General features: G+C 48.9%; 53 protein-coding genes and 3 tRNA genes (1 of these 56 running past the window's edge). 11 read left to right on the plus strand and 45 right to left on the minus strand.

Annotation, left to right across the window (positions count from 1 at the left end; genetic code table 11):
• Position 1 precedes the first annotated feature (1 nt).
• The 13 genes from QEZ41_RS07005 to QEZ41_RS07065 all read right to left on the minus strand — a co-directional run bounded on the left by QEZ41_RS07005 (position 2) and on the right by QEZ41_RS07065 (position 13,889).
• Positions 2-75 (minus strand) — tRNA-Arg (locus QEZ41_RS07005).
• Between the two features lie 78 nt (positions 76-153).
• Positions 154-244: transfer RNA gene (locus tag QEZ41_RS07010), tRNA-Ser, on the minus strand.
• 58 nt (positions 245-302) lie between these two features.
• Complete coding sequence (gene csrA / locus QEZ41_RS07015) at positions 303-485, minus strand: carbon storage regulator CsrA (protein WP_289410686.1); 183 nt, start codon at positions 483-485, stop codon at positions 303-305.
• 125 nt (positions 486-610) lie between these two features.
• Positions 611-1,846 (minus strand): aspartate kinase, encoded by a 1,236-nt coding sequence (locus QEZ41_RS07020; protein WP_289410687.1) that lies wholly within the window; start codon positions 1,844-1,846, stop codon positions 611-613.
• Positions 1,847-1,866: 20 nt separating this feature from the next.
• A complete protein-coding gene (gene alaS, locus QEZ41_RS07025) occupies positions 1,867-4,491 on the minus strand; it encodes an alanine--tRNA ligase (RefSeq protein WP_289410688.1) in 2,625 nt (874 codons plus the stop codon).
• A gap of 146 nt (positions 4,492-4,637) precedes the next feature.
• Positions 4,638-4,928, minus strand: coding sequence for a topoisomerase II (locus QEZ41_RS07030; RefSeq protein ID WP_289410689.1), 291 nt, complete (start codon positions 4,926-4,928; stop codon positions 4,638-4,640).
• A complete protein-coding gene (locus QEZ41_RS07035) occupies positions 4,925-6,160 on the minus strand; it encodes an aspartate aminotransferase family protein (RefSeq protein WP_289410690.1) in 1,236 nt (411 codons plus the stop codon). Before QEZ41_RS07035 ends, QEZ41_RS07030 begins: the two co-directional genes overlap by 4 nt.
• A gap of 101 nt (positions 6,161-6,261) precedes the next feature.
• Positions 6,262-7,683 (minus strand): siroheme synthase CysG, encoded by a 1,422-nt coding sequence (gene cysG / locus QEZ41_RS07040; protein WP_289410691.1) that lies wholly within the window; start codon positions 7,681-7,683, stop codon positions 6,262-6,264.
• A 132-nt stretch (positions 7,684-7,815) separates the two neighbouring features.
• Entirely contained in the window at positions 7,816-9,099 is a 1,284-nt protein-coding gene (gene serS / locus QEZ41_RS07045; protein WP_289410692.1) for a serine--tRNA ligase, read from the minus strand.
• Positions 9,100-9,142: 43 nt separating this feature from the next.
• Entirely contained in the window at positions 9,143-9,514 is a 372-nt protein-coding gene (gene crcB, locus QEZ41_RS07050; RefSeq protein WP_289410693.1) for a fluoride efflux transporter CrcB, read from the minus strand.
• The gene (locus QEZ41_RS07055; protein WP_289410694.1) at positions 9,511-10,839 is read right to left on the minus strand and encodes a replication-associated recombination protein A; all 1,329 of its coding nucleotides are present in this window, start codon (positions 10,837-10,839) and stop codon (positions 9,511-9,513) included. Before QEZ41_RS07055 ends, crcB begins: the two co-directional genes overlap by 4 nt.
• Before the next feature lie 2 nt (positions 10,840-10,841).
• Positions 10,842-11,477, minus strand: a complete 636-nt coding sequence (gene lolA, locus QEZ41_RS07060; RefSeq protein ID WP_434556802.1) for an outer membrane lipoprotein periplasmic chaperone LolA — start codon at positions 11,475-11,477, stop codon at positions 10,842-10,844.
• 24 nt (positions 11,478-11,501) lie between these two features.
• A complete protein-coding gene (locus QEZ41_RS07065) occupies positions 11,502-13,889 on the minus strand; it encodes a DNA translocase FtsK (RefSeq protein WP_289410696.1) in 2,388 nt (795 codons plus the stop codon).
• Between the two features lie 270 nt (positions 13,890-14,159).
• Here QEZ41_RS07065 and aat point away from each other — a divergent pair, with 270 nt between their 5' ends.
• The 3 genes from aat (at position 14,160) to infA (ending at position 15,890) form a co-directional block, all read left to right on the plus strand.
• A complete protein-coding gene (gene aat, locus QEZ41_RS07070; protein WP_289410697.1) occupies positions 14,160-14,846 on the plus strand; it encodes a leucyl/phenylalanyl-tRNA--protein transferase in 687 nt (228 codons plus the stop codon).
• The gene (locus QEZ41_RS07075) at positions 14,839-15,540 is read left to right on the plus strand and encodes an arginyltransferase (protein WP_289410698.1); all 702 of its coding nucleotides are present in this window, start codon (positions 14,839-14,841) and stop codon (positions 15,538-15,540) included. The genes aat and QEZ41_RS07075 overlap by 8 nt, the downstream gene beginning before the upstream one ends.
• A gap of 131 nt (positions 15,541-15,671) precedes the next feature.
• Positions 15,672-15,890, plus strand: a complete 219-nt coding sequence (infA, locus tag QEZ41_RS07080) for a translation initiation factor IF-1 (RefSeq protein WP_002553999.1) — start codon at positions 15,672-15,674, stop codon at positions 15,888-15,890.
• A 64-nt stretch (positions 15,891-15,954) separates the two neighbouring features.
• Here infA and clpA read toward each other — a convergent pair whose 3' ends face one another.
• Entirely contained in the window at positions 15,955-18,225 is a 2,271-nt protein-coding gene (clpA, locus tag QEZ41_RS07085; protein WP_289410699.1) for an ATP-dependent Clp protease ATP-binding subunit ClpA, read from the minus strand.
• 53 nt (positions 18,226-18,278) lie between these two features.
• Positions 18,279-18,620 carry an ATP-dependent Clp protease adapter ClpS gene (gene clpS, locus QEZ41_RS07090; protein ID WP_289410700.1) on the minus strand — a complete coding sequence of 114 codons (342 nt, stop codon included), beginning with the start codon at positions 18,618-18,620 and terminating at the stop codon, positions 18,279-18,281.
• A gap of 317 nt (positions 18,621-18,937) precedes the next feature.
• Here clpS and QEZ41_RS07095 point away from each other — a divergent pair, with 317 nt between their 5' ends.
• The 3 genes from QEZ41_RS07095 (at position 18,938) to QEZ41_RS07105 (ending at position 23,491) form a co-directional block, all read left to right on the plus strand.
• On the plus strand, positions 18,938-19,144 hold the full coding sequence (locus QEZ41_RS07095) for a cold shock domain-containing protein (protein ID WP_289410701.1): 207 nt from the start codon (positions 18,938-18,940) through the stop codon (positions 19,142-19,144).
• A gap of 293 nt (positions 19,145-19,437) precedes the next feature.
• Positions 19,438-21,336 (plus strand): adenylate/guanylate cyclase domain-containing protein, encoded by a 1,899-nt coding sequence (locus QEZ41_RS07100; RefSeq protein WP_289410702.1) that lies wholly within the window; start codon positions 19,438-19,440, stop codon positions 21,334-21,336.
• 10 nt (positions 21,337-21,346) lie between these two features.
• Positions 21,347-23,491, plus strand: a complete 2,145-nt coding sequence (locus QEZ41_RS07105) for a GAF and HD-GYP domain-containing protein (RefSeq protein ID WP_289410703.1) — start codon at positions 21,347-21,349, stop codon at positions 23,489-23,491.
• 3 nt (positions 23,492-23,494) lie between these two features.
• Here QEZ41_RS07105 and QEZ41_RS07110 read toward each other — a convergent pair whose 3' ends face one another.
• The 5 genes from QEZ41_RS07110 to nifJ all read right to left on the minus strand — a co-directional run bounded on the left by QEZ41_RS07110 (position 23,495) and on the right by nifJ (position 30,053).
• Positions 23,495-23,830, minus strand: coding sequence for an AzlD domain-containing protein (locus tag QEZ41_RS07110; RefSeq protein ID WP_289410704.1), 336 nt, complete (start codon positions 23,828-23,830; stop codon positions 23,495-23,497).
• The gene (locus QEZ41_RS07115) at positions 23,817-24,515 is read right to left on the minus strand and encodes an AzlC family ABC transporter permease (RefSeq protein ID WP_289410705.1); all 699 of its coding nucleotides are present in this window, start codon (positions 24,513-24,515) and stop codon (positions 23,817-23,819) included. Before QEZ41_RS07115 ends, QEZ41_RS07110 begins: the two co-directional genes overlap by 14 nt.
• Positions 24,516-24,586: 71 nt before the next feature.
• A complete protein-coding gene (locus QEZ41_RS07120) occupies positions 24,587-25,249 on the minus strand; it encodes a hypothetical protein (protein WP_289410706.1) in 663 nt (220 codons plus the stop codon).
• Positions 25,250-25,438: 189 nt separating this feature from the next.
• Positions 25,439-26,458 (minus strand): dihydroorotate dehydrogenase-like protein, encoded by a 1,020-nt coding sequence (locus QEZ41_RS07125; RefSeq protein ID WP_289410707.1) that lies wholly within the window; start codon positions 26,456-26,458, stop codon positions 25,439-25,441.
• Entirely contained in the window at positions 26,451-30,053 is a 3,603-nt protein-coding gene (nifJ, locus tag QEZ41_RS07130) for a pyruvate:ferredoxin (flavodoxin) oxidoreductase (protein ID WP_289410708.1), read from the minus strand. The genes QEZ41_RS07125 and nifJ overlap by 8 nt, the downstream gene beginning before the upstream one ends.
• A 305-nt stretch (positions 30,054-30,358) precedes the next feature.
• On the opposite strand from nifJ, the gene efp reads away from it, so the two are divergent.
• Both efp and epmA read left to right on the plus strand, forming a co-directional pair.
• A complete protein-coding gene (efp, locus tag QEZ41_RS07135) occupies positions 30,359-30,925 on the plus strand; it encodes an elongation factor P (protein WP_289410709.1) in 567 nt (188 codons plus the stop codon).
• 66 nt (positions 30,926-30,991) lie between these two features.
• Complete coding sequence (epmA, locus tag QEZ41_RS07140) at positions 30,992-31,927, plus strand: EF-P lysine aminoacylase EpmA (protein WP_289410710.1); 936 nt, start codon at positions 30,992-30,994, stop codon at positions 31,925-31,927.
• Here the strand turns inward: epmA and QEZ41_RS07145 are convergent.
• The 21 genes from QEZ41_RS07145 to infC form a co-directional block, all read right to left on the minus strand.
• Entirely contained in the window at positions 31,924-32,865 is a 942-nt protein-coding gene (locus QEZ41_RS07145; protein WP_289410711.1) for a DUF697 domain-containing protein, read from the minus strand. The two genes, epmA and QEZ41_RS07145, sit on opposite strands and share 4 nt — an antisense overlap.
• Positions 32,862-34,286: a YcjX family protein gene (locus QEZ41_RS07150; protein WP_289410712.1), complete on the minus strand. Its 1,425-nt coding sequence runs from the start codon at positions 34,284-34,286 to the stop codon at positions 32,862-32,864. The genes QEZ41_RS07145 and QEZ41_RS07150 overlap by 4 nt, the downstream gene beginning before the upstream one ends.
• A gap of 31 nt (positions 34,287-34,317) precedes the next feature.
• The gene (locus tag QEZ41_RS07155) at positions 34,318-34,992 is read right to left on the minus strand and encodes a DNA-3-methyladenine glycosylase I (protein WP_289410713.1); all 675 of its coding nucleotides are present in this window, start codon (positions 34,990-34,992) and stop codon (positions 34,318-34,320) included.
• Position 34,993: 1 nt separating this feature from the next.
• Positions 34,994-35,446 carry a flagellar export protein FliJ gene (fliJ, locus tag QEZ41_RS07160; protein ID WP_289410714.1) on the minus strand — a complete coding sequence of 151 codons (453 nt, stop codon included), beginning with the start codon at positions 35,444-35,446 and terminating at the stop codon, positions 34,994-34,996.
• Positions 35,447-35,453: 7 nt separating this feature from the next.
• Positions 35,454-36,809: a flagellar protein export ATPase FliI gene (gene fliI, locus QEZ41_RS07165; RefSeq protein WP_289410715.1), complete on the minus strand. Its 1,356-nt coding sequence runs from the start codon at positions 36,807-36,809 to the stop codon at positions 35,454-35,456.
• Between the two features lie 20 nt (positions 36,810-36,829).
• On the minus strand, positions 36,830-37,717 hold the full coding sequence (gene fliH, locus QEZ41_RS07170; protein ID WP_289410716.1) for a flagellar assembly protein FliH: 888 nt from the start codon (positions 37,715-37,717) through the stop codon (positions 36,830-36,832).
• Between the two features lie 3 nt (positions 37,718-37,720).
• On the minus strand, positions 37,721-38,737 hold the full coding sequence (fliG, locus tag QEZ41_RS07175) for a flagellar motor switch protein FliG (protein WP_289410717.1): 1,017 nt from the start codon (positions 38,735-38,737) through the stop codon (positions 37,721-37,723).
• Positions 38,730-40,517, minus strand: coding sequence for a flagellar basal-body MS-ring/collar protein FliF (gene fliF / locus QEZ41_RS07180; protein WP_289410718.1), 1,788 nt, complete (start codon positions 40,515-40,517; stop codon positions 38,730-38,732). The genes fliG and fliF overlap by 8 nt, the downstream gene beginning before the upstream one ends.
• A 12-nt stretch (positions 40,518-40,529) precedes the next feature.
• A complete protein-coding gene (gene fliE / locus QEZ41_RS07185; protein ID WP_289410719.1) occupies positions 40,530-40,862 on the minus strand; it encodes a flagellar hook-basal body complex protein FliE in 333 nt (110 codons plus the stop codon).
• A gap of 205 nt (positions 40,863-41,067) precedes the next feature.
• The gene (locus QEZ41_RS07190; RefSeq protein WP_289410720.1) at positions 41,068-41,847 is read right to left on the minus strand and encodes an ABC transporter permease; all 780 of its coding nucleotides are present in this window, start codon (positions 41,845-41,847) and stop codon (positions 41,068-41,070) included.
• Positions 41,844-42,776, minus strand: coding sequence for an ABC transporter ATP-binding protein (locus QEZ41_RS07195; RefSeq protein WP_289410721.1), 933 nt, complete (start codon positions 42,774-42,776; stop codon positions 41,844-41,846). Before QEZ41_RS07195 ends, QEZ41_RS07190 begins: the two co-directional genes overlap by 4 nt.
• A 173-nt stretch (positions 42,777-42,949) precedes the next feature.
• Positions 42,950-43,510, minus strand: a complete 561-nt coding sequence (locus QEZ41_RS07200) for a DUF4823 domain-containing protein (protein WP_289410722.1) — start codon at positions 43,508-43,510, stop codon at positions 42,950-42,952.
• A 93-nt stretch (positions 43,511-43,603) separates the two neighbouring features.
• Positions 43,604-44,269: a TetR/AcrR family transcriptional regulator gene (locus QEZ41_RS07205; RefSeq protein WP_289410723.1), complete on the minus strand. Its 666-nt coding sequence runs from the start codon at positions 44,267-44,269 to the stop codon at positions 43,604-43,606.
• Between the two features lie 143 nt (positions 44,270-44,412).
• Positions 44,413-45,177, minus strand: coding sequence for a hypothetical protein (locus QEZ41_RS07210; RefSeq protein WP_289410724.1), 765 nt, complete (start codon positions 45,175-45,177; stop codon positions 44,413-44,415).
• A gap of 105 nt (positions 45,178-45,282) precedes the next feature.
• On the minus strand, positions 45,283-45,639 hold the full coding sequence (locus tag QEZ41_RS07215; protein ID WP_289410725.1) for a MerR family transcriptional regulator: 357 nt from the start codon (positions 45,637-45,639) through the stop codon (positions 45,283-45,285).
• On the minus strand, positions 45,620-45,922 hold the full coding sequence (ihfA, locus tag QEZ41_RS07220) for an integration host factor subunit alpha (RefSeq protein WP_289410726.1): 303 nt from the start codon (positions 45,920-45,922) through the stop codon (positions 45,620-45,622). Before ihfA ends, QEZ41_RS07215 begins: the two co-directional genes overlap by 20 nt.
• Positions 45,923-45,926: 4 nt before the next feature.
• The gene (pheT, locus tag QEZ41_RS07225; protein WP_289410727.1) at positions 45,927-48,308 is read right to left on the minus strand and encodes a phenylalanine--tRNA ligase subunit beta; all 2,382 of its coding nucleotides are present in this window, start codon (positions 48,306-48,308) and stop codon (positions 45,927-45,929) included.
• 25 nt (positions 48,309-48,333) lie between these two features.
• On the minus strand, positions 48,334-49,350 hold the full coding sequence (gene pheS, locus QEZ41_RS07230) for a phenylalanine--tRNA ligase subunit alpha (RefSeq protein WP_289410728.1): 1,017 nt from the start codon (positions 49,348-49,350) through the stop codon (positions 48,334-48,336).
• A 145-nt stretch (positions 49,351-49,495) separates the two neighbouring features.
• A complete protein-coding gene (rplT, locus tag QEZ41_RS07235) occupies positions 49,496-49,852 on the minus strand; it encodes a 50S ribosomal protein L20 (protein WP_289410729.1) in 357 nt (118 codons plus the stop codon).
• A 20-nt stretch (positions 49,853-49,872) separates the two neighbouring features.
• Complete coding sequence (gene rpmI, locus QEZ41_RS07240) at positions 49,873-50,067, minus strand: 50S ribosomal protein L35 (protein ID WP_289410730.1); 195 nt, start codon at positions 50,065-50,067, stop codon at positions 49,873-49,875.
• A gap of 91 nt (positions 50,068-50,158) precedes the next feature.
• Positions 50,159-50,692, minus strand: coding sequence for a translation initiation factor IF-3 (infC, locus tag QEZ41_RS07245; protein ID WP_289410731.1), 534 nt, complete (start codon positions 50,690-50,692; stop codon positions 50,159-50,161).
• A gap of 392 nt (positions 50,693-51,084) precedes the next feature.
• On the opposite strand from infC, the gene QEZ41_RS07250 reads away from it, so the two are divergent.
• A complete protein-coding gene (locus QEZ41_RS07250; RefSeq protein WP_289410732.1) occupies positions 51,085-52,071 on the plus strand; it encodes a CorA family divalent cation transporter in 987 nt (328 codons plus the stop codon).
• 144 nt (positions 52,072-52,215) lie between these two features.
• Here the strand turns inward: QEZ41_RS07250 and thrS are convergent, their stop codons facing one another.
• From thrS to QEZ41_RS07270, 4 genes are all read right to left on the minus strand, one after another.
• Complete coding sequence (thrS, locus tag QEZ41_RS07255) at positions 52,216-54,132, minus strand: threonine--tRNA ligase (protein ID WP_289410733.1); 1,917 nt, start codon at positions 54,130-54,132, stop codon at positions 52,216-52,218.
• A 188-nt stretch (positions 54,133-54,320) separates the two neighbouring features.
• Positions 54,321-54,397 (minus strand) — tRNA-Val (locus QEZ41_RS07260).
• 79 nt (positions 54,398-54,476) lie between these two features.
• Complete coding sequence (locus QEZ41_RS07265) at positions 54,477-55,352, minus strand: L,D-transpeptidase family protein (protein WP_289410808.1); 876 nt, start codon at positions 55,350-55,352, stop codon at positions 54,477-54,479.
• A gap of 206 nt (positions 55,353-55,558) precedes the next feature.
• A complete protein-coding gene (locus tag QEZ41_RS07270; protein WP_289410734.1) occupies positions 55,559-56,179 on the minus strand; it encodes an arylesterase in 621 nt (206 codons plus the stop codon).
• A gap of 10 nt (positions 56,180-56,189) precedes the next feature.
• Between QEZ41_RS07270 and QEZ41_RS07275 the strand changes: the two genes are divergently transcribed.
• Together QEZ41_RS07275 and QEZ41_RS07280 are read left to right on the plus strand one after the other, a co-directional pair.
• A complete protein-coding gene (locus QEZ41_RS07275) occupies positions 56,190-56,867 on the plus strand; it encodes an ABC transporter ATP-binding protein (RefSeq protein ID WP_289410735.1) in 678 nt (225 codons plus the stop codon).
• A protein-coding gene (locus QEZ41_RS07280; protein ID WP_289410736.1) for an ABC transporter permease crosses the window boundary here: on the plus strand, positions 56,864-57,671 show its 5' end (the start). It continues 1,697 nt past the right edge of the window; only the first 808 of its 2,505 coding nucleotides appear in the window; the start codon lies at positions 56,864-56,866; its stop codon lies beyond the right edge, outside the window. The genes QEZ41_RS07275 and QEZ41_RS07280 overlap by 4 nt, the downstream gene beginning before the upstream one ends.

A 57,671-nucleotide genomic window follows, 5' to 3' on the forward strand; every position in this document is an offset into this window, starting at 1 on the left:
GCGGACTCAGGAGGATTCGAACCTCCGACCGCTCGGTTCGTAGCCGAGTACTCTATCCAGCTGAGCTATGAGTCCGTGTCGCTTAGTATAAGGCTTTTTGTAACAAAATGTTAGCCTTACAAACAATCAAACAACATTACTTTACAACGTAAATGGCGGAGAGGGAGGGATTCGAACCCTCGACACCCTTTTGAGGTGTACTCCCTTAGCAGGGGAGCGCCTTCGGCCTCTCGGCCACCTCTCCAACGGGAACGCATCATACCTACTTTTTTATTTATTGCAAAGTAATAATGCAAAAAAGTTTAAAGACCCGACTCTTCCTTTTCTTTTTGTATACGTTGATAGATTTCTTCGCGATGCACAGCGACGTCTTTGGGGGCATCTACACCAATACGCACTTGATTCCCCTTAACTCCTAACACAGTAACGGTTACCTCATCACCAACCATTAATGTTTCACCTACACGGCGTGTTAAAATTAACATTCCATTTCTCCTTGTATAAAGCAAATAAATACAGTCTGCATCTGTATTACTTAGTACACCATCAAAAACAACTCAACGGCATATTTTTTCTATCAAGTTAAATACCTTGATATCAAAAATTTTTATTAGGCATGAGCCACAGTTGGCACATCCAAACCAAACTCTGAATGCAGCGCGCGCACTGCTAATTCGGTATATTTTTCATCAATCACCACAGAAACCTTTATCTCTGAGGTGGAAATCATTTGGATATTAATATTCTCTTTCGCCAACGCTTCAAACATGCGGCTCGCCACCCCTGCATGGGAGCGCATCCCAACACCTACGATAGACACTTTGGCTATGCTAGTAGTTCCGGCAATATCACGCGCGCCTATCTGCTCAGCAGTCTTGCGTAAGATATCCATAGCTTTTTCGTAATCTAAACGGGCAACAGTAAAGGTTAAATCAGTGGTGTTGTCTTCCGCCACGTTCTGAACAATAACATCCACTTCTATATTCGCTGCGCTGATGGGGCCTAAAATCTTAAAGGCTACTCCCGGAGTGTCTGGCACACCACGAATAGTGAGCTTGCTTTCATCACGAGTAAACGCAATACCTGAAATAATTGGCTGTTCCATAGAGTTTTCTTGCTCCAGCGATATCAAAGTTCCCGGCCCATCCTGAAAGCTATGCAGCACTCGTAAAGGCACATTGTATTTACCCGCAAACTCCACTGAACGAATCTGTAGGATTTTTGAGCCTAGACTGGCCATTTCCAACATTTCTTCGAAGGTTATGCGGTCAAGCCGGCGCGCATTGGCAACCACGCGCGGGTCGGTTGTGTAAACGCCATCCACATCGGTATATATCTGGCACTCGTCAGCCTTTAACACAGCCGCCAAAGCCACAGCAGTGGTATCTGAGCCGCCGCGACCTAAGGTTGTAATGCTATTGTCAGGGTCTATGCCTTGGAAACCAGCGACCACCACCACTTTCCCTGCATCCAGCTGTTGGCGCACATGCGCGCCGTCAATGTCTAGCACTCTGGCTTTTCCGTGCGCTGAATCGGTTCTAATGGGCACCTGCCAGCCCGTAAAAGACACCGCCGGCACGCCAGCCTTCTCTAGCGCCATAACCAATAAAGCGATAGTAACCTGTTCACCGGTAGAGACCATGACATCCAATTCGCGCGGCGATGGTGTACTACTAATTTGTTTAGCCAAGTCCAACAAGCGATTGGTTTCGCCACTCATGGCTGACACCACCACGACCAACTGATCGCCCGCGCGATGAAAGCGCTGTATTTTAGCGGCCACCTGTGCGATTCGCTCAACATTAGCTACCGAACTGCCACCAAACTTTTGTACCAATAAAGCCATTTAAGTTTGCTCTTAATCCATCAATTTGCTTGCAAAACAAAGTTTTCAGCTAGCGCTAACGCTGTCGCCAGCTGGCTCGCATCGGTTCCGCCGCCTTGCGCCATGTCAGGACGACCACCTCCTTTACCGCCTACTTGAGCGGCAGCTTGACGCATTAAATCGCCAGCCTTAAAGCGTGCGGTTAAATCTTTAGTAACTCCTGCTACTAGCACAACGCGATCATCCAGCAGCGAGCCTAATAAAATCACGCCGCTACCCAGCTTGTTCTTTAACTGATCAACCAGCTCAAGCAAGGCCTTATTATCCAACCCATCTAGCTGTGCTGCTAATACCTTCACACCATTGACTGTTTGCGCCTGTGCGACCAAATCGCTACCAGCCGCACTGGCCGCCTTGGCTTTACTTTGCTGCAGCTCTTTTTCTAGCGTTTTATTCTGCTCTAGCACCGCTTGCAGCTTGTCTACCAGATTATCGCGATTAGCCTTGACCATACTCATCAACTGCTTAACCGTGCCTTCAGTGTTTTTCAGCCATTGCCAAGCCAGCTCACCCGTAATCGCCTCGATACGACGCACACCGGCTGCCACACCGCCTTCACTAGTGATTTTGAACACACCTATATCACCGGTGCGCTTGGCGTGTGTACCGCCGCAAAGCTCAACTGAATACCCATCACCCATGCTTAACACACGGACTTCACTACCGTATTTTTCACCAAACAAAGCCAAAGCGCCTTTTTTCTTGGCGGTTTCAATATCGGTCAGCTCAGTACAAATTTCGGTATTGTTGCGAATATGCTGGTTTACGCGGTCTTCTAGCGCGGTTATTTGTTCTGCGCTCAGGGCTTCAAAATGACTAAAGTCAAAACGTAAACGCTGGCTGTCAACCAAAGAACCTTTTTGCTGGACATGCTCACCCACGATTTCACGCAGTGCTGCATGCAATAAGTGCGTGGCCGAGTGATTCAGCACAGTCGCTTGACGCACTCCAGAATCCACCTGCGCTTGCACCCAAGTGCCGTTATTCAGCTCACCTTCGAGCAGCATGCCATGATGTAAGAATGCATCACCCGCCTTGGTCGTATCGCGCACTTCAAACCGCACGCCTGGCGCCAGCAAATAGCCGCAATCACCCACCTGACCACCTGACTCAGCGTAGAAAGGTGTTTTATCCAACACCACGACCAGCTCATCACCAGCGCTAGCGTGCTCAGCCGTTTGACCGTCTTTTAGCAAACTCACTATTTGCGCGCTGGCTTCTAAGTCAGTGTAACCAAGGAAGTCGGTCTGCCCCTCTACTTTGATTAAGCTGTTGTAATCAATACCGAAAGAGCTGGCTGAGCGTGCGCGCTCACGTTGCGCTTGCATCTCTCGCTCAAAGCCTTCTTCATCCACAGTTAACTCGCGTTCACGGGCAATATCAGCGGTTAAATCCATGGGAAAACCGTAGGTGTCATAGAGTTTAAACACTACTTCACCGGGGATAACTGTGCCGGATAACTCTGCCAAGTCTGCTTCTAAAATGCGCAACCCCTGCTCAAGTGTCTTGGCGAATTGTTCTTCTTCGTTTTTAAGCACACGCTCAATCTGCGCTTGTTGTTGCTTTAACTCAGGGAAAGCGTTGCCCATTTCTGCAACCAAAGCGGCGACAATTTTGTAGAAAAATCCGCTTTGTGCGCCTAGCTTGTGTCCATGGCGGCACGCACGGCGAATGATGCGCCGCAATACATAACCACGCCCATCGTTAGCAGGTAATACACCGTCGGCAATCAGGAAGCTGCACGAACGAATATGGTCAGCCACCACTTTTAATGAGGGGTCATCGTTATTTTCACAGCCGATTGCAGCAGCCGCTGCGGTTAGCAAGTTTTGGAATAAATCGATTTCATAGTTGGAGTTCACATGCTGCATCACTGCACTAATACGCTCCAAGCCCATCCCGGTATCCACACTAGGCGCAGGCAAAGAATGCATCTGACCGTCCGCAGTACGGTTAAACTGCATAAATACGTTATTCCAAATTTCGATATAGCGATCGCCATCTTCTTCAGGAGAACCCGGTGGCCCACCCCAAATATGTTCGCCATGGTCGAAAAAGATTTCCGTGCAAGGTCCACAAGGACCTGTATCACCCATGGCCCAGAAGTTATCTGACACATAGGGTGTATCGCCTTCATCACCGATACGAATCAAGCGCTCTGCTGGCACACCAATTTCTTTGTGCCAAATATCATAAGCTTCGTCATCGGTGTGATACACAGTCACCCAGAGTTTTTCTTGGGGTAGATTTAACCAAGCTTCGCTGGTTAGAAACTCCCATGCGTAATGAATTGCATCGCGCTTGAAATAGTCGCCAAAGCTGAAGTTACCCAGCATTTCAAAGAAAGTGTGGTGACGTGCGGTATAACCTACGTTTTCTAAGTCGTTATGCTTGCCACCTGCACGCACACATTTCTGACTGCTTGCCGCACGGGTATAGGGACGCTTTTCGAGTCCTAAAAAACTGTCTTTAAACTGATTCATTCCAGCGTTGGTAAACAACAAGGTGGGATCATTGTCCGGCACCAAGGAACTGGAAGGTACACGCGTGTGCCCTTTTTCTTCAAAAAACTTTAAGAAAGCTTCGCGAATTTCAGCGCTTTTCATAGGGTTATCCATTACTTAAAATTGCAACAGGTAACTGCATCCAATTAGCAGCCACATAAAATAATATATTCTCAGTCAACATACTCATTAATTAGATCAAACAGCCCCATAGGTGATTTCTATCGACCAAAGATGGCTGTTTTTATTTAATTATGCTGACAGTCGGGACCATGTTCGTGCTCATCTTCATCGGCGTAGCCCTCGGCAGACTCCATCTCTAGCTCCAAGCTCACGAGGTTAGTCGCCATAGGGCGTAATAAAAGATTGGCATACTCGGTATCCCCTTCTTCTACATCTACGCCAATCATTAACTGATTACCGCCAACATGCTGAATCCAGATTTCTTTGCCTTGCCAAATAACGGCTATACGTGAACAAGAGGTTTCTAGCTGAGTGCCATCAGCATCTTCTAAAAGCACAGCAAAGGGTTTATTCATTTGTTTGTCTCGTCATTTTCGGTAATTTTTTGTACAGCTCGCTCAAAACGCTGCAAGCCTTCTTCAATTTCAGTGGGCTCAATAATTAAGCTGGGGGCGAAACGTACCACCTCTGGCCCAGCCATCAACACCAGCAAATTTTCTTTTTCAGCAGCGGCTAAAAACTGTGCTGCTTTGCCTTGCCAAGCTTCACTGAGCACTGCGCCAATCAACAAACCTTTGCCACGTACCTGCTGAAAAACACCGTACTTCTCACCCAGTTGCTGCAAGCGTTGCGTTAATATCTCGCCGCGCTCTAACACGCCTTGCAACACAGTCGGCGTATTAATAATATCTATCACTGCACCGCCCACAGCACATGCCAAGGGGTTACCGCCAAAGGTTGTACCGTGCGTGCCGACACTAAAGTGCTTGGCATAACGTTCTAATGTGAGCATGGCAGAGACTGGGAAACCACCACCCAAACTTTTAGCTATAGTAAGAATATCCGGCTCAACACCATAGTGCTCATAAGCAAATAACTTACCTGTTCGCCCCATACCGGTTTGCACTTCATCAAAAATTAACAGTGCTTGGTGCTGCTCACAAAGCTCACGCACCCGTTGCAGATAGGCTAAATCAGCCGGTAAGACACCGCTTTCGCCCTGAATAGGCTCAAGAATCACGGCACAGGTGCGACTTGAAATAGCCTTTTCCATGGCCGCAATATCATTGTAAGGCACATGCGTAATGCCTTCAGGACGCGGACCAAAACCTTCAGAATACTTTGGCTGCCCACCGACATTGACGGTAAAGACTGTACGTCCATGAAAGCTATTAACCGTTGAAATAATTTCGTGCTTCTGCGGACCAAAATCGTCATGAGCAACTTTGCGCGCCAGTTTTAACGCGGCTTCGTTGGCTTCAGCGCCGGAATTACTAAAAAACACACGCTCAGCAAAGCTGGCTTTAATAAGTTTGTCAGCCAAGCGTAGCGCCGGCTCGTTAGTAAACACGTTAGACACATGCCAAAGCTTCTGTGCTTGCTCAGTTAGCGCTTGCACCAATGCTGGATGGCAATGCCCCAGCGCATTTACCGCAATGCCGCCAGCAAAGTCTATGAGTTCGCGTCCACTCTGATCCCATACGCGCGAGCCCATGCCGCGCACAGGTACAAACGCTGCGGGCGCATAATTGGGGACCATCACTCGATCAAAATCAGCCCGCTCGACTGGGGCTTGTTGCGTGGACATGAAACACTCTCCTTTCTAAACGGACAAGGCTGGCATACGCCAGCCTTAATAAAACCTAATATAAACGATTTAAGTTGCTTAGTTTAAACCTATAACAGCGACTACACTAGAGCACAGGCAGTCTCTGTTACGCTCTTTTTGCTCTTTTCACTAAACCAAGACAAGCGCTCTTTCAGGGAAACCACCTCACCCACTATGATCAAGCTAGGGCTTTGTACCTGCTCGGCAATAATTTTAATAGCGATATCGGCTAAACAACCAACAATAACTCGCTGCTCGGGCGTAGTACCACGCTCAATAACTGCTACCGGTGTTTCTGATGAGCGTCCGTGCGCCATTAGCTGTTTAGCTATATCAGGCAAAGTACCCAAACCCATATAAAACACCACTGTCTGGCTGTTAGACACAAGCTCAGTCCAGGGTAAGTTTAAGCTGCCATCCTTTGGGTGCCCGGTAACAAAGCGTACCGACTGCGCGTAGTCTCTATGGGTTAACGGTATACCGGCATAGCTAGAGCAACCCGCAGCAGAGGTAATTCCCGGCACCACTTGAAACGGCACACCGTGCTGGGCTAGTTCTTCGATTTCTTCTCCGCCGCGACCAAAAATAAAAGGGTCACCGCCTTTTAAACGTAACACCCGTTTGCCTTGCTTGGCCAGGTCAACCAGTTTTTGGTTTATTTGCTCTTGCGGCAAACTGTGATTCGAGGCTGCTTTACCTACATAGACCCGGTCTGCGTCACGGCGGCACATGTCTACAATGGCCGGCGCTACTAAGCGGTCATACAGCACCACATCGGCTTGCTGCATCAAGCGTAACGCTTTAAAGGTCAGCAAGTCTGGGTCGCCTGGGCCAGCGCCGACCAAATACACCTCGCCCTGCGTTTTAGCTTGCGGCGCGTCCAACTTATTCTGCACTGCTTGTTCAGCCTGTTGGATTTTCCCTGCAAATACTTGCTCAGCAATCGGCCCCTGTAATACTTCTTCCCAAAATACGCGTCGCTCATCTACCCCAGCGAGACGATCTTTGGCCTGCTGACGAAACTTTTGTGCCAGTTGCGCCAAGCGACCGTAAGTGGCTGGAATCACCGTTTCTATTTTTGCACGCACTAAACGCGCTAACACAGGCGCATGTCCACCACTGGATACAGCTACCATTAAAGGCGAACGATCAACTATGGCTGGGAATATAACTGTACACAGCTCAGGGGTATCCACTACGTTAACCGGAATACCCAGTTGTTTGGCTTCGTGCGCGACCTGCTGATTAACCGAGAAACTTTCTGTTGCGGCAATGACCAAACAATAACCAGCGCACGTACCCGCCTGATATGCCTGCAGCTCATAGGTGCCACCATGCTTTTGCAACAGTTGTTCTAACTGTGGGTGTATCTCCAGGGTAACCACGTGCACTAAAGCACCGGCCTGGCACAGCAAATGTGCTTTGCGTAACGCAACCTCTCCACCACCCACTAATAATACGGGCTGCTGCTGCAAGCGATGAAATAACGGCAAATAATCCATATTTATTCCTTAACGGCTCTAGCAGCCTAACTATGATAGTGATGCTGTGGCACTGTACGAACAAAGCAGCTAAAAGGCTATTGTTTCAAATCAAGTTTAAATCTTAGCATGGCTAAGCTTACTTAAATGCTGCTAGGCGTTAATCACCTCAATGCCACCCATATAAGGCTGCAACACCGCTGGTACACGAATACTGCCATCAGCTTGTTGATAATTTTCAATCACCGCCACCAGAGTCCGCCCAATTGCTAGTCCTGAGCCGTTAAGCGTATGCACTAATTCTGTCTTGCCTGATTCTGGATTACGAAAGCGCGCCTGCATACGGCGAGCTTGGAAGTCTGTGCAGTTGGAACATGAAGAGATTTCGCGGTACTTATCCTGGCTCGGCACCCAGACTTCTAGATCATAGGTTTTACTGGCAGAAAAGCCCATATCACCCGTACACAGCGCCATTACTCGATAAGGCAGTTCTAATGCTTGCAAGATTTTTTCAGCATGGCCAGTCAGCTCTTCCAGTGCAGCAAAGGAGTGTTCGGGGTGCACAATTTGTACTAACTCTACCTTGTCAAACTGATGCTGGCGAATCATACCGCGTGTATCACGACCGGACGCTCCGGCCTCACTACGAAAACACGGACTGTGTGCTACGAGTTTAATCGGCAGCTGTTGCGCTGCCAAAATTTCACCCGCCACCAGATTGGTTAAGGACACCTCAGCCGTTGGGATCAAATACAAGGGCGTTTGTTCAGCACGTTCAATACGAAACAAGTCCTCAGAAAACTTTGGCAACTGACCCGTACCCTGCAATGCGCTGGCTTGCACCAAGTAAGGCGTATAGGTTTCCTGATAACCATGCTCAGCGGTATGAGTATTCAACATAAATTGCGCCAGTGCTCGGTGTAAACGGGCAATGCCATTGCGCATGACGGCAAAGCGCGCACCTGATAGCTTGGCCGCATTAGTAAAATCAAGACCACCCAGCTGCTCACCTAACTCAACATGGTCTTTCACCGGAAAACCAAAGGTTTTAGGCTCACCCCAACGGCGTATTTCTTGATTGTCGTTCTCATCTGCACCCACAGGTACGGAGGCGTCAGGCAGGTTAGGCATACCGAGCAAAATATCATCAATGGCTTGCTGCACCTGTTCTAGTTCTTGCTTGGCGCTATCCAGATCCGCGCCCAGCTGGTCGACTGCCGCCAACAAAGGGGCAATATCTTCTCCACGTGCTTTGGCTTGACCAATGTATTTTGCACTACTGTTGCGCTCGGCTTGTAACTGCTCGGTACGCGTCTGCACTTCTTTGCGTTGTGCTTCTAAGGTCTCAATGCGCGCAACGTCTAAAACATAGCCTCGCGTCGCTAAGGCTTCTGCCAGTTGCTGTGGCTGTGTACGTACTGTTCTTGAATCCAGCATAAATACTCACTTATTGTGTTTTGTGTTCACTAAAAATTAATAATCAAGCAACTAAGCTTCTACCTATCCACCAACCGCAGCCCGTCGCCAGCACTGCACCCACAAGGGTCAATAGCAGATAAACACCCGCTTGCAGTAAGCGGTCGCTGGATAACAGCTGCCATAACTCAAGAGAGAATGCAGACAGGGTGGTAAAACCACCAAGTATACCTGTGATCAACGCTAAGCGAAGCAGTGGGTTTTCTGCACGAGTAGCGAAATAAGCCGCTGCAATACCAATTAACAGGCTGCCTAGCAGATTAACTAGCAAAGTGCCCCAGTACGCCGACACGTGCTGACTGACCAACAAGCCACTTAGATAACGCAACACACTACCTAGGGCACCGCCCAAGCCAACCCAGATGATGGCGCTCATTGCTCACCTCGACGCTGACGTGGGCTTTGCTGATCCAGTTGGCGTAAAAACTCAAGCTTTTCAGCAATCTTGATTTCTAGTCCGCGCGGCACAGGCTGATAATACTGCTGCGGCGTCATATCCTCAGGAAAATAATCTTCACCTGCTGCGTAACCATTAGGCTCATCATGGGCATAGCGGTATTCATCACCATAACCCAGGTCCTTCATTAAGTTGGTTGGTGCATTACGCAAGTGCAAGGGCACTTCTAGCGAGCCCTGCTGCTGCGCATCACGTCGTGCTGCATTGTAAGCCATATACACCGCGTTACTTTTTGCCGCGCAAGCCAAATAAATAATTGCTTGTGCCACCGCCAGCTCACCCTCGGGACTGCCTAAACGCTCCTGCACCTGCCAGCCCGCCAAGCACAGACTTAATGCACGCGGGTCCGCATTGCCAATATCCTCACTGGCCATGCGTACTACGCGGCGGGCAATGTAAAGGGGATCGCAACCGCCATCCAGCATGCGTGTATACCAATACAACGCCGCATCCGGATCGGAACCCCGCACTGATTTATGCAGTGCGGAAATTTGGTCGTAAAACGCTTCGCCGCCCTTATCAAAACGGCGCAAGGTTTCGCCCAATACTTCACCCAGCAACTCTTCGCTAATAGTTTGCCCGTCTTCGACCAAGTCTGCGGCATTTTCCAACAGGTTTAATAACCGCCGACCATCGCCATCAGCGGCGCGCACCAATAACTCTATTGCCGCTTCATTGAGCTGCAAGCCTCGCGCCGACAAGCCTCGCGGCTCAGTTAAAGCACGCTGCAAGAGTTGTTTAAGTGCTGCCTCATCTAGGTTTTTTAATACATAAACCCGTGCGCGTGACAACAACGCATTATTTAACTCAAAAGAGGGGTTTTCTGTGGTCGCACCAATAAAAATAAAAGTGCCGTCTTCCACATAGGGTAAAAAAGCATCTTGTTGACCTTTGTTAAACCGGTGCACTTCATCAACAAATAAGATACAACGACGTTGATTCTGAGCTGCCTGAAACTTAGCTTCTTCAACCGCTTGACGAATTTCCTTAACCCCAGCCATTACCGCCGACAGAGTAATAAAGTGCGCGTCACTGACCTTGGCCAGCAAGCGCGCCAACGTCGTTTTACCGACTCCAGGTGGTCCCCAAAACAGCATCGAGTGCAAAGCTCCCTGTTCGATGGCTTCACGCAGGGGTTTGCCACGCGCCAGAATATGCTGCTGACCTACATACTCATTTAGGTTCTCTGCCCGCAGTCGCGCAGCTAGCGGTTGAGTTAAAGGCTCATTAGCAAACAAATCCATTGTTATTCCTCAATAACATCAACACCTTCAGGTACGTTGAACTGAAATAGAGAGTCATCCATAGCGGTATTCATTTTAAGATCAAAAAAGTAAAGATTGGTTTTTTGTCCAACCGCATCTTCAAGCTGCATATCATTAATCAAGCCATCGCGAAACGACAATCGTAGGCGATCAAACAGAGTATCCTTGGCCTTTGGCGTCAGGACAAAATCAACTATCGAGCGATTTTGCTGATACTCAACAAAAAAACTTTCTTCGATTTGCGCCATATCACCAGACAGCAACAATGCAGGCGTGTGCGTCATGCGCTCATCTAGGGTCTGCATCGTAACCTGCATCAAGTCTGGGTCATACAGCCACACTGTTTTACCATCCGAAACCAATTCTTGCTGCATAGGCTCTTCAGTATGCCAAGTAAATTTACCGGGACGCTTCAGGCTCATATGTCCACGGGCTTCCTGAATCCGCACACCACTACCATCCAGCGTTAGCTGAGTAAAATCGGCATCTATGGTGTGTGCATCAGCTAACAAAGCTGTCAGTTTTGCAACAGCCATTGACTGTTCTTGCGCCTGGGCAATCCCAATCAAGGAAATCAATCCCAACAATGCGGCAGTTAAGCTACGTTTTACACTCACTATATTCATCATAATATTCCCAAATTAATCTTTAACAGGCGGTGGCGCTAACACATCGCGCGAACCGTTATGTGCTGCCGATGAAACAACTCCAGCCGCTTCCATCGCATCAACTATGCGAGCCGCACGGTTATAACCCACTCTAAATTTACGCTGTACTGAAGATATGGAGACACGGCGTTCTTCGGTAACAAAACGCACCGCCTCATCAAACAAAGGGTCATCTTCCAAGTCTTCGCCACCCTCAAAAGAACCTGTACTTTCTTCTAAACCAGCTAAAATCTCTTCAAAATATTCTGGTGCGCCTCGAGCCTTCCACGCATCAACCACACGATGCACTTCATCATCAGCGACAAAAGCACCATGCACGCGAATCGGCAAACTGGTACCAGGTGGCAAATACAGCATATCTCCATGACCTAACAGCTGCTCAGCCCCGCCCTCATCCAAAATCGTGCGCGAATCGATACGGCTAGAGACTTGGAAAGCAATACGCGTCGGGATATTGGCTTTAATCAAGCCAGTAATGACATCTACCGAGGGTCGCTGCGTCGCTAAAATCAAATGAATACCGGCAGCGCGGGCTTTTTGTGCAATGCGCGCAATCAGCTCTTCAACTTTCTTACCGACAATCATAATCATATCGGCAAACTCATCCACCACCACTACGATAGTAGGCAACTTTTCCAAAGTTGGCCGCACATCATCAACATGTTCTTGCTTAAAGGTGGGATCCGCTATGGGCTCACCCGCTTCTATGGCTTCTTTCACCTTGCGGTTGTAGCCCGCCAAGTTACGCACGCCCAGCATCGACATCAGCTTGTAGCGACGGTCCATTTCTGCCACACACCAGCGCAAAGCATTAGCGGCTTCTTTCATGTCAGTCACAACCGGACAAAGCAGGTGCGGAATGCCTTCGTAAACAGACAGCTCCAGCATTTTTGGGTCAATCATAATCAGGCGCGCATCATCAGGTGAGGATTTAAACAGAATGGATAAAATCATCGCATTCACCCCCACAGACTTACCCGAACCTGTAGTTCCTGCCACCAGTAAATGCGGCATCTTGGCTAGATCAGCAATAATTGGCTTACCACCAATATCATGCCCCAAGCCTAAAGCAACCGGTGATTTCGCATCATCAAACTCTGGCGTTTCTAGCACCTCAGCAAAACGCACTATCTGTCGATCTTCGTTAGGGATTTCAATACCTACCGTAGTTTTTCCCGGAATAACCTCAACCACCCGCACGCTAAGCATCGCCAGCGAGCGCGCTAAATCTTTAGCCAAATTAGAAATACGACTGACTTTAATACCGGGGGCTAATTGAATTTCAAAACGCGTCACCACAGGTCCCGGATGCACGGACTCAACCTGCACCTCGACACCGAACTCTTTTAACTTGATTTCTAGCAGGCGCGACATTCCCTGCAAGGATTCTTCTGAATAGCTTTGCTTTTTCGGCTTGGGACGATCCAGTAACGATAAAGGCGGTAGCGTACCGGCCATCGCCTCATCAACAAACAACGAGGTTTGTTTTTCCTGCATGGCTCGACGACTTGGTTGTTGCACACTGCTGTCCGGCAAAGAAATAACAGGCTCTTTGCGCCCTGCGTTGCCTTGCACCCGTTTTGCTAGCTGCTCCTCACGCCTAACAATGCGTTCACGCGCGCGGTTTTGCTCATCGCGATCCGTAATTCTCGGTGCCACTACCTGCGCCACTTTCTCATCGATATCACGTTGGCGCTGCTGCTCAGTACGGCGTTGATAAAAAGCCTCTCTAGAGTCACGTATCTTGACTACGCACCAATTCACAGCGGCTAAAGTAAGCTCACCCACCAATTCCATGACACGAAACCATGATAAATTAGCAAATAAAGTGACGCCCAATAAAAACAGCGCCAACAGCAGAACGGTTGCCCCCTGCACATTAAGTAACTGTTCAAGCGGCGGAGCTAAGACTTTGCCAAAAATATTGAAATTATTCGGTGAGTTTTCTGGCTGTTCAAAATGCAATCTAGCCAACGCAGCGCCCGAACCCAGCAGCAACAGTAAACCAAAAGAACGGACGGCCAATAATGCCGGACGCCATACAAAGGCTTGATTGCGTCCTTTAAACAGCATAAAAACCTTAAGCATCAGGAAGAAAGGCAGCAACCAAGCGAAATAACCCAACAAGCTAAATAACACATCTGACAGCCAAGCACCCACCAAACCACCGGCGTTTTCTATTTGCTCACCCGCTCCCACCGCGCGAGTAAAGCCCGGATCTTCAGTGCTAAAGCTCAGTAAAATCATCCATAAAAAAACACAGAGGGCGGCCAGCAATATCAGCAGGCCCTCTTTTAGCCGCAGCCTAAGCTGCTGCCTCCAAGGAGCTTTTTCAGTTAAAGAAGTAACAGGCTGCTTCAAAGACGAACCTCAAAAAACAAAAAAATAAATTTACAAGCCACGACAAGGCGGCACAGGCTGTTTACCACTGGAAACACATGCTGTAATAGCCATACAAGCACTTTATTATAGACTCGCTATACTTGCGTGGATTACGCATATCCCAAATAGCAGAGCATTGTACGTCCTTATATGGATTTTTTCATGCACGGCTAGACAGAATAATCAAAGCAGATTGCATAATCTGACCAGCACTCTAAACTCTTGTTTCATTTTACCGTACTGATACCCATGACTTTTTGGCTTAAGCACAACACAACTGACTTCCCATCTCTGCAAAAAGCATTGCGCCAACCCAATGGCTTGCTCGCTATGGGTGGTGATTTATCCAGTCAGCGGCTAATTGCTGCTTATCGCCATGGCTGTTTTCCTTGGTATGCAGAAGGTCAGCCGCTGATGTGGTGGTCACCCGACCCGCGCACTGTGGTATTTCCTAACCAACTACATATACCGCGCAGCCTGAAAAAAAGCATTAAACGTGGCACGTTTCAAGTTACTTATGACCAGGCTTTTGCGCGCGTCCTCAGCGCCTGCGCCGAACCACGCAGCACAGATTCCGGCACTTGGATAACTCCTGCTATGCAAGCAGCCTATTGTGAACTGCATAAACTTGGCTATGCACACTCCGTTGAGGTGTGGCACCAGCAGCAACTCGTTGGCGGCTTGTATGGTATCGCTATCGGTCAGTTATTTTTTGGTGAGTCAATGTTTGCCCGCATGAATGATGCTTCCAAAGTGGGTTTTGTCACCCTAGTGCAAGACCTTAAAGCCGCAGGCTTTGTATTAATTGATTGCCAAATGCACACCGAGCACCTGGCTCGTTTTGGTGCGCAAGAAATAAACCGCAGTGAGTTTGCTGACTATCTAGCCCAACACTTAGATAAGCCAAACACTATGCAGTGGAATACGCATGAATAACTCTCAGAAACTGCCGCTTTTTTTAACCCAAGTGCAGACTTGTAGCTACCTTGAAGAAGAAAGCCAGTCACTTTGCCTCGATCCACAAGCACCTATCAACGCTTCAATTTTTAGCGTGCTCTCAGAGCAAGGTTTTCGCCGCAGCGGCCAGTTTATTTATCGACCACACTGCCCCGCCTGCAACGCTTGCGTACCGGTGCGCGTGCCTGTAGCCAGCTTCACGCCTAACAAACAACAGCAACGCGTGCTAAAGCGCGGCGCACAGCTGACCGTAACCGAACACCAACCACGCTTCACTTACGAGTACTTCAAGCTGTATCAACGCTATATCGAACAGCGTCATGCAGATGGCGAGATGTACCCAGCCAACATAGAACAGTTTCAAAGCTTCTTATCTTACCCACTGCCATTTGCACGCTTTTTTGAGTTCCGTCTTAAGCAGCGTCTACTCGCAGTAGCAGTGACCGATGTACTGGACGATGGATTATCAGCGGTGTATAGCTTTTTTGAGCCTGAAGAAAAATACTTCAGCCTAGGCCGTTATGCGATTCTGTGGCAAATTGCCCATGCACAGCAATTAGGTCTAACCCATCTTTATCTAGGCTACTGGATTAAAGACTGTGCAAAAATGAACTACAAAACCCAGTACCAACCCATCGAGGGTTTTATTGATGAGCAATGGCAAAGACTCTGAGCCTTATGCAGGAGCAAATCAAAGGCATTAGCTAAATTTGGTTTTTTTGATAAAATGCGGCATAATAAGCGCCGTTTTTGCTGCCCTTAGTTCTCAGGGCTTTTTTATTTTGTATTTGAGGGTTTAACTGCATGTCTAAAGAAGACAGCTTCGAAATGGAAGGTACTGTCGTCGACACCCTACCTAACACCATGTTCCGTGTGGAGTTAGAAAACGGGCACGTCGTTACTGCGCATATTTCTGGCAAAATGCGCAAAAACTATATCCGTATTCTGACAGGTGACAAGGTTCGTGTTGAACTAACGCCTTACGACCTCAGCAAGGGTCGCATTACCTACCGCGCACGTTAATTATTCAACGTGCATAAAAAACACGACCACAGCCAAGACTGGGTCGTGTTTTTTTTGTTGCTCATTACTCAAAACTAGGCAATAAACGCTGTTGCGCCTCCACCTTACAATGCAGCGCAAGCGCGTCCCCTTCTAAGTCAAAGAAAGCCACACCCCCCTGCTCCGCCAAGTCGCCGAATAAAATAGCATCGGCCAATGGCTTTTTAATAGTTTCCTGAATCAATCGCGCCATAGGCCGTGCGCCCATCGCCGCGTCATAGCCATGCTCTGCTAACCATGCACGCGCAGACTGACTGACCTCCAGCTGTACGGCTTTATCTTCTAATTGCGCCTGCAACTCAACCAAGAACTTATCCACTATCGAGGCTAAAACATCCGCACTTAAACGACCAAACTGAATAATGCTATCCAGCCGATTACGAAACTCTGGACTGAAGCTCTTTTTGATCACTTCCATGGCATCGGTGCTGTGATCTTGCTCAGTAAAGCCAATCGATGCACGCGCTGCTGTTTCAGCACCAGCGTTGGTGGTCATCACGATGATGACATGACGAAAATCCGCCTTGCGCCCGTTATTATCGGTCAGTGAGCCGTTATCCATCACCTGTAACAACAGGTTGAAGACGTCTGGGTGAGCTTTTTCAATTTCATCGAGTAGCAACACGCAATGCGGTTGTTTCGTTACCGCCTCGGTAAGCAAGCCTCCTTGATCAAAGCCTACATAACCCGGCGGCGCACCAATTAAACGCGAAACGGTATGACGCTCCATATATTCCGACATATCAAAGCGTAGTAATTCAATACCTAGGGACTGTGCCAGTTGTTTAGCCACCTCGGTTTTACCCACACCCGTGGGTCCAGCAAACAAAAACGAGCCCACGGGTTTATTGGCTTCACGCAATCCTGCTCGGGACAGCTTAATCGCCGTTGCTAGCGCTTCAATGGCTGCATCCTGACCAAATACGGTCAGACGCAAGTCGCGCTCAAGGTTACGTAACTGGGTCTTATCGGAGCGACTCACCTGACGACTAGGGATACGAGCAATTTTGGCAACCACCTGTTCTACCTGCTCCACTTCAATACTTTCAAGTCGCTTATCCGCAGGCTGCAAGCGCTGATAGGCGCCGGCCTCATCAACCACATCCACCGCCTTATCCGGCAACAAGCGATCAGTAATGTAACGCGCCGACAGCTCTGCCGCCGCACGCAAAGCCTCGTCGCTATACAGCACCTTATGGTGCTCCTCAAAGCGCGATTTTAGGCCACGCAAAATCTGATAGGTATCTTCAATGCTGGGCTCAACCACATCCACTTTTTGAAAGCGTCGCGCCAGTGCACGGTCTTTTTCAAAAATTTCACGGTACTCTTGGAAGGTAGTCGAACCGATACAACGAATCTCGCCACTGGAAAGCAAAGGTTTCAGCAGGTTTGATGCATCCATCACCCCACCACCCACTGCTCCCGCGCCGATGATCATATGTATTTCATCAATAAATAAAATAACTTTGGGCCGCTTGCGAATCGCATTCAGCAAGTCTTTGAAGCGCTTTTCAAAGTCACCGCGGTATTTGGTGCCCGCCAGCAAAGCGCCCATATCTAGAGAATAGACATTACTATCCAGTAACAACTCTGGCACTTGCCCGTGCACGATTCGATAGGCCAAGCCTTCCGCAATCGCGGTTTTACCCACGCCTGCATCACCGACCAAAAGCGGGTTATTTTTCCGGCGACGAGCAAGAATTTGCGCCACGCGCTCCACTTCATGCTCGCGCCCGATTAATGGATCGATACGTCCTTGTTTAACCAAAGCATTTAAATCTTGTGCATAGGCTAGTAAAGGATCCTGTCCTTGTCCTTCTTCGGCAAATTCTTCAGCTGATTTTGTTTGGGTTAAGTCTTTATCCTGCGGACCACCATGAGACAGATAGCTCACCACATCCAAACGATTGATATTGTGTTTACGCAGTACATACACTGCATGGCTATCGGCCTCACTAAATACCGCAGCCAATACACTGCCACCACCCACTTCTTGTTTACCCGAGCTTTGGCCATGGAAAACTGCACGCTGCAATACGCGCTGAAAGCCCAACGTAGGCTGAGTTTCCATACCCTCAAGATGCTCCGCCAATAAAGGTGTAGTACTGTTAACGAACTCTGTCAGCTCATTACGAATACTTTCCAGCTCTGCGTCGCAACCACGCAGCACATCCGCCGCTTCTTTATTATCCAGCAACGCCAACAGTAGGTGCTCTACCGTCATATACTCATGACGCTTATTGCGCGCATCCCTAAAGGCAAGATTAAGGGTGACCTCAAGCTCCATACTCAACATGCTTCACCTCACTAAACTAAATCAAACGGCAATCTAGACGGCATATCCAATCTCTAGTTGCTCTCGGGCTTCACTTCACACTGTAAAGGATGCTCACATTCTCTGGCATATTGACCCACTTGCATGGCTTTGGTTTCAGCCACGTCACGGGTAAACACTCCGCAAACGGCTTGACCCTGCCGATGCACAGCCAGCATTGTTTGCATAGCCCGCTCACGACCCATAGCAAAAAAGTCTTCCAACACCTCCACCACAAAATCCATCGGAGTGTAATCATCATTAAGCATGATCACTTGATACATAGGTGGTGCTTGCAGCTCAGGTTCGGCCTGCCGAACTAAAATATGGCTATCTAAATCTTCTGAAAACCTTGTTGATTCTACATTCTTACTCATAATTTTTAGCGCGCTTGTCCTTAAAATATATGGCAACTCTAGCATTTTAGAGAACTTATAGTTGATCTAAGTCCTGCACTTGTCACTTTAGGCTTGACTCCCCCTTAAAGCTTTATATAACTATCATCTATTCAAAACGAAACAAAAGTTAAGTTGGGAGCAAAAGTAGTTTTTTCAACCTATTACAACATATAAAATCGCTTGGTACCCACACTTAACATCAAATACACCATGACAACGCAGAACAGACTTACATTTTTCTACCAGTTCGCATTAATTGCAGGCTGTAATTTTGAGTTATACACAGGAGTATTGACATGCATAATGGTACTGTTAAGTGGTTTAACAACAGCAAGGGTTACGGTTTCGTCATTGCCGAGAATGATACAGAAGAGCTTTTTGCCCACTACTCTGCGATCCAAATGGATGGGTACAAGTACTTAAAAGCTGGACAGCCTGTGCGCTTTGAGCTCAAGCAGGGCCCCAAAGGAATGAATGCAGTCAACATTCGCCCTATCCGTTAAGCCTTTATAAGTTAGCACTCACCAAACGACAGGGACGTTTTGTGCGGCACTCAGCTAGAAGGTAACCTGTGCCGCCTATCGCACGCTGTTTGATTTCTTCCTTTCCTCAGGCTTCCATTTCTGACCGACCTAAACCTCAGCGTTTCCTTCAGTAACGTTCATGCATGCCACTAAAGCCAAGGTGCGCCAGTTCACATAATCTGTTATAAATACGCGAAACTGGTGCAACAAAAATACGCACCCGCCTCTGTTAAGCATACAAGGAGCATTTAGCCAGTCTACGCAGCAACCCAGTGCAGCAAATACTCGAGCAAGCCAACCTCCCCGAAGCCGCACAGCAACAGCTACGTGAACAACAGTCGCTGTTTGATCAAGACGCTATTTTCGCTAACTCCCTAGCCGGCAATACGGTCTTGGGGTATTTCTTTCATAATGACGGCCAATCCAGCGGTCAACTGCCCTTTCCTTTCTATCAGCTCGACGCTGAACAGCTGCACAATCAACTGCTAAAAATGCATAACTACAGCAGTAACATCCCCCTGCTCGCCAATCATGCTTTGGAGCAAGGTTTTGTCGTTACGCAAGCCGATATCGATGGTGTTATTCGCCGCCTGCCTTTGGTTATCGAACATCAGGGGGATACCTATGCCAGTTTTTCCTTGGTCATGGCACAACTGGCGCTAGGCGAACCTTGGCTAAAGCTAAAACTGGTAGATAACGGTGCCCAGTTTGTCGCCACTGAGATTGACATAGGCACTGCCGTAACAGTGCCCGTCGCTGCTGATGCCAGCATGCTGGTGCCTTTTCGTGGTGGTGCGCGTTCATACCCGACGCTGTCGGCCACGCGCATTATGCGCAGCGACTTAAGCACTGCAGAACAAGCCGCGGTACAAGGCGCGATTATTCTTATTGGCACCTCAGCTATGGGTTTATCGGACTTGCGCACCATTGTGCTGCAAACCAATTACCCCGGTGTGGAAGCCCATGCCAACGTTATCGATGCGTTACTGCAAGCGGCCATGGGTGAGTCGGTCTTCTATTATGAACCTGACTGGGCTCCGGCAGCCTCGTTACTGCTCTTGCTGGTCACTGGCATGGTGCTGGCGGTTATTTTGCCGGGCCGCAGCCCGCTGTGGATGCTGCTGTATAGCGTGCTGGGCTTGAGCTGGGTGGTAGGGCTGAACTTTTATCTGTGGCAAGCTCACCACCTAGCCCTGCCTTTGGCATTGCAGTTATTACTGGTGCTGGGTTTGTCTTTATTTAACTTAGCCTTGGGCTTTTTTGCCAGCAACCGCCACCGCCGCGAAGTGCAAGAGCTGTTTGGCGCTTACGTGCCGCCGGCCTATGTCGAACGCTTACTAGAAGACCCCAAAGCAGCCAGCATGGAAGGCGAACAGCGTAAAATGACGGTGTTGTTTGCTGACATCATGGGTTTTACCACCCTGTCTGAGGCGTTAACCACGGCCGAGCTCAAACAGCTGCTTAACCGCTACCTGACTAAAGTCACCGAGGTGATTTTTGCCCATCAAGGTACTATTGATAAGTATGTGGGTGATATGGTCATGGCATTCTGGAATGCCCCACTCGATGATCCGCAGCATGCACAAAATGCGGTACTGGCAGCACTGGCCATGCAGCAACAAACGGCTTTATTAAGCCAAGAGTTTATCGAAAGTGGCTTGCCCGCGTTAGAAATCGGCATTGGTCTCAACACCGGCCCCATGAACGTGGGCGACATGGGCTCGCACTATCGTCGCGCTTACACCGTACTGGGTGATGCTGTGAACCTAGGCAGCCGCATTGAAAGCATTACGCGCTACTACAGCGCGCAGATTCTGGTGAGTGACGCCACCCAAGAGCAGTGTCCCGACATCATATTTCTTCCTGTGGACCGCATCCAAGTCAAAGGAAAAACCGAACCCGTCGAGGTGTTTGAGCCGCTCTGCTCACGGCAGGACGCAAACGAGCAGTTACTACACAAGGTGGCCACCTTTACTCAGGCTCTGCAGGCTTATCGCCAGCAGGACTTTAACGCCGCCAGCCAGCTCCTGCAGCAGTTACTCAATAACGCAGCGCAACAGCCCGATAACCACAGTGCTTTGTATCAACTTTATCTTGAGCGCTGCACTGACTTTATCCAAAACCCGCCGGCAGCTGATTGGCAAGCGGTGTTTATTCATACTAATAAGTGAGTATCAAAACATGGTTACCCCAGAAGTACGCCAGAAAAACCTGCTAGACAGAGTCAATCCGCAACAGGATATGACGCGCCTGTGCGCGCTAATTCTAGAAGAAGCACGCACTCTTACAGGTGCGGATGGCGGTACTCTTTACCTGTGCCAAGGCGAAGGGCGTGAGCAGCAACTGGATTTTGCCATTATCCGTAACTCAAGCCTAGGTATAAAAATGGGCGATGTAAGCGGTCGCCCCTTGGAGTACCCGGCCATTCCCCTGTATATCGACGATCAGCCTAACTATCAGCATATGGCCAGCTATGCCGCACTAACCGGTAAGCTGCTTAACATCGCGGATGTATACCAGCAAAAAGACTTTGATTTTTCCGGCACTCAGAAATTCGACCAGCGTTTGGGCTATCACACTCAATCCGTACTGACGTTACCCCTACTGACGCGCAGCGGTGAGCTGGTAGCAGTATTGCAACTATTAAACGCCACCAATGAGCATGGCGAAACCATCCCGTTTGCACCCTCTTTAGAGCCCTTGGTGCAAACCCTAGCGCAATTAGCAGCGATTGCTGTACAGCAGCAACACATCATGCAAGACCAGCAAGCGCTGCTGATCACTCTATCCGGTGAGCCCAATACCACTCAGCTGTTGCTGCGTATTTTGCAAGAAGCACAAAACATCACCCACGCTGATGGCGGTACGCTGTATTTGTTGCGCGATCAAAACGGCTCAGCACGACTCGATTTCACGCTAATGCATAACCATAGTCTGGGCATAGCTTTGGGTGGCGACTCTGCGCCTATTCAAGCGCCGCCCATAGAACTGTACTTAGCTGATGGTACACCCAACCACCACCATGTTGCCTCCTATGCAGCGCTGACCAAAGAAGTAGTCAGCATCGACAATGCTTACACCAATACCGAGTTTGACTTCTCCGGCACCAAGGCTTTTGATCAGCTGAAAAACTACCGTACCATTTCGTTGCTCGCACTGCCGCTGCTTAATCACGCCCACGAAGTGATAGGTGTATTACAGCTGGTTAATGCTAAAGATCCGCACACGGGCGAGACCGTGCCTTTCTCCGCAGACACTGCACCTTTGATCCGTGCTTTAGCCCGTTATGCAGCCATTGCACTTAACAACCAACTATTGGTTGAAGAACACAAAAACCTGCTGGATGCCTTTATCAAAGCCATTGCTACTGCCATTGATGCCAAAAGCCCGCACACCTCAGGCCATTGCCAGCGTGTGCCGCTGCTCACTGAGCTAATTGCCCAAGCGGCTTGCGAGGATCAAAGCACCTTTGCTGATTTTGAGCTTGATGCCGATGGCTGGTATGAACTGCAAGTCGCCGCGTGGCTACATGATTGCGGCAAACTGGCCACACCCAATTCGGTGCTGGATAAGTCCACCAAACTGCACTGCCTCAATGATCGTATTCATCACGTAGAAAGCCGTTTTGCCGCTCTGCGCCAGCAAGTTGAAGCCGATTACTGGCAAGCCATGGCACAGGAACCTACCGCTGAAAAAGTGCATCAACAACAACGCCAAGCGCGTCTTAACCAATTAGCCGATGATCTGAGTTTTTTGCAGACCGCCAATCAGGGCGGTGAATTTATGCACCAAGACCACCAAGCGCGCGTACGCTCAATCGCCCAACAACAATGGTACGACCATCAAGGTAAACTGCAGCCGTTATTGAGCGCGGATGAAGTGGAGAACCTCTGTATTGAGCGCGGTACTCTAACGCAAGCCGAGCGCGATATTATCAACGACCATATGCGCGTCACCATTGAAATGCTGGAGTCCTTGCCGTTCCCGCGCAAGCTACGCCGTGTGCCTGAATACGCTGGGGGTCACCATGAAAAAATGGACGGCAGTGGCTTCCCGCGCGGTTTAACCCGCGAGCAAATGTCTATTCCGGCGCGCATGATGGCGATTGCGGATATTTTCGAGGCATTAACCGCGCAAGATAGACCCTATAAAGCACCCATGAAAATATCCCAAGCGTTGTCTATATTGCAGCGGATGCGCGACAACAACCATATTGATCCAGACTTATACACTTTATTTTTAGAGCAGCGCGTATGGGAAACCTACGCGCACAAGGCATTAGCGCCAGAGCAGTTGGATGTAGTCGATCCAGCCGCTTACCGATAGGCTTTAGCTGATATGCATCAGCGCACCATATACCAGCGCGCTGATTGAAACAGCCAAGGCTAAGGATGAAGTAAGGTGTTTTACCCAATAAACCGTCGTCGCCCCTAGCAGTGCGGCAACCAGCTGTGTCGGTTGCTGTGGATTCAGCATAGGCATAAAAGAAACCACCAACAATGCCGCAATTGCAGCCGGTCCAACACCCTGTAATATGCGTACTACAAACACCGAGACCGCTTTGCGCTGCCCCGTTTGCCAACTAAGGATATACAAAGGTAGATAACGCAATAAAAAAGTGCCTAACCCGCATAAAGCCAGCAACACAAACTCATGCACTGTCATTGCGCCCTCCTACACTCGCCAATACCGCACCGGCAAGCATGGCAATCACCAATACATAATGAACCGGCAAAATACTGACTAATAACACTGCTATCACCGTCGCACCACAGAGGCTAAGCCAGTGCTTTTTAGGCTGCATATCCAACAACAACGCTAAAAACAAAGCCGGCAAAACAAAATTAAGTGCTTCAGTGACAAATATGGGCGCATTCTGCAGCACATGATTAAACACAACGCCCAGCACTGTTCCGCCTACCCAAGCAAGGTAAGCGCCCAGCTGTAAGCCCACATACCAAGCTTCACGCGCTGCTGGGCTTTGTTGCCCTAACTTAGCCACCGCGCTGGCAAACACCTCATCGGTTAAGCCAAATGACCAAACGGCTAGCGGCAATCTGCGCGGCACAGCCGTTAGCTGTCCGTATAGCGCTGGACCATAAAAAAGATGTCTGGCGTTCATTAACAACACCGCTGGTACAGCAACCCACCAAGCCGCACCGGAAACCAGCAGCGCAATAAGAATAAACTGACTGGCCCCAGCAAATACCAAGACCGAGGTAAGAATAACCACCATCGGCGACAGGCCGGCCGCTATTGCTGCAACCCCAAAAGAAATGGCTACTGGCACATACCCTGCACCAATAGCCATGCTATCCACTAACCCGCGCGCAAAGTAACGCCCTTGCATACAGCCCCCATACTTATCAGGCGCGAATTATATAGCATTAATCCTAGCGCTGTATGCTGGTGTTATTTTCTTTAAAAGTCCTCAACCGGCTGCTGCATATTTTGCTTAACTTTTATAGAGGTGAGTCTAGGCTGGTTAAAACTAACGAACATATAACTACCTTCCTCGTTCTCTACCACACGGAAGTCAGCCTCACGCGTGCCTACAGGTAAAGTCTGCACAGCATCAACCACATTTTTCTTGCCTTCAAACTCCCGAGCTTGTCCTTCGATAAAAATATAGGTCAGCTCGCCACGCTCAAGACTTAAGCTTTCAAACGCGTTCACTTTCGCATCGTAATCCGCCCTATCTTGAACAGTACGCGCAAGCTCAAGCAGATCAAGACGCTCGGTATCACTGTCCATAGCAGTTAACGTAAAGGTTTTAGCAAGAGCGCCAGCTATTTGATAATAAAGCTGATCTTCATACTCATCAGCTAACATCACTGAAATAAGTTTGTCACCCATAAAATAAAAAACCGCCCCAAACTCATGTCCAATAAAATCAACTGAGTCCAGGCATAACGCTTCACGCCCAAAGTCTGTCGAGCAATCGTAAAAACCTTCCTTTGCTAAAAACTCACTTTTTGCTTGATTGTATTCATAGGATTTAAACAGTTTGGCTGTTTGTTGTTGTGCGCTAGCTGGTAAGGCCAAAGTGGCCGTGATGAAAAAAAGTGCTAAATATTTGTACATTATTTTTCTCTTAAAGCGTTTAAAGTTGTTGTGCTTGGCAAAACCCTAAGGAAGCGCTGAATAATGTTGGCGAGGCAGTCAGGGCAAGGCAAAAATCGGCGAAAAAGCGCAGTTTACTGGTAGTAAATGAGCATTTTGAGCCGATTTTTAACGCAGCTCTGACAACGCAGGTAATTATTCAGTGTTTCCCTAACGCCAAATACCCGTGTTTTCGCGATAGGTTTTCATTACTTCAACATAGTTGGCACGGTCATAAGCACTTGGGTCGATAGCTCGCTGGCGACTCACACTGCCTTTAAGCTGAGCAACGGACTCATACTCATTGTCAACCATCCACTGCTCAAGATCATGCAACAGTCGTGAAATAGCACTGGGGCCTTCTTTAAGCAAAACACTGCACACATGCGTGATATCAGCACCCGCCATTAAAGCTTTCAGCACATCATTCACCGTATGAATACCGCCCGTCACCGCCATCGACAGCTTAACCTTGTCGTACAGCGTCGCCACCCAAGTGATGCGCAGCAGGCTTTCATAGCTAGACGACAGGCTTAGCGCTGGCTCCACCTCGCGAGTAAAGAGGTTAATATTGGGCTGATAAAAACGGTTAAACAACGACACCCCATCCGCGCCAGCGGTCTCTAAACTGCGCACAAAGTGCCCCACCGAGCTAAATTGCGACGACAGCTTCATTGTCACCGGCAAGCTTACATGCTGTTTAAGCTGTTTGAGTAAATCGATATAGCGTTGCTCTACCTGTGCGCCCGACTCTTCCACATTGGTCGCCACGTAATAAACGTTCAGCTCCAGCGCATCACAGCCAGCTTCTTCTAACTGTTTGGAATGCTCAATCCAACCCTGCTGGGACACACCATTAAGGCTAGCAATAATGGGAATCTCCAAGCTCTTTTTTAACAGCTGGATGTGCTCTAGATACTCATCCAGCTCAGTGCGAAAGCAGCTGTCATCATGTACGGGCAAAAATGAATCTGCCTCACCAAAGCCGATATTTTGCTCATGCAAAAAGCGCATGGCGGCTTCTTCACTTGCAATGATGCTTTCTTCAAACAGCGAGTGCAGCACCAGTGCCGAAGCGCCTTGGTCTTCCAGCTGTTTGGCGCTATCAAAATCGCGTGATAAAGGTGACGACGATGGCACGAGCGGATTTTTTAACTGCAAACCCAAATACTGGGTACTTAAATCAATCATGGTCTTTCTCCTGCTCAGCCGCACGATCGGCCTCGCCTGGTAAGTCGGCTAAATCTTGGTAATGTGAGAAGCGTGCAATCACATCGCTTTGTGCCTGTTCTGCATAGGCTTTGGCCAGTTCTGGATGGCTGCGCTTGAGCATATTAAAGCGTGTCTCTGTGCCAGTGAACTCAGCGTAGTCAATCGACGGTGCTTTGGAGTCCAAGCGTAACGGATTTTTGCCCGCCGCCGCACGCGCTGGCTCATAACGGAACAACGGCCAGTGACCACTGTCCACGGCAAGGTTTTGCTGTCTGTGGTTAAAGGACAAATCCACACCATGGGCAATACAGGGCGAGTAAGCAATAATCAGTGACGGGCCATCATGGGCTTCGGCATCGAGCATGGCACGCAGGGTTTGCATGTCTTTCGCCCCATAGGCCACTTTTGCCACATAAACGTTATCGTAGCCCATCGCCAGCATGGCTAGGTCCTTTTTCTGCGTTGCTTTACCCGCCGCGGAGAACTTAGCTACTGCGCCCAACGGTGTGGCTTTGGAGGTTTGCCCGCCGGTATTGGAGTACACCTCAGTATCGAGCACCAGAATATTGACGTTACGCCCCGAAGCTAGCACATGGTCTAACCCGCCATAGCCAATGTCATAGGCCCAGCCATCACCGCCAATAATCCACACACTGCGCAGCACCAAGTATTCACAGACACTTAACAGCGCCTTGGCTTGTGGGTTATCCAGTTGTAGCAAGGCTTCACGCAACAGTGAAACCCGCTCACGCTGCTGGGCAATGCCCGATTCTTCGCTTTGGTCGGCGTTTTGTAAACCCTCGACCAGCTCGGCTTTTAATTGTGGAGCCAACTCACTGAGCAGCTCGTGCGCGTATTCGGTTTGCTTATCAATCGACACCCGCATCCCCAAGCCAAACTCTGCGTTGTCTTCAAACAATGAGTTATTCCAGGCGGGGCCACGGCCTTGCGCGTTCACGGACCAAGGCGTGGTCGGCAAGTTAGCACCATAAATGGATGAGCAACCGGTGGCATTCGCCACCACCATGCGATCACCAAAAAGCTGGGAGACCAGTTTTAAGTAAGGCGTTTCACCACAACCGACACAGGCACCAGAGAACTCAAACAGCGGCTGTAACACTTGCGAGCCTTTGATGGTGGTGCGCTTAATTTCCGTGCGGTCGTATTCAGGTAGTTGTTCAAAGAACGCCCAGTTTTCACGTTCTTGCTCACGTAACGGCTCAATATCAGCCATGTTCAACGCCTTACGTGAGGCATTGGATTTATCCCGAATCGGGCAAATATCCACACAGAGCGTACAGCCGGTACAGTCATCGGGTGAGACTTGATAAATCATTACATGATCTTGCGGGTAATCACGTCCTAACACCTTGCGGTATTTAAAGCTGTCTGGCGCATCGGCCATGGCGTCTGCCGGCACCAATTTACTGCGAATGGCCGAGTGTGGGCAGACCATTGGGCATTTACCGCATTGGGTACAGAGGTCTGCATCCCAAACCGGAATTTCCAAGGCCAGATTGCGTTTTTCATAGGCCGCTGTGCCCAGCGCAAAGGTGCCATCCACCGGCATCATACTTACTGGAATAGAATCGCCCTCACCGGCTATCAAGCGTGCGGTAAAGCGGTGGATAAAGTCCGGAGCTTCGTTAGCCACTACAGGCGCACGCTCAAAGGTGCTGCTGACTTGGGTCGGCAGCTTAACTTCATGCAGGTTGGCAAGGGTGGCATCAATGGCTTTAAAATTGAAATCAACAATACGCTGACCTTTACTGCCATAGGTGTTCTGCACCGCCTCTTTAATCGCCACAATGGCCTCATCACGCGGCAATACGCCGGAAATCGCAAAGAAACAGGTCTGCATCACGGTATTAATGCGCTTGCCCATGTTGGAGTCTTGCGCCACTTTGTAGGCATCAATACAGAAAAAACGAATATTTTTATCCAGCATCTGCTGCTGCATCTTGCGCGGCAACTCATCCCACACCTGCTCGGGGGCAAAAGGGGTATTGAGTAAAAACACCGCGTTGTCCGCGGCTTTATCCAGCATTTCAAAGCGATCAACAAACTGCGGCTGGTGACAGGCGACAAACTGCGCTTGATGATCGCCAATTAAATAGGTCGAACGAATAGGCTGCGGACCAAAACGTAAATGCGAGACCGTCATCGCCCCGGATTTTTTCGAGTCATAGACAAAATAACCCTGCGCATACAAGTCCGTGGTCTCGCCGATAATTTTGATCGAGTTTTTATTGGCACTGACCGTACCGTCCGAACCCAAACCATAGAACACCGCCTGTATCGACTCAGCGTGGGCATTGGTTTTCCAGCTAGCGTCCCAGTTTAGGCTGCTGTGCGTTACATCATCGTGGATACCAATGGTAAATCCCTGCTTGGGCTGCGCGGCATCCAGCTCGGCAAACACAGCGGCGACCATGGCTGGGGTAAATTCTTTCGAGGACAGGCCATAACGCCCGCCAATCACGCGCGGTAACTGGGCAAAGGGACTGCTGCCCTGCATCTGCGCTTGCGCCAAGGCGGTTAACACATCCTTATACAGCGGCTCACCGTCGGAACCCGGCTCTTTGGTGCGGTCCAGTACGGCAATCCTGCTCACGCTAGCAGGCAATGCAGCGAGCATCGGTGCCGGAGAAAATGGGCGATACAGACGCACACGCAACACACCGACTTTTTCGCCCTGCGCCGTTAGATGGTCGACGGTTTCATGCACGGTTTCCGCACCTGAGCCCATCAGAATAATCACTTTTTCTGCGTCTGCTGCGCCATGGTATTCAAACAACCGGTACGCACGGCCTGTGTGCTCGGCAAACACATCCATCGTTTGTTGCAGAATATCGGGAAAAGCCATGTAAAACGGGTTAACCGTTTCGCGGCCTTGGAAATACACATCTGGGTTTTGTGCCGTGCCACGCAATACTGGGCGGTCGGGACTCATGGCGCGCTGACGGTGTGCCTGCACATCTTCATCGGCAATCAGCGCACGCAACACCTCATCACCCACCGCACGGATTTTGGACACCTCGTGCGAGGTACGGAAACCATCGAAAAAATGCAGAATAGGGAGTCGTGTTTTTAGAGTCGCTGCATGGGCAATGGCGGCAAAGTCCATCGCCTCCTGCACTGAACCTGAGCACAGCATGGCAAAACCGGTTTGCCGCACCGCCATCACGTCACTGTGATCACCAAAAATTGACAACGCCTGACACGCCAATGAGCGCGCAGCCACGTGCAGCACCATGGGTGTGAGTTCACCGGCAATCTTGTACATATTAGGAATTTTTAGCAGCAAGCCCTGCGAGGCAGTAAAGGTGGTGGTTAGCGCACCGGTTTGCAGCGCACCATGCACCGCACCCGCCGCACCGCCCTCACTTTGCATCTCGACAATATGCGGTACGGTGCCCCACAGGTTTTTACGCCCCTGTGATGACCACTCATCCGCCCACTCGCCCATATTGGAGGCCGGCGTGATGGGATAAATCGCACACACCTCACTGAGTTTATGGGCGATTAGCGCCGCTGCTTCGTTGCCGTCAATGGTTAGCCATTGCTCACTCATGGGCTTGCTCCTTAATATTAAGTGCTGCGCTAAAACCTAGTTTTCAGCATAGCTGCTTAGCTTGATACTCGTTTGATTTAAGTCAGATGGGTTCAACTGTTTAAATGTGCGTGGTTATAGCACGCTTTATATGCAAATCAATATACTATGTTTGGCTCGCCTGTTAACCAAATAAATATTTTTGCAACCCTGCTTTACATGCCCTATAAACGCGTAGCTGTATATACAGGTGCGTTTTAGGCTATACTATCGCGCTTTATTGAACCGTTTTCTCCAGCACATACTTAAATTAATAGGATTACATCATGGCAACTTTTGCTACTAACGAATTCCGTCAAGGCCTTCGCGTAATGGTTGATGGCGAACCCTGTATCATGATTGACGTGGAGTTTGTCAAACCTGGCAAAGGCCAAGCTTTTACCCGGGTTAAAATGCGTAATATCCGCACCGACCGCGTGTGGGAGCGTACCTTTAAATCCGGTGAAAACTTAGAAAGCGCCGATATTCAAGACCGCGACATGGAGTTTCTCTACTCCGATGGCGAGTTCTGGCACTTTATGGCGACTGATGGTTCGTTCGAGCAATTAGCCGCTGGCGAGCAAGCTTTAGGGAATACTAAAAAGTGGCTTAAAGAGCAGGAAGTCTACAACATCACCCTGTTTAACGACGCTGTGGTCAGCGTAACTGCACCTAACTTTATTGAGCTTGAAGTCACTGAAACCGACCCGGGTTTAAAAGGCGATACAGCTCAAGGCGGCACCAAGCCAGCTACCCTAAGCACTGGCGCTGTAGTGCGTGTACCTTTGTTTATCACTACTGGTGAAAAGCTTAAAATCGACACCCGTTCTGGCGAGTATGTCAGCCGCGCGTAAAATAAGCTTTGTGTAATACCTAAAGGGAGCCTAAGGGTTCCCTTTTTCATTCGTTTGGATAGCCCTATGCCCATTCACTGGCAACCCAGCGCACCGCAGAAAAATCTTATTGCACGTCAGCAACTGTATCGCACAGTGCGCGAGTTTTTTTATCAGCGTAACGCCCTAGAAGTTGAAACCCCACTGCTGAACCAAGCACCGGTGGCTGATCCCAATATCACGCCCATTCAGGTAGGCCAAGACCGCTGGTTACACACCTCACCCGAATACGCGATGAAGCGCATGCTCTGTGCTGGCAGTGGTGATATCTATCAGATTTGTAAGGTGTTTCGTGATGGCGAAGCCGGACGGCGGCATAACCCGGAATTTACCATGCTGGAATGGTACCGCGTGGGTTGGAGTTTGCCTCAACTGATGCACGAAGTGGCACAGCTGCTTAAGCTGTTGTTAGCTGAGCGCTTTCCTGAGTTACCAGTGATGCACTACGGCTATACCGCAGCCCTACAGGAGTTTGCAAATCTGAACCCGCTTAGCTGCAGCTTTGATGACATCAAACAGCTCGGGCAGCAGTTGGCCAATGCTGATTTAGAACTCGACCGCGATGGCTGGCTGGATATCATTGTCAGTCATCTGGTGGAACCTTCTCTACCTAAAAACACGCTGGTGTTTATCGACAACTTCCCCGCCTCGCAAGCGGCGCTGGCTAAAATTGTCACCCAGGCTGACGGTCAGCAAACGGCGCAACGCTTTGAGGTGTTCTTTAACGGCATGGAATTGGCCAACGGCTATGATGAACTTTTGGACAGCCAGGCTCAGCGCGAGCGTTTTATGCATGAGCTCAAAGACACCGATCGCCCTTGTGACGAGCGTCTGCTGGCAGCCCTTGAGCAGGGCTTGCCCGACTGCAGCGGTGTAGCACTGGGGTTAGATAGAGTACTGATGCATGCTTTGGGTGCAACCCGTATCAGCGATGTGATTAGCTTTGACTGGCAACACGCCTAACTGGGTTTTTGCCATGGCCGGCACAATTGTTGCGCCTGTCGCCCCAAACGACGCATACGCTGGGCCATCACCGCGCCCTGCACAGCGCCCTTACCAACAGCGGACTCAACTACGCCATAACCCAATTGCTCTGCAGCCAGTTCTGTTGCTGTTTCTATACTGCCGGCAATGAGCGTATTAATCAGCGCCATTTTCAGCAGCTTCCACGATGACAACCCCGTAGGACGCAAGCCATAAACCTCACCTAAGCGGCGAATTAAGCGCTGTGAGCGCCACAACGCCAACATGGCATCAAACATTGGGTGCGGAATTAACACCACGCCACCAGCAACCGTCAGCGCCTCTTGATTAATAAGTCGCGTAGCTTGTTTATCCAGCTCAATCAGCCAAGTGTTTTCCGCCAGCTGTATACGTGAAGCTACTGTTTCGCGTTCGGCTAGTGCTGACTGATAAGACTGCACCTGCTCTGGATAATACTGCTGCAATTCTGCGAGCACAGGTTTTAAACCTTGATTAAACAGCAGCATATCTTCCTGTTTCAGCGCTTGAGCAATCTGTTGTTGACGTTCTGCCACAGCATCCAGTCGTTTACTGGCCTGCACCTCACCGTACACAGCCCGTAATAAATACAACAACGCGGCCACACTTAAACCGCCTAAACCCAGTGCCAACCACCAAAAATCCTGCCATAGCTGCCACAAACTTAAACCGGTCTTTACCAGTAACCATACAGCCACAGTAATAAGCAACAACCAACCAGCACGCGCCCATACAGAAGGGCTCGACTTGCTCTTAGGCAGTGGCACGTGCGTTGCTTCTTCCGCTATAGCAACCGTAACCGCATCAATTTTACCCGGCTCACGCTCAGTGGTTTCAGGTCCCGCCGATGCGTCTGTTGGTACATCTATTCGTCCGGGGATACGCTCTTGTGTACTCATGGATTTTTATCTCCAATTAAAAACTCCAATGCGCGTCCCAGATTAATGGCGGGAAAACCCTGCTGTAAGGCATCTGGGTAAGGCAGAGGGGCAAACCGATAAAATTTAAATCTGACTTTGTCCCATTGCGGCGGCATATCCAATGGCAAACCACCCGGATCCCAGTGGGCTGACTCGGTTTCTGTTTCAGGTTGACCGTAAAGCACCTCGCGTATGGGTTCCTGAGTCGTAGCTCGATCCTCAGTCGCACGCACTGAAGCCAGCGCCATCACGTCCCAGTCCTTAGCACTGCTACGCAAGCGATTATTGTCGTCCACAATGGCGAGCATATTGCGCAGTAAATCTTCAAGGTTACGCCTATCACCACGGGTTACATGGTCCGCTTTAGTGGCGGCAAACAAAACCTTAGTGGTGCTGGCACCGGTTAACCAAGACAGCAAGCCACCCTTGCCGTAATCAAAACTCGTCAACACCTTAGCTAAAGACTGCTGCATGTCGGTAAAGGCTTCTTCGCCCAATTCCAAAGTGCGCAGTACATCCACCAATACAAGCTGGCGATCCATGCGGCTAAACACATCACGGTAAAAAGGTTTAATCACTTCTTGTTGATAGGTGGCAAAACGTTCGCGACAGCGTTTATATAAAGGGCTTTGTGCCAAATGCTCAGGCAATGGCGCAAAACGCAATACGGGAGATTGAGCTAACTTGTCTGGACGCAAATGACGGCCTGGCTGGTTTTCAGTTAAACCATGCTCGGCTGCCTGCATCAAATACTGCGTCCAGCCCTGCTGTAACTGCTCTAACAAGGCTTCATCGGCGCCCTGCTGCGCAGAAAGGCCGGCCAGCTGACTATGATAATTTTTCGCTAACTGCGCACGCACACCCTGCCCAGCTGCTTGTAGTACCTGTGCAGACCACTGGCTATAGTCTTGCCCCAGCATCGGCAAATCCACCAACCATTCGCCGGGAAAATCAACAATTTCCAGCAGCAACTTACCAAAACCTAAATCGGTTAAACCGAGCTTGTCTTGCAATAACTTACCGGCCAAATGTTGGCTGTCCAAATTAAGCTCTAGCGTAATACTGGCAATACCTGTGGTGGGCTCGGGCCAATGATTACTATGGCTTAGCATAGCATCGCGGACAGTGCGAAAAGGAAATTGTGGTAGGGTCGGGTTAATATCATCACGAATGCGCGCCGAGCGTAAAAAACCACGCTCATACGCATCAAATTGCTGCAGCGGCCCCGCCAAATTGCGTCTTTTCGGGTCAGTAGCCAGTAAGGCTTGTGTCAAAGCGCCAATAAACACCGTTTTACCGCTACGCGAAAACCCGGTCACGCCCAGTCGGATTTTGCGTGCTGCCATTTCCTTGGCATTTTTATTTAGAAAGCCCTTTAACTGCTGCAAATGCTCTTTCAATCGCTCACACCCAATTTAACAATTTAACAATTTAATGGTTCGTGGTTAATGCCAGCATTGCCGACAACTGGCATAAAGGTCGGCCGCTGCTTTCTTGCAGTTGATTAAAGGCTGCTTGCGTAAGCTTTAAATCTGCTTGGCTGGTGGGTCGTTTATCAATCACCCCTTGGGCAATTAAAGCGGCCACCACATCATCGGTAAGTAAAAACGTATCCTTACCTGCCATGCGTAAAAAACCCGGTGCTGAACGCCCACCCAACTGATAACCACGCTTATGTAAAAAACGCCATAGGCCCACGCAATCAGTGCTAGGCCATTGCGCCAAAAACTGACCAAAGCTGCCATGTGTTTGGCGCACGTCTAAAATCATTTGCGCATTACGCGGAATACTTTTCAGCTTGCCTAAATGGCGAATCAAGCGCGCATCCTGCATGCAGTTTTCGATATGCTCAGCGCTTAGTAGAATCATTTTATCTGGGTCAAACCCCCAGAACACCTCTTCAAAAACCGGCCAGCGGGCATCCACCATGGCATGACGCAAACCAGCACGAAATACGCGCTGCGTCATCAATGATAAGTAGCGGTCATCAGTACATGCGATTAATTCGTGTTCTGTAGCGGGCTGCGGCAAGCTGTTTTCCAACTCGGTGATCGAGCCTTTGCGACGTAATACATATTCATACAGCCACTGATAATCGATTGCCATATTACTCGTGCCTCTGCCTGTTTAAACCCAGTCTTTGCGCTATTTCATCCATGTCTTTCTGTTCGATTTTATTGGCTAACTGCTGTGCTTGTTGCTGATAGCGCTGCACTAACTTACGCAAACCTTCCAACCGTGTATAGGCTGTTTGCCACAAATCTCGCGCTTTATCGACGTTTTGTTGATGCCATTTAATGCTGTTACGCTGCTGCTCTATCGCGGTCTCTAACTGTGATAAAAAACGCTGGTAATTCATCAGCCACTCGCCAGAAACACCCATCTGCCCTTGTTTTTGCCATTGATCTTGGTAGTCACCACGGTACTGCTCTAAGCCCTGCAACTGCGATTGCGCATGCATAAGCTGATGTTGGGTTTTTGCCAGTTTAGCGGCAGCATCACGTTCTGCCTCTTCAGCCATTTGCACCACTGGCAGCAAACGTTTAACGCGTTTGAGCATGGCTTAACTATCCTTGTGACGGCGCGACAATGTCGAGCAGGCGTTGCACACTCACATCAAGGCTTTCAGTTTCTTTTAAGCCTTGACGCAAATAGTCAGACATTACTGGAAAACGCTCAATGGCAAAGTCCGTATCTGGATCCCCGCCCGGCACATAAGCACCCACGCTAATCAAATCACGACTCTGCTGGTAACGCGTCCACAACTGTTTAAAACGCTGCGCTGCTTTTAAATGCTCAGGCGAAGTTACTTGCGGCATAACCCGACTGACTGAAGCGCTGATATCTATAGCGGGATAGTGCCCTTCTTCGGCCAAGGTGCGTGATAAAACAAAGTGTCCATCCAACACGCCGCGCGCCGCATCGGCCACGGGGTCTTGCTGATCATCCCCTTCAGAGAGCACGGTATAGAAAGCGGTAATAGAGCCACCGCCCTTTTCCGCATTACCGGTTCGCTCCACCAGTGCCGGCAGTTTGGCAAATACGGAAGGTGGATAACCTTTGGTCGCTGGCGGCTCACCAATAGCTAAAGCAATTTCGCGCTGAGCTTGCGCATAACGGGTTAGGGAGTCCATCAACAATAGAACATTGTATTTTTTATCGCGAAAATATTCGGCAATCCGCGTGCAATACATCGCCGCTCGCAAACGCATTAATGGTGCATCATCGGCGGGTGAAGCCACCACCACCGCACGCTTCAGGTCTTCTTCGCCGAGAATATCCTCGATAAATTCTTTAACTTCACGACCTCGCTCACCGATAAGACCAACAATCACAATGTCGGCTTTGGTAAAGCGCGTCATCATGCCCAAGAGCACACTCTTACCTACACCGGTACCTGCAAACAGGCCAATACGCTGTCCGCGACCTACCGTTAGAGTGCCGTTGATACTACGAATACCCACATCCAAAGGTTGCGTAATGGGTTCACGATTAAGAGGGTTAATACTAGGACCTGTCATTGGTACCCATTCATCTGCAGCAATGCGTCCTTTGCCATCGAGTGGGCGACCCGTGCCATCTAAAACACGCCCCAGCATGCTGTTACTCATGGGTACTAAATCGGTATCTGGCAAAGGCACAACCCGCGCACCGGGTGCAATTCCTGCCATGCTGCCGACGGGCATTAAGAAAATTTTGTCACCGGAAAAACCCATCACTTCAGCTTCAACTTGAGCTGGGTTATGACCACTGGTGTTAATTACCACACAGCGACTGCCCACAGCAGCTTGCAGGCCTTGAGCTTCAAGAGTTAAACCCACCATGCGTAGCAAGCGGCCTTCAACTATGGGCTGACGTGGTATTTTTACGGCTGACTGATAGGCAGCTAAACGCGTTGCTAATTTAGTGCGTGCTAACTTCATTTGCCCACCCTAAGAGATTGCTAGACTTGGTTTTCTTCTACGTCTTCTGTTTCTGCCATAGGTGCAACCGCTGTTTCAGTTTCACTCATGGACAATTCTGGCTCTAGCTCTGGCCCAACAGACTCTACCGCCGCAACTGGCTCAGGCTGCAAGTCAAACTCCTGAATATCATCGGCACTAACCGGTTCAGCTTGCAGGGTGCGCTTTTGTTCCAGCAACTGCTGCGTCAGCGTTTTAAGACGTGTTTCAATAGTAGCATCAATACGAGTTTGAGCGGCTTCTACGCGACAGCCACCGGGCGATAATTCCTCATCTTCAATAATACGCCAACGTTCCTCATGGCGTTCACGTATGGCCTTTATTTGTTCAAAGTCTTGCGGATGCAAATAAATCTTAACCTGCTCATTTTCATCAGCAAGCAGCTTAAGCGCCTCACGCAAAACCTGACCAATCTGGGTTGAGTCCAGCTGCAATTCACGCTGAATCACCTGCTGGCTGATCAGCTGTACCAGTTCCAGCATGCAATGCTCTAAGGCTTGATCCTGCTGTGCAATAGGCTCAAACAGCTGCTGCATTATTTTCTCTAGCGCCTGTAAACGTGGAGCCATTACAGCTTCTATTTCTTTTTGTGCTTTTAATTGACCTGAATGAAAGCCGTCTTTTTCGCCTGCAGAAAAGCCTTCGTTATAGGCATCCTGGCGAACGGCTTCAACCTCCTCGATAGTCAGCGGTTGAACTTCCTCTAATTCAACTTCCTCAACCTCAACCTCATCGTTCTCGGGCTCGCTGCTCTCATCTTCGGTATCAATAGCGCTCTGTTCTGTATCAAAGCTGGGCAAGTCCCAACGTTCAAAGGCTGAAGAAGTAGATACTGAGATAATTTCGCTCGACAGTTTTTTCTTATCCATGGATTACACCATTTCTTCGCCGCCTTTGCCGCCGAGTACAATCTCACCAGCATCCGCCATGCGTCGAGCAATAGTCAGAATTTCTTTTTGTGCCGCTTCAACTTCGCTTAAGCGTACCGGCCCTTTGGCTTCCAAGTCATCTTGCAGCAACTCAGACGCACGTTTAGACATGTTCTTAAATACTTTATCTTTGATCGCGTCATCCGCTCCTTTAAGCGCCAGTACCAGCACATCGGACGACACTTCGCGCAGCAACGACTGAATGCCGCGGTCATCTACATCCGCAAGGTTATCAAAGACAAACATCAGATCTTCAATCTGTGTTGACAAATCAGCATCCAAATCGCGAATGGAATCCAACAACGGCCCCTCAATGGAGCTTTCCAGAAAGTTCATAATATCAGCCGCGCGTTTAACACCACCCATAGCTGTACGACTGGTGCTGGAGCTGCCGGAAAACTGTTTTTCTAAAATATCGTTTAATTCTTTAAGTGCCGCAGGCTGTACGGTATTTAGTGCTGACAGACGCAAAACGATATCTAAACGTACTTTGTGATCAAAATGACTGAGGACTTCAGCGGCTTGATCCGGATCCAAGTAGGCCACGACTATCGCTTGAATTTGCGGGTGCTCATAACGGATGACATCTGCAACCGCTCGTGGCTCCATCCACTTCAAGCTGTCTAGGCCACTGGTATTACCGCCCAACAAAATGCGGTCAATCAGGTTGCCAGCTTTATCTTCACCTAAAGCCTGAGTCAGCATTTTACGAATATAATTATCAGAGCCCACCCCCAAGCCGGTTTGATCGCTAACGACATTAACGAACTCGCTCATCACCTGCTCAACCTGCTCACGATGCACGTTACGCATCTGCGCCATGGCGGTACCCACTTTCTGTACTTCTTTGGGGCCCATATGGCGCAATATCTGTGCAGCGTCGGCTTCGCCTAGTGACAGCAACAATATGGCGGCTTTATCAACCTTACTGAGTTTGCTGATTGCTTTATTTTCAGTCATCGCCCGATATCCATTCTTTAACAACTTGAGCTACGCGACCGGGGTCTTCAGCCACTAAGCTCTTGATTGCATTAAGTTGAGCATCATAACCTTCGCTTGGGCTTGGCAACATAATGCTTTGCTGTGCTGCGCCCAGGCTCACTTTATCATCGGCCAAATCATCATCTAAGCCGCTGAGGTCTGCCTCTGCTCTAGCTGCTTCTGCTAACGCTAGCTCTTTTGACTTACTACCGCCACCTGCCACACTGGTTAACAGCGGTTTGAGTACGCCAAAGACCAGAATAATAATAAAGAGTACGCCCAGCACTTGCTTCATCACATCCCAGAACCAAGGCTGTGAATAGAAAGGTGGCTCAACAAACTCTTCTACCGGCACATCAGCGAAAGGCGCGTTAATGACGCTAACACTATCACCACGGCTGGCATTAAAGCCTACGGCATCTTGCACCAAGCGGGTAAAGCGCGCTAAATCCTGTTCAGTCCATGGACGACGGACTATTTGCCCTTCCGGACCTACATGCACTAAGTCATCCACCACCACCGCTACAGACAAGCGCTGCAGACGGCCCTGTTCTTGCTTTACATAACTAATGGAGCGATCCACCTCAAAGTTTCGGGTTGATTGCTCGCGTCTATCCGCCGGATAAGGAGCCAGCATAGGTTGTCCGGTCGCAGGGTCAATAATTTGCTGGCCATTAGCATCTAATAAGGGGTGACCCGAAGCAATAGGACCATCAGCACCCGCACCACCCAAAGCACGCTCGGGCGAACTGGCTGCGCCGGGTGGTTGATTACTAAGCGCACCCGGAATACCCTGTGGACCCTGACTGGAAGTACGCTCTTCAATTAAAGACTGCTCACTACGCAGCGCTTGCTGATCCGGATTGAAGCTTTCAGAGGTGGACTCAATCGCACTAAAATCGACATCCGCAGACACCTCTGCTTTATAGCGACCATCACCCAAAATAGGTAAGAGAATATTGTGCACGCGCTGGGTAAACATGCCCTCCATGCGGCGCACAAAGTCGTACTGTTTGCCGGCACGGGTCATTTCCGAGAGTTCGTTTTGATCAGAAAGCAGATTGCCTTTTTGATCAACTACGGTGATTTGATCTTTATTCAATTCAGGAACACTGGTGGCGACCAAGTTAATAATTGCCATCACCTGACTGGGCTCAAGTGTGCGTCCTGCATACATATCTACCAGTACTGAGGCACTAGGCTTGCGTTCGTCACGCACAAATACCGAGCTTTTGGGAATAGCCAAGTGTACGCGTGCGTTTTTAACGTTCTGCAAGCTTGCAATGGTACGTGCCAACTCACCTTCTAAGCCGCGACGGTAACGCGTGGTTTCCATAAACTGACTGGTGCCAAGACCTTGGTCTTTATCCATAATCTCATAACCAACAGTGTTATCCGTTGGTGCCACACCGGCGGTGGCTAATTTAAGACGCGCCGCTGCTAAATCATTAGCCTTAACCAATAAAGCACCGGAGTTGGGCTCCAATTTAAATTTGATACCCGACTGGTTCAGGGTTTCAATAACCTGAGAAGCATCTAGGTTATTTAAATTGGCATAAAGCGGACGGTAATCGGGTTCTTGCGACCAGAGCACAACAGCAAAACCTATCGCCACACTGGCGGCAAGACCTATCAGCAAAGCCACCTGACGCAACGCTGGCATTTGCGCCATAGTATCCAAGAAAGCCAAACTGGGTAGGCCTTTTCTGGACTCCGCATCTACTGTTGCCGGGACTGTTCTGTCTGTTGCGTCAACCATGATTCACCTGCCTTACATTGGCATCTGCATAATATCTTGATAAGCCTGTACAAGTTTGTTGCGTACCTGCGTCATGGCTTGGAATGACACACTGGCCTTTTGCGAGGCAATCATAACGTCGGTTACGTCAACACCACTGTGCCCCATCTCAAAGGCTGTAGCCAACTGGTTTGCGTTCTGCTGCACATCGTTAACCTTATTAACTGCCTGACCGAGCATATCAGCAAAGCTAGGTCCATTAACCTGAGGCGGCTGTGTCACGAGCGCACTGTTACGCGCCATGGCTTCCATTTGCATGGAGCGCATCTCTAACATCAACCGATTAAACTCTACACCTTGACTCATATCTAATTCCTCATCGTAATTTTGACACTTGACGATGTCTGATTAGATATGAGCAATTAGCGTGCCATCCTTAGCGCCTAATTCGTAAGGGTGGCGAATTATACCCGCACCCTTGAAGGTTTGCACCGACTTCTTCTATAGCTTTTTAGCGCAAATCAAGCGCACCCAGCACTGAGAGTCCGAAGCGCTGCTGAAATGAAACGATTTAATGACGCATACCGCGACCGCTGTTGAGTAAGCGTATGCAAAACAGATACAACACCACTGTAGTCAACAGCATTAATGCCACTGCTGTAGTGGGTGTAATGTCCGACACACCCAAAATCCCATAGCGAAACGCATTCACCATATGCAAAATAGGGTTAACCAGCGACAGCTTCTGCCAAAACTCACCCAGCATAGTGATGGAGTAAAACACGCCACCCAAGTAGGTTAAGGGTGTTAATACGAACGATGGGATAATCGCAATATCATCAAAGCTGCGCGCAAATACGGCATTAATAAAGCCGCCCAAGGAAAATACCGCAGCTGTAAGGAAGATAACTAGCACAGTTAAACCCAGATGCTCGACCTGCAAATCCGTGAAAAATAGCGACAAAATAGACACAATCGCTGCCACCAACAACCCACGTAGCACGCCACCCAAAACAAAGCCGATTAGAATCGTATGCGAAGATACCGGCGAAACCAAAAGCTCCTCGATAGAGTGCTGAAATTTAGCACTAAAGAAACTCGACACCACATTGCTGTAAGCATTGGTAATCACCGACATCATAATCAGACCCGGCACTATGTATTGCATATAGCTAAAGCCCTGCACACTGCCGATTTGCTTACCAATCAAATTACCAAAAATCACAAAGTACAGCGTCATGGTAATCGCTGGCGGCAACAGGGTTTGCGGCCAAATTCTTAAAAATCGACGCGCCTCACGGTGAGCGATGGTGTATAGAGCGATTAGGTTAGACTTAAATTCGCTACTCACGCCTTGCCTCCGGGTAAGTTTTTTTCAACTAAGGAAACAAATAACTCTTCCAAACGGTTCGCTTTGTTACGCAGGCTTAACACCTCAATATCCTGCCGCGCTAACTGGGTAAACAGATCGGTCATACCCATATTTTTAACCACCTGCACTTCTAACGTCCGTTCATCTGCCAATTGAAACTCGTAGCCCTTCAACACAGGTTTATATTCAAGCGGCTTTTTTAAATCCAAAATAAAGGTCTCCACCTGCAGCTTAGTCAACAATGTGCGCATACTGGTGTTTTCGATAATCTGCCCATGGTCAATAATGGCAATGTTGCGGCACAGCTGCTCTGCTTCTTCTAGATAGTGAGTTGTGAGAATAATAGTAGTGCCTTCTCGATTCAGCTTAATCAGGTAATCCCACATCGAGCGACGCAGTTCAATATCCACACCGGCGGTTGGCTCATCTAAAATCAATAGTTTAGGCCCGTGAACTAAAGCTCTTGCTATCATCAAACGGCGCTTCATGCCGCCAGATAATAACCGCGCCTGAGTATCGCGCTTATCCCACAGCTCAAGCTGCTTTAGCAGCTGCTCCGCACGAACCTTAGCTTCGGCGCGCTTAATGCCGTAATAACCCGCTTGGGTAACTAAAATATTAAAAGCAAGTTCAAATTGATTAAAGTTAAACTCCTGCGGCACCACCCCTATGCAGCGCTTGAGCTGTAGCGGGTGCGTATCAAGATCATTGCCAAATACACTAACCTTGCCACTGGACTTGTTTACCAGCGTCGAGATGATACCGATAGTGGTGGATTTTCCGGCACCGTTAGGGCCAAGCAAAGCAAAAAAATCACCTTGTTTGACCTCTAAATCTATTCCCTTGAGTGCGACAAAACCATTGGCATAGGTTTTGGTAAGTCCTTGGATGGATAAAGCATGAGTCATGGATGTACTGCTTAGAATCTATAAAAGCTTTATGAATTAAGAGGCGCTGCTGTTTTTTGCGAAAAAAAAACACAAAACGCCTTCGATTTGAAGGCGTCTATGGTATTACAGTTAGGGGTGGTTAGCAAAAGCAGTCAAAGGCAACCCGTGGTTTTTACCACATCAGCAAACAACTAATACTCACGCAACCCCAGCAAGCGCTGCGCATAAGCCTGCATGGGTTTACGCAATAAATCCTCTGGTTTTTTGTTTACTGAAGTCAGCAAGCCGCCACGTATATGAATAGAGCCATTATCAATTAGCTTGCCGCTGCCCAGTTCATACAACATAAATTGGATGACGCTTTGCCCCAGAACTGGGCGCTCATTAGCCTGAGCAAACCTTGTGTACAGCAGAAAATCAGCCTGTTCATGTCTGGCACCCATTAACGCCTGCTCTAAGCCTAAGGGGCTAGAAGAGCGGCGCATGTGCGGAAAATACTGCACAAAAGCATTAAAGGTTTCTTGTGCCAAAACATTATCAGCCACTACGCGATGCTCGACCGGCGGAAAGTGGCTTTGCACAATATAGATAAGCGAGTCACGCTGGATGCGCCGACTTGCCGCACGCTCTATACGTTGATGGTTAATCACGCCTATATCCGAGAGGTGATAGCCTGCCTCATTAACCATCTCGCTGGCCTTCATGCAACCTGTCAGCATTACAAAAACCAGCAGAATTAAACCCAATCGCATAATGTCTCCGAGGGCAGAGTGTCAAAAGCTGCCTTAAATGTGTACTGGCATAATTACAAGCAGTTTTTGTACCAACTCGAGCCAGACACAGGGTTAACTGGTTTCTTGACTGCCACTTACTTTAGTAGTCTGAGCGGAATCATCGCGGCGGCGGCGGTTACCCATGCGTACACCTATGTCCATAATAAACTGGAAAAAGCCTTCCTGATCCTCTAAGACATTGTTCCAGAATGGCGAGTGGTATAAGGCCACGGCACCATGCACCAATGCCCAAGCCGCACAGTAATGAAAGTATGGCGGAACATTCTCCAGTTTGCCCTCGCGGATGCGATCTTCAATCAGTTGCGTTAAACGCTCAAAATTGGATGCACGAATAGCATGCAGCTGCTCGACCATTTCTGGCGCTTGGCGCCCTTTAACAATCCGCTCTTCCAGCCGGTCAAACAGGCGGTAACGTTCGGGATCGCCCATACGAAATTCAAAATAGGCGCGCGATAAGGCTTCTTTATCTTTGGCTACGGTATCTGAATAAAACAGCTCGTTAAGCTCGCGTTCATAGTCGAGCATCAGGCGTAAAAAAATTTCGGTTTTGGATTTGAAGTGCTTATAAATCGTGCCTTTGCCAATACCAACTGCATCAGCAATCATTTCGACGGTGACACTGTCTTCACCTTCCGCTAAAAATAACTTTAGCGACGTATCTAGGATTTCTTGTTCGCGACGGCGAAATTCACGCACCTTACGTGGTTCAGCTTGCATAGATAGACCCATCAGTCAAAAAACGACACCCATTAAATCATATTCACAATGAACACGAGATAACTAAAAAGTCTATTTATAACAAAAAAAGATAAAAAGTCATAAGCAGTAAGAGGGTGCAATTATGCAACGAAAGACTGTCGTTAATCGTAAAGCTGCTTCTTCTTCCACTCATCGCTTTGTTCCGAATCTACGGCGCCGGAAAGCTCACTTCCACTCGATGTCGTGGCCTGCGTCTGTTCCAGCACAAGTTTGGCGGCTTGAGCCAACAACTGCTCGAACTGGCCAAGCTGTTGCGTAAATTGAGGGGCTGTCTGTCGCTTTAACAGTTTAACCGCACGCTCATAAGCCAGTCGCGCTTGACGCGACTGTCCTTGCTGCATAAAACGTTGACCCGAAACACGAAAATAATCCAAATAAAGATTAATCAGTTGCATCTGGATATGAGCTACCGCTGGTTTTAATTGCTCCACAGGCACTAGCTTTTCTTCGGTAGCACGCACGAGCTGTGTTTGCAGGCTTTCTAACTGAAAGCGTATTTCCTTGACCTGCTCTTCAGTTTGCACACTAACTTCAGGATTACCTATTGCATATTGCTCGCCTTGCTCTAAGCGCTCTTTAAGCAGCAATTTGCGACCTTGCATCCTTTTGTTCTGCGCATCATTAGCCAAAACCCCTTCAACAAAATGGAGCTCCAACTTATGCAGTAGCTGCTTGAGCGCTACCGTCAAGAACTGTTTTGGTAAGGATTCTGATAGAGCTTCAATTCGTTGTTGACGCTCAGACTGTTCAGCTTTTTTACGCGCTTTTTCAAGCTTGTTTTTTTCAACGGAGTTATTTAGATAACCTACTAGCAGCAAAGCAACAATCCCGCCAAGGATAAGTACGATAATTGTCACGGAAGACATACAAAGCCCCTTACCTGTTGACTGCTAAAAAACTAGCTGGAAATTACTGTGGTTTTAATTATTTTTATACTGTGTTTGCACTGTTGTTGCGAGTAACTCTCTGATTCAGTTAGATAGCAACTTTGATACTTCTTCCAGCTCTGTGATCATCTGCCGAATAACTTGCTTATAGCGGGTGTTCTCTTCGCCAGACTGCTCACCATTGAGTTTCTGGCGTGCGCCACCAATGGTAAAACCTTCTTCATAGAGCAAGCTGCGAATTTGGCGAATCATCAGCACATCATGATGCTGATAATAACGTCTATTACCACGCCGTTTGATAGGTGCAAGCTGTTCAAACTCCTGCTCCCAATAACGCAACACGTGCGGCTTTACGGCGCACAGCTCACTTACTTCACCAATAGTGAAGTATCTTTTTGCCGGAATAGGTGGCAACTCATTATTATGACTGGCTTCCAGCATAGTCCTCTACTCGCTCTCTTAGCTTTTGTCCTGGACGGAAGGTAACAACGCGGCGGGCACTGATGGGCACTTCTTCCCCCGTTTTTGGATTACGACCGGGGCGCTGACGTTTGTCACGCAATTCAAAATTGCCAAATCCTGAAATTTTAACAGGTTCGCTACTTTCTAAAGAGGTTCTGATTTCTTCAAAAAACAAATCAACAAGCTCTTTAGCTTCACGCTTATTAAGACCCAGCTCCATAAATAGATGCTCTGCCATATCTGCTTTAGTCAATGTGCTCACTGGCTTACGCTCTCAAAGTTGCCGAAAACTGTTGTGCGAGTGCGGTTAGCACCTGCTGTGTTGCGTCGCTTACTTCTTCGTCAGTTAGAGTGCGTGAAGGATGCTGCCACGTCAAGCCCACGGCTAAGCTTTTACGACCTTGCTCTACTCCAGCGCCTTGATAAACATCAAAAATGTGAATCTTGGCCAGCCATTTGCCAGCTGCCGCGCGCATACAATCAAGCAATTGTGCCGCCGGTACGTCAGCATCAACTACCAGCGCCAAATCACGACGCACCTCAGGAAAGCGTGATAATTCTTTAAATGTGGGCAATTTACCAGCCTCAAGCAAAGCATGTTCAAGTTCAAACATAAACACTGGCTGATCAATATCAAACTCTGTGGCTATTTGCGGGTGTAAAGCCCCTAAATAACCAACCAACTGACCATCGCGCTCAATGCGAGCGCACTGACCCGGATGAAATCCAGTGTGCTGAGCAGGCACAAAGCTAAACTCTTCCCCCGCTCCAGCAGCAGCCAAAACAGCTTCTACGTCTGCTTTAATGTCATAAAAATCAACCTTTTCTTTTCCATGCGCCCAAGCCTCAGGCAAACGCAAACCTGTGATTACGCCAGCCAACATAGATTCTTGTTTCAGCGCATCGAGCTGCCCGACAAAACGCAGCCCTGCCTCAAACAAACGAACCCGGCTTTGCTGGCGATTTAGGTTATGCGCCAAAGCCTTTAATAAACCTGGTAATAAAGAAGCGCGCATGCAGGACAGTTCTGCTGAAATCGGATTATCTAATACCAGCGCTGGCTGCTCAGGGTGAAATAAAGCATAGCTATCAGGATCAATAAAACTGTAAGTGATGGCTTCTTGATAGCCGCGACTCGCCAATAAACGACTCAGCACAGGCACACTGGCTTGCGCCTCTGGCTGTGGTTGCGGCGCTAAACGCGCTGCAGGATAACGCACAGGCAAGCGCTCGTAACCATATAAGCGCCCCACTTCTTCAATCAAATCCACTTCAATGCTGATATCAAAGCGGTGACTGGGCACAGCGACTTGCCATTGCCCTGCTGCTTGCTTATCTAACTGCAAGCCAAGCGGAGCCAGTAACTGCTCGATTTCGTTATCGGATAACTGCAAACCAAACATGCTGTTAACACGCTCTGCACGCAAGGAAACTACGGCAGGCTGCGGCAAGTGCTCAGCACTCTGCGCGATAATAACAGGCCCTGCCTCACCACCCACCATTTGCAACAACAGCTCTGTAGCACGCTGTATGGCACGCTCTGCCAACTGCCAATCCACACCACGCTCAAAACGATGTGAGGCATCTGTATGCAAGCCATAAGAACGCGCTATGCCTGCAACCGCCAAGGGTGCAAAAAATGCGCTCTCTAAAAACAAGTCTTTGGTTTTCTCTGCATTAACACCGCTATTCTCACCGCCCATCACCCCAGCAATAGCCAAGGCTTGTTGATGATCGGCGATCACGAGCGTATCTGTATTCAGTTTGATTTCTTGTCCGTCAAGCAAAGTGATTTTTTCTGCTTGCTCGGCCATACGCACGCGAATACCGCCATTAATCTGCGCCAAATCAAAAGCATGCATGGGCTGCCCCAGCTCTAACATGACATAGTTGGTCACATCCACAGCTGGATCAATGCTGCGCACGCCGCTACGCTCTAAACGCGTTTTCATCCATGCTGGAGTAGGCTGCGTTAAATCGACCCCGCGAATCACTCGACCCACATACCGTGGGCAGGCGTGCGGCGCTAACAACTCAATACTGATTTGCTTATCATGGCTGGCAGGTACTGCATTAATTTCAGGAAACTGCACAGGCTGGTTATAGAGCGCACCAACTTCACGCGCTAAACCCGTTAATGACAAGCAATCACCACGGTTCGGGGTCAGATCCACTTCGATGCACTGATCGTTGAGGTTCAAGTACTCACGAATACACTGCCCAACCGGCGCATCAGCTGCCAATTCCAACAATCCTTCGCTATCATCACTGATTTTAAGCTCATCAGCTGAACACAGCATGCCCAGCGACTCAACCCCGCGCAGTTTGGCTTTTTTAATTTTAAAATCACCCGGCAGTACGGCACCCACTTGGGCAAAAGGTACTTTTAATCCTGCACGCACATTAGGTGCACCACAGACCACCTGCACGGTATCTTTACCATCACTGACTTGGCACACACTGAGTTTATCCGCGTCTGGATGCTGACTGACTTCAAGCACCTCGCCAACCACCACGCCAGTAAATTCGCCTGCGACTGGCTCAACAGCGTCAACTTCTAAGCCAGCCATAGAAAGGCGGGCGACTAATTCATCACGCTCGACTTTGGGCTCAACCAAACTGCGTAACCACTGCTCACTAAATTTCATACTGTTCTCCTTAAACGATGCTCAATTAACGAAACTGCGCTAAAAACCGCAGATCATTGTCGAAGAACAGGCGCAAATCATTAACGCCATAACGCAACATGGCCAAACGCTCGACACCCATACCAAAAGCAAATCCGCTAAACTCTTCTGGCTCAATACCTGACATGCGCAACACGTTCGGATGCACCATGCCGCAACCCATCACTTCCAGCCAGCCGGTGTGCTTACACACGCGACAGCCTTCGCCATCACACATTACGCACTGCATATCCACTTCAGCTGAAGGCTCAGTAAAGGGGAAGAATGAAGGACGGAAACGCACGCCTAGATCTTTTTCAAAGAACACGCGCAAGAACTCTTCAATAGTGCCTTTAAGGTCGGCAAAACTGATGTCTTTATCAATCACCAAACCTTCGACCTGATGGAACATCGGCGAATGGGTGATATCTGAGTCGCAACGATAGACACGCCCCGGACAAATAATACGAATGGGCGGCGATTGGTTTTCCATGGTGCGCACCTGTACCGGAGAGGTATGCGTGCGTAAAACCATGCTGCCATTAAAGTAAAAGGTATCGTGCATAGCACGAGCTGGATGATGCTCAGGAATATTCAGTGCTTCAAAGTTGTGATAGTCATCCTCAACCTCAGGTCCAACTTCAACACCATAGCCAATGTGACTGAAAAAATGCTCAATGCGCTCCAACGTACGTGTCACGGGATGCAAGCCACCGGATTGCTGACCACGACCGGGCAGTGTCACATCAATGGTTTCAGCTGCTAATTTTTGGGCCAAAGCTGCACTTTCAAGGCCTGCTTTGCGCTGGGCAATAGCATCCTGCACTTGTTCTTTTGCTTGGTTAATCAAAGCCCCTGCTTTCGGACGCTCTTCGGCCGATAAGCCGCCCAGCTGTTTCATTAGCTGAGTTAACTCACCTTTTTTACCCAAATACTGCACCCGCAACTGTTCTAAAGCGGGAATATCATTGCTTGCATTAATAGCGGCCAGCGCTTGACTGACCAACTGCTGAATATTTTCCATCGATAAACTCCAGAGAATCTTGCAAAACGCTCTGTATCTTTGCAGGATGCTCTAAAAACATTAAATAGACTGTTTTAACGAAATAAGGGAAGAGCCGAGGCCCTTCCCTTATCAAAAGCAATAACGCTGTATTACTAAAAAAGCATCAAGCTAGGCTAGCTTTGGCTTTCTCAACAATAACTGCAAATGCTGCTTTTTCGTTTACCGCTAAGTCGGCCAATACCTTACGATCAATTTCAATGGAAGCTTTTTTCAAGCCAGCAATGAAACGGCTGTAAGACAAACCGTTGATACGTGCACCAGCATTAATACGAGCAATCCACAGAGCGCGGAATTGACGCTTACGCTGACGACGGTCACGGTATGCATACTGACCAGCTTTGATAACCGCTTGCTTGGCAATACGGAACGTACGTGAACGCGCGCCGTAGTAACCTTTAGCAAGTTTTAAAATTTTCTTGTGACGGCGACGAGCCTGAACACCACTTTTTACACGAGCCATAACTTACTCTCTCCTACCAATTAACGAACACGTAACATACGTTCAACGCTTGCAACATCTGATGGGTGTACCTGATTGGTACCTCTCAGCTGGCGCTTACGCTTGGTAGTCATCTTGGTTAAGATATGGCTTTTGAAAGCATGTTTGTGCTTAAAACCGTTTGCTGTCGCTTTGAAGCGCTTTTTAGCGCCGCTTTTTGTCTTCATCTTTGGCATGTTTGAACTCCGCATTCAAAATTAATAATACAGTAACCTTGGGGCCTGCCTATGCCCAAGCATAGCTGCTAAGCAGCTAAACCATTTGGGGTTACTTCTTCTTTTTGGGAGCGATGACCATTGTTAGTTGGCGTCCTTCCATCTTAGGATGCTGTTCTACGGTGCCGTACTCAATCAGGTCATTTTCAACCTGTTTTAACAGATCCATACCCAGCTCCTGGTGAGCCATCTCACGACCGCGGAAACGCAAAGTGACCTTGGTCTTGTCCCCTTCTTCTAGGAAACGTATCAGGTTGCGTAGTTTTACCTGATAATCCCCTACGTCCGTCCCAGGACGAAACTTCACTTCTTTTACTTGAATTTGCTTTTGGTTCTTACGCGCTTGCGCTTGTTGTTTTTTCTTTTCAAACAAATGCTTGCCGTAATCCATGATGCGGCACACAGGTGGTGCTGCATCAGGAGAAATTTCCACTAAGTCTAAGCGCGCCTCTTCAGCGGCTGCTAGTGCTTCAGCAATCGAGACGACCCCGATCTGCTCGCCCTCTGCTCCAATCAATCGGACTTCACGAGCAGTAATATTTTCATTAATCGGTGCCTTATTGGCAGAACGTCTGTCTTGTCTCATATCTCGCTTGATAATTCTCACTCCAAATTTTGGCGATTTCGCCGAAAAACATAGCAGACCTTGCTTACATTTGACTTGTTTGCAAGCCAACAGCCACTGCCATATTACTTGTGTTGCTATCCCTTGCGCACATCAATCTGCACGAGGAACCTAATCTAAATAGAGCGCGGATTTTATATCCTATCGACTCTTTTCGCAAGTCGCTCTTTAAAAACAATCACTCACTGGCGATTCTATAGCATTAACTGGACTGATCCTACACGCATGAATCTTAGCACGCCCTACCATACTGAGGCTGCAGGATGCTATTGATATCAGCAAACAACCGTGCTCGAATTACGAAAAACACATAAAGTAGTCTTACTACAGGTAGTTCACTATGAGGCCCTGCTATGCAACAACAGGAATCCGGTCTAGTATTTGGCTTTTTACTGGACGGCAACGGCGGTGCACGACCGTTACAACGCAGCGAGTTAGCAGGCTTACAGCTCCAAGCGCAACAAAAATTGTGGCTACACTGGGATAAGGACAATCTGGATACCCAAGACTGGCTGCAGCACACTAGTCAGGTGAGCGAGCTTGAGCGACAACTGTTACTGGCTAAAGGCACCCGCCCACGCCTGCTTGAGCATCATGACCAAACGCTGCTACTGTTTTCACGGGTGCTAGCCCGTAATTACTCGCTAGAGAACAGCGCGCTCTTATCGCTGCGTGTTTTGGTCAAAGATCAATTACTGCTTAGTTTTGCGCACGCCGATGCCTACCCTGATGCTGAACTGGAGCAAAGTTTCAAGCAAAATACAGGCCCCAGAACCACGACCGAATTGCTCACAGCAATCCTTAAAACCAGCGCTCAAGACATTGATGTTCTGGTTGAGCAGTTAGCCGATTTCATTGATACCCAGGAAGAGTCCATGGTGCAGGACATTCGCTTTCGCACCAATCAAAAGCAGATGCTACAGCTACGGCGCGATAGTGCTAACTTGCGCCGCTACCTAATTCCGATGCGAGACTTATTTAGCGTGTTACAGCGCGTACAAACAGAGGGATTTAACCACAACGTCAAGGCACAACTGGGCGAAATCCACAACAGCACTATCCGCAGTCTTGAAGAGCTGGATTTAAGTAGAGAACGTGTTGGGTTTATTTTAGAGGCCGAAAAGCGTCAGCGTGAAGAACGTAGCGGACGTACTATTTATTTACTCACCCTGATCACCGCTTTTTTCTTACCATTAAGTTTTATCACAGGCTTGCTGGGGGTTAATTTAGGCGGCATTCCGGGCGGCGAGTCTGAACTAGGCTTTATTGTGGCCTGTATTGGGCTGGGTATTTTGGCAATAGTGCAACTAGCACTCTTGCGTCTACTGCACTGGCTTTAACCCAACCTGGCAGGCTTCTATAGGAATGCAATGACCGGTAGATACTCTTGCGCGATTGGTATTTTCCCGGTGTTAACGGCCATGTAAAAACGCCCCACTACTGTATAGCAGTGGGGCGTTTTATTAACTACGAGTTAAAACAACTTACTCCACACGACCACGCAGTGCAATGCTGGCTTCGAGTGTGGCAATGAATTCATCTAGGCTCAATGAGTCTAGGTTCTTGCCACAACGGGTACGCACAGCCACCTGTCGACTCTCAACTTCTTTATCACCTACCACCAACAAGAAAGGTACTTTTTGTAAAGTGTGCTCACGAATTTTAAAGCCGATTTTCTCGTTACGCAGGTCAGTTTTTACGCGGAAGCCTTTCTCGCGCAATGTTTTTTCAACTTCAAGCGCAAACTCACTCTGCCTCTCACTGATATTCATAATCACCGCCTGAGTTGGCGCTAGCCACGCAGGGAACGCACCTTCGTAATGCTCGATTAAAATACCAATAAAGCGTTCAAACGAACCCAGAATAGCGCGATGCAACATCACTGGATGCTCACGACTGTTTTCCTCATTAACAAACTCGGCGCCTAGGCGCACAGGCAAGTTAAAATCCAGCTGTAGTGTTCCGCACTGCCATACCCGACCTAAACAGTCGCGCAGAGAGAACTCAATTTTCGGTCCGTAGAACGCACCTTCGCCCAGCTGTAGTTCATACTCTAAGCCAGCGCTCTCTAGAGCCGCCTTTAATGCTGCTTCGGCTTTATCCCATTGCTCTTCCGAGCCGATACGCTGCTCTGGACGTGTCGACAACTTAAGCTCGATATCGGTAAAGCCAAAATCGGCATATACCTGCTGCGTTAAACGAATAAAGTCAGCGGACTCTTTCTGCATCTGATCTTCGGTACAGAAAATGTGTGCATCATCCTGTGTAAAGCCGCGTACCCGCATAATGCCATGCAGTGCACCTGAAGGCTCGTTACGATGGCAGGCACCAAACTCGGCTAGCCGTAGTGGCAATTCACGGTAACTTTTCAGCCCTTGGTTATACACCTGCACGTGACAGGGACAGTTCATCGGCTTAATAGCGTAGTCGCGCGCTTCTGACTCAGTAATAAACATATTGTCAGCATAGTTAGCCCAGTGGCCGGATTTTTCCCACAGGATGCGGTCCACAATTTGCGGGGTGCGAATTTCTTGATAACCATTATCGTTCTGCACTTTACGCATGTATTGCTCAAGCACCTGATATAGCGTCCAGCCTTTGGGGTGCCAAAACACCATGCCTGCGGCTTCTTCTTGCATATGGAACAGATCAAGACGCTTACCGAGTTTGCGGTGATCGCGTTTTTCTGCCTCTTCAATACGCTTGAGGTACTCTGCTAACTGCTTTTTATCTGCCCAAGCTGTGCCATAAATACGTTGCAACTGCTCGTTTTGCGAGTCACCACGCCAGTAGGCACCAGAAAAACGGGTTAATTTAAAGTGCTTTAAAAAACGCGTATTGGGCACGTGCGGACCACGGCACATATCCACATATTCTTGGTGATGATATAGCCCCATCTCGGTCTCTTCGGGCATATCTTCGATTAGACGTAGCTTATAATCCTCGCCACGCTGCTCGAACACCTGGATAACTTCTGCGCGCGGAGTTAATTTTTTGATGACGTCATAATCTTGCGCGATCAGCTCGCGCATGCGCTTGTCAATGGCTTCCAAATCTTCAGGGTTAAAAGGACGCTCGATAGCAATATCGTAATAAAAGCCATCTTCAATGACCGGTCCGATCACCATTTTTGCTTCTGGAAAGAGCTGTTTAACCGCATGCCCGATTAAATGCGCGCAAGAGTGGCGAATAATCTCGAGACCTTCTTGATCCTTGGGCGTGATTATCTGCAACGTTGAGTCTTCGCTGATAATGTCACAGGCATCCAGCAAGCGACCATTCACACGACCTGCTACAGTCGCTTTGGCCAAACCTGCGCCAATGGACTGCGCTACGTCTAAAATGGATACGGGATGTTCGTACGAACGCTGACTTCCGTCAGGAAGGGTAATAACGGGCATGGCGCCTCCTCTCCTAGTGGTGACCGCTACCAAAGGTCACTTGGGTTGGGATGAGCCAGTAAGAGCGATCTGTCAGCACAGCTGCCATACAGTGAAAGCTGGGATATATCCAAGCCAACAAACCGGAGTCACTGGAAATCTAGCTTAATAAGAAAAAAGGCCGCATGCGCGGCCTTTCTCCATCAATTTGGTAGGCACAATTGGATTCGAACCAACGACCCCCACCATGTCAAGGTGGTGCTCTAACCAGCTGAGCTATGTGCCTATATGGGGCGCACATTATAGATGCCGCTTTATTTATGTCAACATAATTATCGCTGACAGCCTAGCAAAACAAGCATTTATCAAATAAGTTCACCTATGACTTCAGGAATCCCCGTTTCCTCGGCAACCACTTCACGCAACCTGTCCCAATCAATATTAGCTCTATCCTGCAGCCCTTCATTGGCGAGCAATAACTGCATTACCATGGCGTGCTTATCTACCACCGAAGGCTGGCCATGATCATCCAGCGGCGTGTGCGCTTCCAAATAAAGCTGCTTGCCCTTAAAGCCCAACTTGTAAGGTTCATTAATAATGCGTACCGATTCCCCTACTTGCACCAAGCCCGCCAACTCTAACACGTTGTGATTTAACATGCGGAAACAGCCATGACTGACGCGCATACCGATACCGAATTTTTTGTTAGAGCCATGAATCAAGTAACCCGGCAAAGCCAAAGTCATTTTGTACGGCCCTAGCGGGTTATCTGGCCCAGGCGGCACATAGGCTGGTAGAGGGTCACCGGCTTCTTCGTGTTCGCGCAAAATGGATTTAGGCGGTGTCCAGCCTGGGTTTGGGGTTTTCATCACAATGCGCGTTTCGCTGATGGGCGAACTCCAGCCTTCGCGACCAATACCCAAGGGGAAGGTATATACAACAGGCTTGTCTTTCGGGTAGTAATACAATCGATACTCGGCCAAATTCATTACGATGCCACTGCGCGCACCTGCGGGCAAAATATATTTTGACGGCAAGGTAATTTCGACTCCTTCACCCGGCAACCAAGCGTCTACGTATGGATTGGCGGCAACCATCTCTAAATAGCCAAAATCCAGCGCTTTGCCAATATCAGCGAAGGTATCTTCGTGCAGCGCAATACGTGTTTGCACCTCGCCAATAATGTCACCATCTGTCGGCAGTGGAAACTGCGCTGCGGAAACACTTTGCAGCATGCACATACCAAGCGTTACTTGAGTTACTACTTGTAAAATTCTCACCACAGACTAGCCCTTAAAAATAAAAAACAACTGTTCTCAAACAATAATTTTAGCTGCGCTACATTACCTTAAAGTTAAACAACAAAACAGCCGCCAAAGTACAACTTGTATTGCAAGCTAAACACCCTCTACTCACCCTAGTTAGCGCCTCTAAACGAAAATAGCCTCTAGCGCACCAAATCGATCGCCTTCTCTAGGATTGGCCAAGCATTGTCCAGCAAAATAGCTTGCGCTTGTTCAGTCGGGTGAATGCCATCGGCTTGAACCATGCCCGGCACGCCCCCCACACCCTCGAGGAAAAAATCCACCACAAGTACCGACTCTAGCTCAGCAACATGCTGGAAGACCTGATAAAACTCCTCGGTGTAACGGGTTCCGTAGTTAGGCGGGATGCGCATACCTAACAGCATAACCTGTGCCTCCTGTTGTTTAGCAAGCTGCACCATGGCACGAAGATTATCCTGCAGATTAGACAGCGGCAAACCGCGCAATCCATCATTACCACCCAGCTCAATCAGCACTAGGCTAGGCTGGTGCTGCTCCAGCAACGCTGGTAACCGATTACGTCCACCTGCGCTGGTATCACCACTTATAGAAGCGTTAACAACCTGATAAGATAACCCACGCTCTGTTAAGCGCTGCTGTAATAACGCTACCCAGCCTCGCTCTATTTCAAGCCCGTAGGCTGCACTAATACTGTCGCCAACCACTAAAATCGTTTGTCCATAAACACTCGGCACAACCCAAAAAAGTAACCAAGTAAAAATCAGTAAGTGTAACTTACGCATCAGGAACCTCATGTCAGAATCTATTTTGCACGCCGAAAACCTTAGTAAAACCGTAACAGTCAGTGGACAACCTCTAACTATCTTGCAAGAGATGTCACTGACCCTTCAGCAAGGCGATAGTTTAGCCATTGTTGGCCGCTCTGGCTCAGGAAAATCTACTTTACTGGGTTTATTAGCGGGACTGGATCTGCCTAGCAGTGGAAAAATCAACCTCGCAGGAAAATCACTTACCGAGCTCGATGAAGATCAACGCGCACTGGTGCGAGCCGAGCACGTGGGCTTTGTTTTTCAATCCTTTCAGCTTTTGGACAGCCTTAATGCGCTAGAAAACGTGATGTTGCCGCTAGAGCTTAAAAGCCACAAGCACGCACGACAACAAGCAACGCTTCTATTGCAGCAGGTCGGTTTAGAGGCGCGACTGGACCATTATCCTCGTCAACTCTCAGGCGGTGAACAACAGCGCGTTGCCATTGCCCGCGCCTTTGCTGCTGAGCCTAAAATTTTGTTTGCTGATGAGCCAACTGGCAATTTAGACAGCCAAACAGGCGAAGTGATTACTGAGTTGTTGTTTGAGCTCAACCAAGCTCAGGGCACCACACTGGTACTGGTTACCCACGATGAGCGCTTGGCGCAGCGTTGTGCACGGCAAATTCAGCTTGAAGGCGGTCGTTTGGTAGACAACGCATGAAAATACGCTTTCTGACTATCTTCAGTCTCGCCATCAAACAAAGTTTGCGCGAACTGCGCTCCCCCGAGTTGTACACCTTATTTTTTGCCTTAATTGTCGCAGTTGCCAGCAGCAGCACCATCGCCCATTTTGCTGATCGCCTACATCAAGCCATGCAGCTCAGAGCCAGTGAGTTTTTAGCCGCGGACTTGGTGGTCAGTGGCAGTATCGCCGCGAATGAGCGTCTTATCGAACAGGGTTTAGCGCTTGGCTTGGAACCCGCGCGCACAGTGAGCTTTGCTACCATGCTCAGCAGTGAGCAAGGGATGCATCTGGCCAGCATCAAAGCGGTAGACGACCACTACCCACTGCGCGGCGCGTTAAAATCCAGCCTGCAATTAGGCGATACAGAACAAATCGGCGGACGCCCTGCCCCAGGCGAGGCATGGCTGGACACCCAACTGTTTAACGTGCTCGACATTCAACCCGGTGACAGCATAGAAATCGGCGCAACCGAGTTGATTGCGCGCCGGATTTTAACTTTTGAGCCTGATAGTGCCGGCGGCTTTTCTGCATTTACGCCCAGAGTCATCATGCATCAAGCTGATTTAGCTGCCACTCAGGCGATTCAACCCGGCAGCCGTATTCATTACCGCTTGCTGTGGCGTGGAGACAGCCAAGCATTAGCGCGCTATAGCGAAACAATCGAACCCCTGTTAGCTCCCCAGCAAAAAATAGAACAGCTTAGCGATGGTAATCCACAGCTTAACAACGCCCTAGAGCGAGCTCAGCAATATCTAAACCTTGCGAGTCTTGCCGCTATTT

Source organism: Thiopseudomonas acetoxidans (genome assembly GCF_030362935.1).
Lineage (GTDB): Bacteria > Pseudomonadota > Gammaproteobacteria > Pseudomonadales > Pseudomonadaceae > Thiopseudomonas > Thiopseudomonas acetoxidans.

What these genes read in the sequence shown, in the direction of transcription:
- csrA (WP_289410686.1), bottom strand. Translation starts at nt 485, where the DNA reads ATGTTAATTTTAACACGCCGTGTAGGTGAAACATTAATGGTTGGTGAT.
- QEZ41_RS07020 (WP_289410687.1), bottom strand. Translation starts at nt 1,846, where the DNA reads ATGGCTTTATTGGTACAAAAGTTTGGTGGCAGTTCGGTAGCTAATGTT.
- alaS (WP_289410688.1), bottom strand. Translation starts at nt 4,491, where the DNA reads ATGAAAAGCGCTGAAATTCGCGAAGCTTTCTTAAAGTTTTTTGAAGAA.
- QEZ41_RS07030 (WP_289410689.1), bottom strand. Translation starts at nt 4,928, where the DNA reads ATGAATAAACCCTTTGCTGTGCTTTTAGAAGATGCTGATGGCACTCAG.
- QEZ41_RS07035 (WP_289410690.1), bottom strand. Translation starts at nt 6,160, where the DNA reads ATGTCCACGCAACAAGCCCCAGTCGAGCGGGCTGATTTTGATCGAGTG.
- cysG (WP_289410691.1), bottom strand. Translation starts at nt 7,683, where the DNA reads ATGGATTATTTGCCGTTATTTCATCGCTTGCAGCAGCAGCCCGTATTA.
- serS (WP_289410692.1), bottom strand. Translation starts at nt 9,099, where the DNA reads ATGCTGGATTCAAGAACAGTACGTACACAGCCACAGCAACTGGCAGAA.
- crcB (WP_289410693.1), bottom strand. Translation starts at nt 9,514, where the DNA reads ATGAGCGCCATCATCTGGGTTGGCTTGGGCGGTGCCCTAGGTAGTGTG.
- QEZ41_RS07055 (WP_289410694.1), bottom strand. Translation starts at nt 10,839, where the DNA reads ATGGATTTGTTTGCTAATGAGCCTTTAACTCAACCGCTAGCTGCGCGA.
- aat (WP_289410697.1), top strand. Translation starts at nt 14,160, where the DNA reads ATGACTTTTTGGCTTAAGCACAACACAACTGACTTCCCATCTCTGCAA.
- QEZ41_RS07075 (WP_289410698.1), top strand. Translation starts at nt 14,839, where the DNA reads ATGAATAACTCTCAGAAACTGCCGCTTTTTTTAACCCAAGTGCAGACT.
- infA (WP_002553999.1), top strand. Translation starts at nt 15,672, where the DNA reads ATGTCTAAAGAAGACAGCTTCGAAATGGAAGGTACTGTCGTCGACACC.
- clpA (WP_289410699.1), bottom strand. Translation starts at nt 18,225, where the DNA reads ATGTTGAGTATGGAGCTTGAGGTCACCCTTAATCTTGCCTTTAGGGAT.
- clpS (WP_289410700.1), bottom strand. Translation starts at nt 18,620, where the DNA reads ATGAGTAAGAATGTAGAATCAACAAGGTTTTCAGAAGATTTAGATAGC.
- QEZ41_RS07095 (WP_289410701.1), top strand. Translation starts at nt 18,938, where the DNA reads ATGCATAATGGTACTGTTAAGTGGTTTAACAACAGCAAGGGTTACGGT.
- QEZ41_RS07105 (WP_289410703.1), top strand. Translation starts at nt 21,347, where the DNA reads ATGGTTACCCCAGAAGTACGCCAGAAAAACCTGCTAGACAGAGTCAAT.
- QEZ41_RS07110 (WP_289410704.1), bottom strand. Translation starts at nt 23,830, where the DNA reads ATGACAGTGCATGAGTTTGTGTTGCTGGCTTTATGCGGGTTAGGCACT.
- QEZ41_RS07115 (WP_289410705.1), bottom strand. Translation starts at nt 24,515, where the DNA reads ATGCAAGGGCGTTACTTTGCGCGCGGGTTAGTGGATAGCATGGCTATT.
- QEZ41_RS07120 (WP_289410706.1), bottom strand. Translation starts at nt 25,249, where the DNA reads ATGTACAAATATTTAGCACTTTTTTTCATCACGGCCACTTTGGCCTTA.
- QEZ41_RS07125 (WP_289410707.1), bottom strand. Translation starts at nt 26,458, where the DNA reads ATGATTGATTTAAGTACCCAGTATTTGGGTTTGCAGTTAAAAAATCCG.
- nifJ (WP_289410708.1), bottom strand. Translation starts at nt 30,053, where the DNA reads ATGAGTGAGCAATGGCTAACCATTGACGGCAACGAAGCAGCGGCGCTA.
- efp (WP_289410709.1), top strand. Translation starts at nt 30,359, where the DNA reads ATGGCAACTTTTGCTACTAACGAATTCCGTCAAGGCCTTCGCGTAATG.
- epmA (WP_289410710.1), top strand. Translation starts at nt 30,992, where the DNA reads ATGCCCATTCACTGGCAACCCAGCGCACCGCAGAAAAATCTTATTGCA.
- QEZ41_RS07145 (WP_289410711.1), bottom strand. Translation starts at nt 32,865, where the DNA reads ATGAGTACACAAGAGCGTATCCCCGGACGAATAGATGTACCAACAGAC.
- QEZ41_RS07155 (WP_289410713.1), bottom strand. Translation starts at nt 34,992, where the DNA reads ATGGCAATCGATTATCAGTGGCTGTATGAATATGTATTACGTCGCAAA.
- fliJ (WP_289410714.1), bottom strand. Translation starts at nt 35,446, where the DNA reads ATGCTCAAACGCGTTAAACGTTTGCTGCCAGTGGTGCAAATGGCTGAA.
- fliI (WP_289410715.1), bottom strand. Translation starts at nt 36,809, where the DNA reads ATGAAGTTAGCACGCACTAAATTAGCAACGCGTTTAGCTGCCTATCAG.
- fliH (WP_289410716.1), bottom strand. Translation starts at nt 37,717, where the DNA reads ATGGATAAGAAAAAACTGTCGAGCGAAATTATCTCAGTATCTACTTCT.
- fliG (WP_289410717.1), bottom strand. Translation starts at nt 38,737, where the DNA reads ATGACTGAAAATAAAGCAATCAGCAAACTCAGTAAGGTTGATAAAGCC.
- fliF (WP_289410718.1), bottom strand. Translation starts at nt 40,517, where the DNA reads ATGGTTGACGCAACAGACAGAACAGTCCCGGCAACAGTAGATGCGGAG.
- fliE (WP_289410719.1), bottom strand. Translation starts at nt 40,862, where the DNA reads ATGAGTCAAGGTGTAGAGTTTAATCGGTTGATGTTAGAGATGCGCTCC.
- QEZ41_RS07195 (WP_289410721.1), bottom strand. Translation starts at nt 42,776, where the DNA reads ATGACTCATGCTTTATCCATCCAAGGACTTACCAAAACCTATGCCAAT.
- QEZ41_RS07200 (WP_289410722.1), bottom strand. Translation starts at nt 43,510, where the DNA reads ATGCGATTGGGTTTAATTCTGCTGGTTTTTGTAATGCTGACAGGTTGC.
- QEZ41_RS07205 (WP_289410723.1), bottom strand. Translation starts at nt 44,269, where the DNA reads ATGCAAGCTGAACCACGTAAGGTGCGTGAATTTCGCCGTCGCGAACAA.
- QEZ41_RS07210 (WP_289410724.1), bottom strand. Translation starts at nt 45,177, where the DNA reads ATGTCTTCCGTGACAATTATCGTACTTATCCTTGGCGGGATTGTTGCT.
- QEZ41_RS07215 (WP_289410725.1), bottom strand. Translation starts at nt 45,639, where the DNA reads ATGCTGGAAGCCAGTCATAATAATGAGTTGCCACCTATTCCGGCAAAA.
- pheT (WP_289410727.1), bottom strand. Translation starts at nt 48,308, where the DNA reads ATGAAATTTAGTGAGCAGTGGTTACGCAGTTTGGTTGAGCCCAAAGTC.
- pheS (WP_289410728.1), bottom strand. Translation starts at nt 49,350, where the DNA reads ATGGAAAATATTCAGCAGTTGGTCAGTCAAGCGCTGGCCGCTATTAAT.
- rplT (WP_289410729.1), bottom strand. Translation starts at nt 49,852, where the DNA reads ATGGCTCGTGTAAAAAGTGGTGTTCAGGCTCGTCGCCGTCACAAGAAA.
- rpmI (WP_289410730.1), bottom strand. Translation starts at nt 50,067, where the DNA reads ATGCCAAAGATGAAGACAAAAAGCGGCGCTAAAAAGCGCTTCAAAGCG.
- infC (WP_289410731.1), bottom strand. Translation starts at nt 50,692, where the DNA reads ATGAGACAAGACAGACGTTCTGCCAATAAGGCACCGATTAATGAAAAT.
- QEZ41_RS07250 (WP_289410732.1), top strand. Translation starts at nt 51,085, where the DNA reads ATGCAACAACAGGAATCCGGTCTAGTATTTGGCTTTTTACTGGACGGC.
- thrS (WP_289410733.1), bottom strand. Translation starts at nt 54,132, where the DNA reads ATGCCCGTTATTACCCTTCCTGACGGAAGTCAGCGTTCGTACGAACAT.
- QEZ41_RS07265 (WP_289410808.1), bottom strand. Translation starts at nt 55,352, where the DNA reads ATGTGCATGCTGCAAAGTGTTTCCGCAGCGCAGTTTCCACTGCCGACA.
- QEZ41_RS07270 (WP_289410734.1), bottom strand. Translation starts at nt 56,179, where the DNA reads ATGCGTAAGTTACACTTACTGATTTTTACTTGGTTACTTTTTTGGGTT.
- QEZ41_RS07275 (WP_289410735.1), top strand. Translation starts at nt 56,190, where the DNA reads ATGTCAGAATCTATTTTGCACGCCGAAAACCTTAGTAAAACCGTAACA.